Below are 56382 nucleotides of genomic sequence, written 5' to 3' on the forward strand. Positions count from 1 at the left end.
GACGGCGCGGACCACCGCGGCGGCGGGGGTGCACGCCCGGGGGGGGGGGGGGCCGCCCCCCCCGCCCGGGGGGTCGGCGACGGCGACGAGTTCGAGGTCCGCGGCGCCCAGCACCGCGTCGACGTGGCCGCGCCCGTGGCCGTGGACGCCGGCGACGCCCACGCGAAGGCGCTCCGTCACAGGCCGGCCTCGGCACGCAGCGCGGGAAGCGCGGCTTCGACGGCCGGGGCGTCGGCGAGCTCTTCGTCGAGCACGTACGCCGTCAGCTCGAGGTCGAGCTCGCCGCCCTCGAGGATCGTGCGCGGCTCGTCCCAGGCCACCGAGGGGCCGGCGCCGAGATATTCGGCGAATCGGACGAACCACGGCAGCCGCTCGTCGCCCTGCGTCAGCACGACGGTGGTGCCCCGCTCGGGGAAGGTGAAGGCGATCCACGGCGTCGCCGCCCCGTGCACGTCCCGTTCGGTGTCGCCGGCGGGGCTGAAGACCCGGGCGATCTCGGGGGCGAACCGCCAGAAGATGCCGCCATACCCGGCGCCGTCGCGCCCGTTCGTCGCCGGGGACCCGAAGGTGATCGCGTCGAGCGTCGCCTTGAGGTGGCTGCGCCACCGGAGCGCCCAGCCGTTCGCCAGCTCGGCGGAGCGGAGCTCCCGCACCTCGACGAGCTGGGTCGTGCCGTGCTCGTCCACCCAGCTGAGCCGCTCGTCGAGCGCGTGCCCCTCGATGTGCAGGCGGTCCCGGCGCTGGCGTCCGTGGTTGGGGACCATGACCGACCCCTCGCCACGCACGTACGTGCGCCCGCCCCAGTAAGACGTGCCGTTGACGTCGGCGATGGCGAGGCTCACACCGAGGTGGTGAGGGTGGTCGGTCGGCTCGGTCACCGTGAGCGGCGTCCCGGTACGGGAGATCACCGCGTCGAGGTACGGGCGCGGCGACAGCACCGAGTCGACGTTCACGCCCTCCTCGTACTGGGCGACGACGGTGGATCCGAGCCGCAGGACCGGACGGGCCGGACCCACCCAGCCGCTGGCGTGGGATGCCGGACCGGAGCTCCGGCGCGCCACGAGGACGGGCCGGTAGAACAGGGGGTGGTCGGCGCTCTCGCCGTCCAGTGCGTGACGCATGCGATTCCAAGCCTGCCGCCCGATCTCGATCCGCGGGACCGACATGGTCGTCAGCGGAGGGGCGGCGAAACGAGACTGCGGGATGTCGTCGATCCCGACGATGGAGAGTTGTTCGGGCACCTCCACGCCGACCTCGCGCAGGCGCGACATGAGCCCGAGCGCGACGAGGTCGTTGAAGGCGATGGCGGCGGTGGCCCCGGTCTCGAGGACGGCGTCGGCGGCGTCGTAGCCCGCTTCCATGCTCGATCCCGCCGCAATGGTGAGGAACTCGAGGTCGGGGTGGTCCCGCGCCAGCTCCCCGAGTCCCAAGGCCCGCTGCTCGTTCGCGTAGCTGAGGGCCGGACCCGCGACGTAGGCGATGCGGCGGTGGCCGAAGCCCCGCAGGTGCATCCCCAGCTCCTTGACGGCCGTGGCGTAGTCGACCGACAGCTGCGCCGCCGCGGTGTCGTCGACGCGGCGGTTCACCACCACGACAGGGGTGGTGCGCTGGATGAGGTCGCGGAGCTCGGCGTCCGGCATCCGTGGCGACACCAGCACCAGCGCATCGCACTTGCTCCGCGCCTCGCTCGCGATGTCGGCCTCGACGCCGACCGCCTCGGCGCTGTCGGCGACCAGCACGCGGTAGCCGTCGCGCGCTGCGGCGACGGTGAGTCCCTTCAGCACGCCCTGGAACATCGGATTCTCGAGGTCGGGAACCAGCAGCGCGATGGTGTGGCTGCTCCCCCGCACGAGACTGCGCGCCGCCTCGCTCGGCGAATAGTTCAGCGCGGCCACCGCGCGGTTGACCTTCGCGACGATGGCGGGATCGACGGTGGCGACGCCGTTGAGGACGCGCGACACGGATGCCTGCGACACACCCGCATACTGTGCGACCTGCGCCATCGTGATCGGGCGCGACGTGACCTCGCTCAAGGAATCCCCCTCCTCTCTCAATCTTGGGCGCCGACGGGCGCGGTGGGGCGCATTCGACCGCACGACTTCCGTCATCGCGGCGCGCCCGCCCGGGACCGGACCCCTCATCACTTCGGTCCGGCCCCGGACAGTCCTGGGGACGACGGGGTTGCGCGCTCGGTGTCGCGACCCCGCGTCGGCTAGATCGCCGCGTCGTCGAGCGCCTGCTGCAGCTCCGCGATGAAGCTGGCGGCCGCGTCCTCGGGCGTCACCTCACCGAACAGCACGCGCTGCGTGTGCTGGTCGATGATCGTCTCGATCGCACCGCCGCCCGGAGGGGTCGCCGGCGGCGCGTCGCCGACCCGCGGCGCGATCTTGTCGAGGAAGTCGACGACCTCCTGGTTGACCTCATCGAGCTTCGGGGTGATGTACGCGCGGATCTTGTCGTTCGCGGGCACGCCGCGCTCGGCGAGCAGCAGGTCCGCCGCGTCCTCGCTGTTGGCGAGGAAGTCGAGGAACAGTGCGACCTCGGCCGGGTGCTCGGTCTTGGCCGACGCCGACCAGAACATCGAGGGCTTGTAGTACGCGGCGGCGGCGTCGCCCTCGTCCGGCGTCGGCACCATGAGCGGCACGAGGTTCTGGCCGCTCGCGTCGCGGAGGGCGGCGACCTGGTTCGACCACCACGGTCCGAAGGCGGACTGGTTGGTCGCCGTGAACGACTCCGCGAGTCCGGCCGACTCGCGCTCGATCGTCGCGGAGGGGACGGGCGTGCCGCCCGCCTCGGTCACGTCGAGCAGGTTCTGCCACCAGGCGGCGAGCGTCTTCTCGCTCGCGGTCACCTCGGGCGAGCCGTCGTCGGCGTACAGCGACTCGCCGTGCTGACGCAGCCAGTTGTTGAGGCCGCCGTCCTCGAAGCCCCAGGACTGCGAGCCGACGACCGCGCCGCCGCTGGCGGCGGTCACCTCCTCGGCCACCTCGTTGAGGTCGTCCCACGACCACGTCTCGTCGTCGGGGAGCTCGATGCCGAGGCTGTCCAGCACATCCACGTTCGCCATGTAGGTGTAGGTGTTGATGCCCACCGGAACGCCGTACTGCGTGCCGTCGAGCGCGCCGGTGCCGAGCACGGACTCCGGGAAGTCACCGGTCGGCAGCTGGTCGCCGAGGGTGCCGAGATCCAGCAGCACGCCATTGGCGGCGTACGTCGACAGCTGCTTCTCGTCCATCTGGATGATGTCGGGAGCATCGCCGGCGGCCACCGTGGTGGCGAGCTTGTCCCAGTAGCCGGCCCAGTCCGTGTACTGCGGTTCGATGGTGATGTTCTCGTGCTCGGCCTCGAAGGCCGAGATGAGCTCCTCCGTGATGCCGTGGCGGACGTCGTTGCCCCACCAGGTGAAGCTGAGCGTCACGGGCTCGTCTGACAGGGTCGGTCCGGTGGCTGGGGTCTCCGTCGAACCCGCGCACGCGGTCAGCGTCAGCATCGTCGCTGCGCCGACGGAGGTCAGCAGCAACCAGCGCGGTGCGGTTGTGGTGCGTCGCATGTCTTGCATCCTTTCGACCGAAGTCGGTGAGTGGTGTTGGTGCGGTGTGATGAGGGTGGGCCCTGCGGCCCGCGAAGAGGTGCGTGACGCGAGCGTCACTTGATCCCGGTGGTCGCGATCCCCTTGATGAGGAACTTCTGGCCGAACAGGAAGATGAGGAAGATCGGGATGAGCGACACGACGCTCATCGCGAACATCTGGGCGTAGTTCGTGGAACTCTGCGCGTCCTCGAAGGACCGCAGCGCCAGGGGCACGGTGTACAGCTCGGGCTTGGTCAGGAAGATCAGCTGGGAGAAGAAGTCGTTCCAGGTCCAGATGAAGGTGAAGATCGCGGTCGTCGCCAGTGCCGGCACCATGAGCGGGAGGATGATCTGCAGGAAGATCCGCGGGTGGCCCGCCCCGTCGATCCGCGCCGCCTCATCGAGCTCCTTCGGGATGCCCCGGATGAACTGGACCATCAGGAAGATGAAGAACGCATCCGTGGCCAGCAGCTTCGGCACGATCAGCGGCAGGAACGTGTTGACCCAGCCCAGCTGGGAGAACAGCACGTACTGCGGAACGATGATGACGTGGATCGGGAGCATGATGCTCAGCAGCATCACCGCGAACCAGAACCGTTTGCCGCTGAACGACAGGCGGGCGAACGCGTAGGCCGCCATCGAGCACGACACCAGGTTGCCGACGATGCAGCCGATCACGATCAGCGCCGAGTTCCACATGTAGACGTTGAACGGATACGCGAGCGCGTTCCACCCGTCGGTGTAGTTCGAGACCTCGAAGCTGTCGGGGATGATGCTGGGATCGCGGAAGATCTCGTCGTTCGGCCGCAGCGAGCTGACGACCATCCAGATCACGGGGTAGAGCATCGCGAGCGCCAGGGCGATGAGCAGGACGTGTCGCACGACGCTCTCCATGGGCTTGCGGAACGGACTGCGCCGGCGGGCGAGCGGAGGGCGGCCGGTGACGATCGTCTCGGTCGCGAGCGGGGCCGTCGTGGCGGCGGCGTCGTCAATCTTGGTCATCGTAGAAAACCCAGAATCTCGAGGTCCAGAACATCAGGACGGTCAGAATGCCGATGATGACCAGCAGCAGCCACGCCATGGCCGACGCGTAGCCCATGTTGTAGTTCGTGAAGCCCTGCTGGTACAGGTACAGCGTGTAGAAGAGCGTGGAGTCGACCGGCCCGCCGGTGCCGCCCGAGACGATGTACGCCTGCGTGAACGACTGGAACGTGCCGATGAGCTGCAGCACGGCGTTGAAGAAGATGATCGGGGTGAGCAGCGGGATCGTGATGCGGAACAGCTGCTGCCGCCGGCTGGCGCCGTCGACGTCCGCCGCCTCGTAGTACATCGTCGGGATCTGGCGGAGGCCGGCGAGGAAGATCACCATCGGCGAGCCGAAGGTCCACACGTTCAGGATCATGAGCGTGCCGAGCGCGGTGTCGGGGTTCGAGATCCACCCCTGCCCCTGGATGCCGAAGACCGCGAGCACCTGATTGACGAGGCCGTCGACACCGAAGATCTGGCGCCACAGGATCGCGATCGCGACGCTCGCTCCGAGCAAGGACGGCAGGTAGAAGGCGGAGCGGTAGAACGCCAGACCGCGCAGGCCCCGGTCGAGCACGATCGCCAGGAACAGCGCGACGGCGAGCTGCAGCGGCAGTGACACGAACACATACGTGAAGGTGACCTGGAGCGCCGAGTGGAGCCGCTCGTCCTCCCACATGCGGGCGTAGTTCTGGAGCCCGATCCACTTCGGCGCGCTGAGCAGGTTGTAGCGGGTGAACGAGAGGCCGAACGAGGCGACCATCGGCCCCATCGTGATGAGGATCAGCCCGACGAACCAGGGGGCGAGGAAGAGGTAGGCGGCCTTGTTCTGCTTCTTGCCGTCGCTCTTCGCGGACTTGAGCTTGCCGAGCTCGCCGATCGCGCTCATGCGGTGCCTCCGCGTACGCGGCCCGGCGGCAGCGTTCTAGGGCGGTGCGTCGTCGTCACCGTATCCTCCGGTCTCGTCTTCGAGGATGAGAATGCGCTTTCTGGAATGCGCTTTCTCATTCTTGTCAGAATGGATGCGGAAGCGCAAGTGCTTCCGTGAAATCAACCGGAATCTGCGCCAGATCCCCGAGAAAGGGGTTTCACAGAATGCGCAGTCTCACGAACGGGGGCGGGCCGGCGACACGACGAAGGCCCCGGATGCCGAGCATCCGGGGCCTTCGTGGAATCGCTGCAGAAGCAGCGCGGGATTACTTGAGGGTAACCGTCGCGCCGGCCTCTTCGAGAGCGGCCTTCGCCTTGTCGGCGGTCTCCTTGTTGGCGCCCTCGAGGACGGCCTTCGGAGCACCGTCGACGACGGCCTTGGCCTCGCCGAGGCCCAGCGAGGTGAGCTCGCGGACCGTCTTGATGACCTGGATCTTCTTGTCGCCGGCAGCCTCGAGGATGACGTCGAACGAGTCCTTCTCCTCCTCGGCAGCAGCCTCGGCGCCCGCGCCACCGGCGCCGGCAACGGCGACGGGAGCAGCAGCGGTGACGTCGAACTTCTCCTCGAACGCCTTCACGAACTCGCTGAGCTCGACGAGGGTGAGGTCGGCGAACTGCTGCAGCAGTTCCTCAGTGGTGAGCTTCGCCATGATGTATCTCCTAGATAGATGGGGTTGTGAGAAAAGATCGCCGGTCGCTCACGCGGCCTCGGCGGTCTCCAGCTTTTCGCGAAGCGCGTCGATGGTCGCGGCAGCCTTGCCCATCGTCGCCTTCATCATGCCCGCAGCCTTCGCCAGCAGAACCTCACGGCTCTCGAGCGAGGCGTACTTGTTGACCTCGTCGGCGCTGAGGGAGTTGCCCTCGAAAACGCCGCCCTTGATCACGAGAAGCGGGTTGGCCTTGGCGAAGTCACGCAGAGCCTTCGCGGTGGCGACGAAGTCGCCGTGCACGAACGCGATGGCCGACGGACCCTTGAGGTCTTCGTCCAGCGACGTGATCCCCGCGTTGTTCGCGGCGATCTTGGTCAGCGTGTTCTTCACCACGGCGTATTCCGCGTCCTGACGGATGCTGTTGCGCAGCTGCTTGAGCTGGGCAACCGTCAGACCGCGGTACTCGGTCAGCAGAACGGCGTTCGAGTCCTCGAAGTTCTTCGTGAGCTCGGCAACCGATGCGTCCTTCTGCGCCATGGTCACTCCTTGTGTGTGTGAGACGCTCCGCGGTGGCGAGGCGCCGGCCGGAGGCATCCGCTCATCTTCTCGTCACGGCAACAAAAAAGCTCCGGCGCAAGCGCACGGAGCGGGATTCCTGATCCAGGAGAATCGTTCGTGACACCTGCGCGGGCCTCTGCATAAGCAGTGCTTCGATCTCGATGCGTTCGCACGCACGTCGATGACCGGCGGTCTTCGGCTCCGACAAGGGTACGTGATCCCGGCGTCTCCGCCAAATCGAGCGGGATGCGCCAGAACCGTCCGCACGCCCGGCCCCATTGCGCGAGCACTCCGGAAGGAGAAGGCTCTCAGCGAGCCTGCAGCACGAGAGTCGCGCGACCGTGTCTCGAGCGACGGAGAGGACGACGATGTCTGCCAATCGAGCGGTGGCCTACAAGGGGCCAGGCGAGGTCGAAGTGATCGACACCGACTACCCCGAGTTCGAACTGAAGGACGGACCGGGCGTCAACCCGGCGAACGTCGGCAGGAAGGTGCCCCACGGCGCGATCCTCAAGACCGTGTCGACGAACATCTGCGGCTCTGACCAGCACATGGTCCGCGGCCGCACGACCGCACCCGCGGGCCTCGTGCTCGGTCACGAGATCACCGGCGAAGTGGTCGAGGTCGGCCCCGACGTCGAGTTCATCAAGGTCGGCGACATCGTCTCCGTCCCGTTCAACATCGCCTGCGGCCGCTGCCGCAACTGCAAAGAGGGCAAGACCGGCATCTGCCTCAACGTCAACCCCGACCGCCCCGGCAGCGCCTACGGCTACGTCGACATGGGCGGCTGGGTCGGCGGCCAGGCCGAGTACGTCCTCGTCCCCTACGCCGACTGGAACCTCCTCAAGTTCCCCGACCGCGACCAGGCACTCGAGAAGATCCTCGACCTCACGATGCTCTCCGACATCTTCCCCACCGGCTTCCACGGCGCCTACACCGCCGGCGTCCGGCCGGGTTCGACCGTCTACATCGCCGGCGCCGGACCTGTCGGGCTGGCTGCCGCCGTCGGGGCGCAGCTGCTCGGGGCGGCCGTCGTCATCGTGGGCGACCTCAACGCCGGCCGCCTGGCCCGTGCCCGCTCGTTCGGCTGCGAGACCGTGGACGTCTCCCAGGGCGACCCCAAAGACCAGATCGAGCAGATCCTCGGCGTCCCCGAGGTCGACTCGGGCGTCGACGCCGTCGGCTTCGAAGCGAGAGGACACGGATCGGATGCCTCGCACGAGGCGCCCGCGACCGTGCTCAACTCGCTGATGGACCTCACTGCGGCCGGCGGCGCGCTCGGCATCCCCGGGCTCTATGTCACCGGCGACCCGGGCGGCATCGACGAAGCCGCCAAGGTCGGCTCCCTCTCGCTGCGCCTCGGGCTCGGCTGGGCCAAGTCGCTGTCGTTCACCACCGGCCAGTGCCCGGTCATGAAGTACAACCGCCAGCTCATGATGGCGATCCTCCACGACAAGGTCCACATCGCCGACGCCGTCGGTGCGACCCCGATCGGCCTCGAAGACGCCCCGCAGGGCTATGCCGACTTCGACCACGGTGCCGCGAAGAAGTACGTGCTCAACCCCAACGGCTACATCCAGACCGCTTGACCGCGCCTCGGCCCGAGGCATCCGTCCCGCAATGAAAGGAACTCCCCATGTCCGTGACCCTCGCAGACGCCCGTCGCGTGATCGAAGCCGCTGAGAAGCGCGCCGACGAGATCGGCCAGCCCATGAACATCGCCGTCGTCGATGCGGGCGGCAACCTCGTCGCGCACGTGCGTCAGGACGGCGCCTGGATCGGCAGCATCGAGATCTCGATGAGCAAGGCCTGGACGTCGAAGGCGTTCGACATCTCGACGAAGGACCTCGGCGACAACTCGCAGCCGACGCAGCAGTTCTTCGGCATCCACACCACCAACGCGCACGGTCGCGGCGTCGCGATCTTCGCCGGCGGCGTGCCGCTCAGCCGCGACGGCAAGGTCGTCGGTGCCGTGGGCGTCAGCGGAGGCTCGGGCGAGCAGGACCAGACCGTCGCGGAGGCCGGCGCCGCGGCGTTCTGACACCTCGGCCGCCAGGCGGTGCCCAGGCGACGTCAGGTGCGCCAGGGGCAGAGGTCGACCTTGTGGCCGTCGGCGTCGGCGAGCGTCCACCATTCGGGCGCGTGCGAGTCGTCGACGATGACGCCGCCCGCGGCGAGCGCGGCGTCGAGCCGCTTCTCGATGATGTCGCGGGGTCCGTTGACGTCGAGGTGCGACCGACCCCGCAGCGGCTTGTCTACCGGCTGGAACCAGATGAGCGGGCCGCGGCCGTCCTTGTCGAAGAGGACGCCGTCGCGCACCTCCGAGAAGCCGGTCGCCGCCTTCCAGAACGGCACGACCGCGCCCGGGTCGGGTGTGGCGACGGCGAGCATCACGTCGAGCATGCGCCCGGTGTCGGCCGGGATGTCGAGCTCGCGCGCGGCCTGCGAGATCTGCGCGGCCAGCGCGGCATCCTTCTCCGTCAGTCCCCCGGCCGAGTGCGTCATGAGCCGCACGCGCACGGACGTGTACCGCACGTCGACGTCGGGATGGTGGTCGGCCGCCTCGGCCAGTTCGGCGATCGCGCCGAAGAACTGCGCCCCCGCGGCGAACGTGCCGGTGCGGAACAGCGCGAACGCCCCGGTCACGCGCGGATGCCAGTCCTCGACACCGGGGAACGCGCGGAACTCGTCTCTCGTCATGGTGCCCATGCCCCGAGGATGCCACCGTGACCGCCGACCGCAACCCCCCTTGCGCGCCGCCGGTCCGTCGACCGCGGTGCGTCGCAGGCGGCGGATGTCTCATCGGCGGCGTAGCCTCGAAGGGTGAATCCCGTTCCCTCCGTCGCGCACCCGTCGGGGCTCGCGGAGCAGGCACCGGAGGTGGCCGCCCGCATCGTCGCGGACTCCCGCGACCGGGTGGCCTGGGTGCGCGCGCGGTCCCGGGGCATCACCGCGACGGACGTCGCCACCCTCACCTCCGACAGGGCGATCGCCCGCGCGGCCGATGCGAAGCTCCTCGGCTCGGGCTTCTCAGGCAACGCGTACACCGCGCACGGACGCGCCCGCGAGCCGGAGATCGCGGCGTGGGTCGCGGCGACGCACGGCATCCAGCCGTCGTCCGCGCTCTTCCACGCCGTCGTCGAGAAGCGCCACCTCGCGACCCCCGACGGCATCGCGGTCGACAGCGTGGGCCGCATCACCCTCGCCGAGATCAAGACGACGAACAAGGCGTGGCGCAGCATCCCGCGGGGCTACCTCCGCCAGGTGTGGTGGCAGCAGCACGTGCTGGGCGCGGAGCGCACGCTGGTCGCGTGGGAGCAGCACGACGGCTTCGTACCCGTCGACGACGAGCCCCGCTGCGCGTGGGTCGACCGCGACGACGCCGAGATCGCGAAGCTCGTGCGCCTCGCGACCTCTCTCATCGACGAGCTCTACCTGCGCACCATGCGCGCACGGCAGCAGCCGGCACGGGCCCCGCAGCCGCCGGCCGCGCCGCGCGAGCCGTTCCGCGCGCTCGCCCTCGCGGACTGACCGCTCGCAGAGCGCGCACCGCTCTCACCGGATCGTGATGACGCGCCGGTTCTCGGCATCCCACACCCGCGAGCCGACGGCCTCGCCGCTGATGTGCGGGGCCCTGATCGTGCGCATCGCCGTCACCAGCCGCACCGCGGTCAGCCCGCGCGCGAGGGTGATGTGCGGCGTCCAGTGGTCGATGCGCGTGGTCGAATAGCGGGGCTCGGGTCTGCCGGCGAGCTCGGCCACGACGCGGTGGACCTCCAGCAGGGCGGAGGTCACGACGACCTGGCGCGTGAGCACGTACCGATCCCGGTGGCCGAGGAGCAGCACTCCGCCGAGCTCGAGGGGAACGGGAAGCATCTCCGCGATTCCGGCAAAGGCCGACGGCTCGAGATGCTCCCGCACCGCGAGCGTGACGTGGGGGCGGTTGCTGGGCGCCGGGTTGCGTCCCGAGCTCGGCAGGTCCGCGCCGAGCAGCCGGTCCCAGTCCTCCCGCACCACGCGGTCGATCTCGGCATCCGGAATCAGTTCGACGCTGAACACCCCTCCATCCTCCCGCGCGCCGGCGTCCTGCGCCGGACGCGGGTCACCGTGCCTGCCCGGCCGCCTCGACCTTCGCCGTCTCCACCGCTGCGGCCTCCGCATCGCCGTCGTCCGCACCCGCGTCCGGTACGCCGCCGTCGACACCCGCGGCCTCGACCTCGGCACCTGCCGCCTCGGCGTCCCACCCGGGCTTCGGCACCGAGTCGATGAGCAGCCGCGTGTACTCGTGCTGCGGGGCGGCGAGGAGCTCCGCCGTGCGACCGCGCTCGACGATCTCGCCGCGGCGCATCACGACGGTCTCGTCGCAGACGCGCCGGACGACGGCGAGGTCGTGGCTGATGAAGAGCACGGTGAGTCCGCGCTCCCGCCGGATGCGGTCGACGAGGTCGAGCACCTGCGCCTGCACCGAGACGTCGAGCGCGCTCGTCGCCTCGTCCATCACGAGCACGTCCGGCTCGATCGCGAGGGCACGGGCGATCGCGACGCGCTGCCGCTGACCGCCCGAGAGGGTCCGCGGCCGCGCGGCGGCGTGCTTCTCCTCCAGTCCGACCTGGGCGAGCAGGTCGAGCACCCGCGACCGCGCCTCGGTCGCGCTCAGCCGGGTGTGCAGGCGCAGGGCGTCCTCGATGGCCCGGCCCGCCGTGATGCGCGGGTCGAGCGACAGGTACGGATCCTGGAACACCATCTGCACGCTGCGTGCGTGGGCCAGCCGCTCGCGCCTGTTGCGAGGGACCGCGGTGCGCTCGCGACCGTCGATGCGGATGTCGCCCGTGTCAGCGGCCTCGAGCCCCACGATCATGCGCGCGAGCGTCGACTTGCCCGACCCCGACTCCCCCACCACCCCCAGCGCGCCGCCGCGGGGCACCGCGACCGACGCGTCGATCACCGCGCGCACAGGCTCCTTGCCCCGGCGCACATACGTCTTCGACACCCCGGCCGCCTCGAGCATCGGCGATGCGGCAGTCGCCACGGCCGCGGCATCCGTTGGCCTGTCGTCGCGCACAGAATCGGAGGTCTTCACCGACGCGCCGTCGGATGGATGCTGCGCCCCGGCGTGTCCCCCAGAACCTCCGATTCTGTGCGCCATGTCGACCATCGGCGCCGCCGCGGCTGCGGCATCCGGCCCTCGCTCGTCGCGCACAGAATCGGAGATTTCCGACGACACGCCGGTGGACGGATGCTGCGCCCCGGCGTGTTCCGCAGAGCCTCCGATGCGGTGACCCGCGGTCGCGCCCGGTGCGGTGCCGACGAGAGTCGGGGTCGCGGCGACGAGGCGCCGCGTGTACTCGGCCCGCGGGGCTCGCAGCACGTCGTGCGCGCGGCCCTGCTCGACGACCTGCCCGCCGCTCATCACATACACGCGGTCGCACAGCGAGGCGGCGAGGTTGAGGTCGTGCGTGATGAAGAGCATGCCCATGCCGCGGCTCGCGCGTTGTTCGGCGAGCACGCCGATGATCTCGGCCTGGGTGGTCACGTCGAGGGCGGTCGTGGGCTCATCGCACACGAGGAGCTTCGGCGACGTCGTCAAGGCTCCCGCGATCATGACGCGCTGCAGCATCCCGCCCGAGAACTCGTGCGGATACTGGCGCAGGTGGTCTTCGGGACGGGGCAGGCGCACCGCCTCGAGCAGCTCGACGGCGCGTGCGCGCGCAGCATCCGTCGACCATCCCTCTGCGAGGCGGAGCGCCTCTGTGAGGTGATCCCCGATCGTCCGCATCGGATTGATGCCCGCCCGCGGATCCTGGAAGATCATCGCCGCGCCGTGGCGACGCAGCTGCCGGAGTTCCGGCGCGGGGGCGGTGAGCACTCCGGCGCCGTCGAGCACGACCTCGCCGGTGATCGTGGCGCGGTCGGGAACGAGCCCCAGAACGGTGCGGGCGGTCAGCGACTTGCCCGAGCCGGACTCGCCGACGAGGCCGACGGTCTCGCCCGCGGCCACCGACAGCGTGATGCCGTCCAGAAGCCGGGTGCCGTCGGGCAGGTCGAGCGTGAGGTCGCGGATGTCGAGGAGTGCCGGACTCGGCGCAGTCGGCGCGGCGGCAGGAACGACGACGGTCTCGGTTGCGTTCATGCCGGGATCTCCCCACCGATGCGGTCGGAGAGCTCTTCTCCGATGATGTTGACGGCCACGACGACCACGACGACGGCCACCGCCGGGACGATCGCGGGCAGGAAGTGCCCGCCGATGAGCCCGGCCTGCGCCTCGTTGATCATCGCGCCCCAGTCGGCGGTGGGCGGCTGCACGCCCAGGCCGAGGAACGACAGGGCGGCGAGCTCGGCGAGCACATAGCCGAAGTTGAGCGTCGACTGCGCGCCGACGATGGGCGTGACGTTCGGCAGCACGCGCCGCAGCGCGATCCACGCGCCGCCGAAGCCCTGCACGCGATACGCCGCGACGTAGGGCCGGGTGCGCTCGGCCGCGATGAGCGAGCGGGTGAGGCGCGCGACGAACGGCGCGTACGCGATGCTCATCGCGATGACGGGAGCGACCAGCCCCTTGCCGAAGAGCGCGACCGCCATGATCGCGATGAGCAGGGACGGGAAGGCGAACAGCACGTCGAACAGGCGACCGAGCACGGAGTCGATCCAGCCGCCGCGCCAGCCGGCGAGGAGACCGAGGAGGATGCCGAGCACCGTCGACGCGATCACCACGAGGAGCGGACCGAGCAGGGCCGTGCGCGCACCGTAGATGAGGCGGCTCAAGGTGTCGCGGCCGAGACCGTCGGTGCCCAGCCAGTGCGCGGCGCTCGGCGGCGCGTTGACCGCGGCGAAGTCGACGGCGTCGGGGTTGTACGGCGCGAGGAACGGGGCGAAGATCGCGGCCAGCGTCATCGCGGCGAGGACTCCGAGCGCGATCGCGAAGGTCAGGCTGGTGCGGGGCAGCCGTGGTGCGCGCAGCACCTTCACGGCGAGGGTGGGCGTTGTCGTCATCGGGCACCGGCTCCGGCAGCGGATCGGGGATCGATCCAGGGTTCGAGGACGTCGATCACGGCGTTCACGAGCACGAACGCGGTCACGACGAGGAGGACGATCGCCTGCACGACCGGGAAGTCGAGGCGGTCGACCGACTGCACGAGCAGCGAGCCCATGCCGGCGAGACCGAAGGCCGCCTCGACGATGGAGCTGGCGACCAGGAGGCCGGCCACCAGCATCCCGCTCACCGTCAGGATCGGCCCGACGGCGTTGCGGAACACGTGACGGCGGATCACGGTGCCGCGCTTGATGCCACGGCTGATCGCGACCTCGACGTGCTCACGGTCGAGCTGGTCGATCATCGACGAACGCGTCACCTTGCCCACCAGCACGACGAACACGATCGCGAGGGCGATCGACGGAAGCACGAGGTGGTAGACCGTGTCCCAGAACCCCTCGCCCGACCCGAACGACGGGAACCAGCCGAGCTGCACAGCGAACACCGCGATGAGCACGATGGATCCGACGAACGACGGGATGGCGCCGAGCACGGTGAGCCCGATGAGGATCGAGCGGTCCGCGAGGCGTCCGCGGTGGAGGGCGGCGACCGCGCCGGCGATGAGGCCGACGACCGCGATCATCGTGCCCGCCATCACGACCAGCCCGAGGGTGACGGGCAGCCGCTCGCCGAGCACCACGGTGACGTCCTGCCGGTACTGCAGCGACCGACCCAGGTCGCCGTGGAGGAGCCCCGCGACCCAGTTGAGGTACTGCTGCCACGGCGGCAGGTCGAGACCGTACTGCGCGGTGACCTGGGCCACCGCCTCGGGGCTGGGCTTGCGCCCCCGCAGCAGGAACGCCACCGGATCGCCCGGCACCAGGAAGCGCGAGAAGAAGACGAGCACGGATGCCAGGAACAGCGTGAGCAGCAGCCCGCCGAGCTTGCCGGCGATCCGGCGGACGGCGATCATCGCTCCCCCGCTCCCTCCGGCCCGCCGCCGATCCGGGCGGGGCCCGGCGGCGACCGCCGGGCCCGCGCTCACGTCAACGGGAGCCAATGGTCGCCGCCCACGGGTAGTACATGAACGCCACCGACGGGGCGACGCCGGTCACCCGGTCGCCGAGGAACAGCGTCATCGGGCCCTGGAACAGCGGCAGCCACGGCAGCTGCTCGTTCGCGATGCGCTGAGCCTGGGCGGTGACCTCGCTGCGCGCCGCGGGGTCGTCGATGGTGACGGCCTCGTTCACGAGGGCGTTGAACTCGGGGTCGCTCCAGTTGCCGTAGTTGCTGAACTCGCCGGTGCGCAGCACGCTGTACATCTCGAGCGGATCCGGGCTCGACAGGTACCACGAGGTGTAGAACAGGTCGATGCCCTCGCGCGCGGTCGGGTCGGAGAAGAGCGCCGTGTACGCGCTCGGGCTCACCGTCTCGATGGTCGCCGTGAGGCCGATCGACTGTGCGGCGGCGGCCGCGCCCTGCGAGATGACGGTGAAGTCGTTGCTGATCGGCGCGGTGGCGATCACGATCTCCTCGCCCGCCACCCCCGCCTCGTCGATGAGCTTCTTGGCCGCTTCGATGTCGTACGGATACTCCTCGAGCCCGTCGAACGCCTCCTTCAAGCCCGCGTCGCTCGCGCCGACCCACACCGACTCGGTGGTGAGCGCGTTCGTGACCTCGCCGTAGCCCTTGGCCGCAGCATCCAGGATCCCCTGCCGGTCCATCGCCATGAGCAGCGCCCGGCGCACGCGCTCGTCGCCGAGCGGACCCTCCAGGTTGTTCACGATGAGGCTGCCGACCGCGGTGTTGAGGCCGAAGTACATGTCGCCCTTGCCGGAGTCCTGCAGCTGCCCGATCGCGTCGGCCGGGATCATCCACCCGCCGTCGACCTCGCCCGACTTCAGCGCGTTGACACGCGCGTTGGGGTCGGTCATGAAAAGGATGTCGACCTCGCCGGCGCGGGCGCGCAGCGTGTCGTCCCAGTAGTCGTCGTAGCGGGTGAGCGTGACCGACTCCCCCGACTTCCACTCGGTGAGCGCGAAGGGGCCGGTGCAGTTGACGAGTCCCGTCGAGTTGCCGTAGTCGGCACCCGTCTCGGCAAGGGTCGCCGAGGACTCGACGACACCCGCCGACCCGCCCATCGCGAGGTTGAACTGCGAGTCAGGGCCGTTCATGGTCACCGTGACCTGCCGGTCGCCGGTCTGCTCGATCGACGCGACGTTCTGGTACACCGAGTACCACGACGAGCCCACCTCGGGGTCGAGATGGCGGCTCATGGACGCCACGACGTCAGCGGCCGTGAGCGGCGTGCCGTCGTGGAAGGTGACACCGTCGCGGATCGTGTAGACCCACGTCTCGGGCGTCGGGTGGTCGAACGCCTCCGCCAGTCCGGGCGAGAGCGTGAAATCGGGGTTCAGCCGCAGCAGCGACTCGCAGACGTTCGCGAGCACCTGGTTGTCGGCGTAGTCGAACGCGTAGGCGTAGTCGAGCGAGTACGGCTCGGAGTAACTCACCCACGAGTACGAGTCGATGTCGCCCGACGGCGCGGCCGTCTGGGCGGTGTACTCCCACTCGGGGGCGGCGGTGGCGTCGGGGCTCGACGTGTCGGCGCTGCACGCGGACAGGACGAGCGCGCCGACCACGCCGACGCCCGCGACGGCGAGCAGGCGACGGGCGGTGCGTCGGGTGCGGATCATGGTGCTCCTCGGGTTCTGACGACGGTGTCGGGTGGTGGAGAAGGAACTCAGGACAGGACGGATGCTGCGGCCGCGGCGTCCGCGCCTGCGTCGGCCTCGGCGCCCGCGCTGGCGTCGGCGCGCGCGAAGACCCGCTCGCCGTCGATCCACGTCGAGGCGACGCGGCACAGGTAGAGGTCTTCGACGGGCACGGTGAACGGGTTCGGCTCGACGACGACGAGGTTCGCGAGGTAGCCCGCGCGGACGTAGCCGGTGTCGTGGTCGCGGTGGTTCACGTACGCCGTGCCCGACGTGTAGGCGGCGAGCGCGGTGGCGAGGTCGAGGCGCTGGTGGGGGCCGCCCAGCGGCTCGTCGTCGGACAGCGGGGCGACGCGGTTGACGGCGATGTGGACGCCCGCGAGCGGATCCGCGCTCGAGACCGGCCAGTCGCTGCCGCCGGCGAGGCGCACCCCGGCCCGCTGCAGATCGCCGAACGGGTACTGGCGCGACGCGGCGGACTCGGCGAGGAACGGCAGCGTGAGCTCGTCCATCTGGTCCTCGTGGCACGCCCACAGGGGCTGCATGTTCGCCACGGCGCCGGCCGCGGCGAAGCGCGGCACGTCGGCCGCATCGACCACCTGGATGTGGGCGAGGTGGTGGCGCCCGTCGGTCGCGCCGTTGGCCTCCGCCGCCGCCTCGACCGCGTCGAGCGCTTCGCGCACGGCCCGGTCGCCGAGGGCGTGGAAGTGCAGCTGGAAGCCCGCGGCATCGGCGGCGATGGCGTACTCGCGCAGCCGCTCGGCCGGGATGAACGACAGGCCGCGGTTGTCGGTCGAGTGACCGTGCCCGTCGCGGTACGGCTCGAGCATGGCGGCCGTGTGGTTCTCGGCGACGCCGTCGACCATGAACTTGATCGAGCCCAGCGAGAAGCGGTCCTCGCGTCCGAGCGCGGCGACCTCGTCGCGGGTGCGGATCATCCCTTCGAGCTGTTCGATCCCCTCACCGCGCTCCCACCACTGCGCCCCGACGACGTGGGCCTTGAGTGTTCCCTCGGCGAGCGCGCGACGGTAGGAGGCGAGCCCGCCGGGAATACCGGGGAAGTTCCCGACGAGGGCGTCCTGCCAGCCTGTGATGCCCTGCGCGATGAGGTCGTCCTGCGCGCGCAGCAGCCCCGCGTAGGCGAGGTCTTCCGAGACCTTCGGGCGCGCCTCCGCGAACAGGTCGGCAGCGCCCTCGTGGAAGGTGCCGGCGGGGAACCCGTCGGCCTCGCGCTCGATGCGCCCGTCGGCCGGGTCGGCCGTCGCCGCGTCGACGCCGGCCGCCCGCATCGCCGCGGTGTTCGCCCACGCGGAGTGGTGGTCGCGGCTCGCGAGCAGCACCGGGCGGTCGGGCACGATCGCGTCGAGCGCGCCGCGCAGCGGGGCCCCGCCCGCGAAGTGGTCCATCGACCACCCGCCGCCCACGATCCACTCGACGTCGGGGTTCTCGGCGGCGTAGCGCGCGATCGTGGCGAGCGCGTCGGCTGCGTCCTCCGAGCCGGTGAGGTTGCACTGCAGCAGCTCGACGCCGCCCGACATCGGGTGCACGTGGGCGTCCTGGAACCCCGGAGCGAGCAGCGCCCCCGCGAGGTCGACGACCTCAGTGTCGGGACCGATGAACACGGATGCCTCGTCCGCGGCGCACACCGCCGCGATGCGTCCGCCGCGCACGGCGACGGCCACGTCGCTCAGAGCCTCCGCGCTTCCCGCACGGACGAGGTCGGAGCTGAACAGCGCGCCTCGGATGAACACGGTGTCTGCGTACGGGGTGTCTGCATCTGCAGGAACGGCAGCGGCCACGGGACCTCTCCTTCGTCGTCGAACGGATCGCTTGACGATAGACCGCTGTCATCGCATCTGTCAACAGTGTTGACAGATGCGATGACAGGCCGACTAAGCTCGGGACGTCACGACGCCGAGACAGGGGTGCGTGGCACGATGGACGCGACGGCGAAAGCGGGGATCATGGCGGCACGCACCGGGGCAACGCCCGACAAGGCGGGCGCGAAGCGTCTGGACCGGGCCACGATCATCGCCGCGGGCCTCGAGCTCGCCGAGACGACCGGATCGGCCTCCCTCTCGATCCGCGACCTCGGCGCGAAGCTCGGCACCGACCCGACCGCCCTCTACCGCCACTTCCGCGGCAAGGAAGAGCTGATGAGCGCGCTGCTCGACGAGCTCACGCTGCGAAGCCTGGCCGCCGTCACCGCCGACTCCGAGGAGTGGCAGGAGCGCCTCCGCCAGCTCGCGTCGGCGACGCTGACCGAGTTCGCCCGCTACCCCGCCGTGGGGCAGGAGGCGATCGTCCTCACCACCCACGGCCCCGGAGAGCTCGACGCCATCGAGCTGATGCTCGACGCGTTCTCGCGAGCCGGCCTCACGGGCGATGCCCTGGTGCAGCACTACGCGCTCATGGCGACCCACGTGCTGTCGATCGCCGCCGGCGTCGCCCGCGCGCGGGCCGAGCGCGCCACCACAGCCCCTGCGGATTCCAGCCCGTGGTTCGAGGGCCCGCTGCTCGTCGACCCGATCAAGCACCCCCACATCGCGCAGATGTCCGCGCGGCTGCTGGACCTGAAGGACCGCGAGCTCTTCATGCTCGGCGTCGAGGCGGTCATCCGCTCCGCCGAGCGCGCCGCCCGCTCCGCCTGACCACCGGCACTCTCCACCCGGCCGGCCGCCCCGGGCCGCAGCATCCACCCCACCGCTCGTTCACTTCATGTGCTCTCACCGCGTGCACACGCTGCGCACGCGAACGACGTGTGATCTCGGTGAGAGCACACGATGTGAACCGCGGTCACCCGCGAGGCGGCGTGATCCCGAACGCCGCGAGGCGACGACCGAGCACCTCGGGCGTGACGATGTGCGGGGCCTCCGCGCGGACGAGCCGGCGCTGGGTCGTCCCGCGGATCCAGTCCTCGCGACGCTTCTCATCGAGAAGCACCTCCTTGACCGTCCGCCCCGACTCTCGCGCGAGTTCTTCGTACTTGCCCATGCCATCGAACTCGTAGAAGCTCCGCACGTCTTCGATGCCGATGTCCACGCGATAGGTCCGCCCGTCCGGTCCATTCACGCGCACCTGGAGCCGCAGCTCGCGGAATCCGAGCCGGCTCAGCTGCAGCCGGCTGACCGCCTCGCCGGGCGACTCCGACCGACCGTCAGCGAAGCGGATCGCCGCCTCAGCCTGGCGAATCCCCCGGCCACCGCGGGCAGCCGCGCACCGTTCGAGCAGTCGCTCACGCCACGCTTCCGCGGCGTGCTCGTCGTATGCGGATCCGCGCATCGCCTCGCGCCGCAGCGCGGCATCCGCCACGGCTACGGCGGCCTCCATGCTGAGGGTGCGCAGCAGGTCGAACACCGTGCGGTCCAGTGTGGTGCATCGGATGCCGTTGACCACCGTAATGTCGTCGGCCGGAAGCTCGTCGGCATGGCGCTGCAGTCCGGAACGGCTCGACATCCGCCGCCCGTGCGGCGTGATGAAGTGGACCGCCGAGGGGGTGTGCCGGTACAGCGGCAACTCCGACAGCACGCCCGCCGACTCGTGCGACGCGACGCCGCCGCCATCGCGCATCTCGGAGACCGCAGCACACAGCTCGATGAGGTGACGCGACTCCGGCCACAGATCATTCCAGAGCTCCATCCCGACGTATCGGTTGCGCTGCAGCCGCCGCACCTCTCCTCGCAGCACGGCGTCGCCGATCGCCCGGGCGGTCATGCCGTTCGCGCGCAGCTGCTTCCGGCTGCGCACCGCCCGCATCGCCTCGTCGAAGGTCAGGTGGCGCGGCACGCGCCTCAGCTTGCCCGCGAGCTGCGCCCTCCGCCCGCCTCGAGCCGCACCCTGTGCGCTACTCGTCCCCCTGCCGACATGTGGAGGAATGGATGCTGCGGGCCGCAGCATCCACCCCGCCGCTCGTTCACTTCGTGTGCTCTCGCCGAGTGGACACGCTGCACATGCGCACGACGTGTGATCTCGGTGGGAGCACACGATGTGGACGCCGGACGACCGGGGCGCCTTCAACACGCCTGATAGTTGACACACGTCAACCATTGACGTATAGTTGACCCAAATCAACTGTTGACCTTCGTCAACCTTCTTACGCGCCGCTGTCGCCGCGAACAACGAACCACGCTCACTCGTAAGGACTCCTATGGCCACGTCCACCCCCGCGACCGGGTCGGTCGCCACCCAAGCCGCTGGCAGCAGAATCAGCACCGACGAGAAGCGCCGGCACCGCAAGATCCTGCAGGCGCTCACCGGCCTGCTGCTCGGCATGTTCGTGTCGATGCTCGCGTCCACCGTCGTCTCGACGTCGCTCCCCGTCATCGTCCACGACCTCGGCGGCGACCAGGCGGCGTTCACGTGGGTCGTCACCGCGACCCTGCTGACCACCGCGATCTCGACCCCGATCTGGGGCAAGCTCGCCGACCTGTTCAACCGCAAGCTGCTCATCCAGATCGCGATCGTGATCTTCGTGCTCGCCACCGCGGCCGCCGGCTTCTCGCAGGACCCCGGCACGCTCATCGCCTTCCGCGCGGTGCAGGGCATCGGCGCCGGCGGTCTCGCGGCGCTCAGCCAGGTCATCATGGCCGACATCATCAGCCCGCGCGAGCGCGGCCGGTACATGGGCCTGTTCGGCGCGGTCATGGCGGTCGCGACCGTCGGCGGCCCGCTCCTGGGTGGCTTCATCACCGACACGATCGACTGGCGCTGGAACTTCTTCATCGCGCTGCCGTTCGCCGTCGCCGCCCTCATCATCATGCAGCGGACGCTCCACCTGCCGCCGCGCCCCAAGAAGAAGGCGCGCATCGACTACTTCGGCATCGTGCTGCTGTCGACGGCCGTCTCGCTGCTGCTCATCTGGGTCACCAACGCGGGCAAGGACTACGACTGGTGGAGCACCGAGACCATCCTCATGGTCGGCGGCGCGCTCCTGGCAGCCGTGCTCTTCGTGATCGTCGAGCTGCGCTCGAAGGAGCCGCTCATCCCGCTCACGATGTTCCGTAACCGCACCTTCACGCTCGCGGTCATCGCGTCGATCTCGATCGGCATCGCGATGTTCGGCACGTCGGTGTTCCTCAGCCAGTACATGCAGCTGGCGCGCGGCGCGACCCCGACTGAGGCGGGTCTGATGACGATCCCGATGATCGGCGGACTGCTGCTGGCATCGATCCTCATCGGCGGACTTGTGACCCGCACCGGGCACTGGAAGCCGTACCTGATCGTGGGCGGCGTGCTGCTGATCGCCGGCTCGTACCTTCTGTCGACCATCCACTACGACACGAACTTCGTGCTGGTCTCGCTCTACATGTTCCTGCTCGGCGCGGGTGTCGGCATGACGATGCAGAACCTCGTGCTCATCGTGCAGAACACCTCCAAGCCGTCGGAGATCGGCGTCGCGAGCTCGGGAGTCACGTTCTTCCGCAGCCTCGGCGGCACGATCGGCGTCTCGGTGATGGGTGCTGCCCTCGCAACCTCGGCGACGAACCTGTTCACCGACCGCAAGGACGACATCGGCGCGGCGCTCATGGCGCTCGGCGAGAAGGGCGCGGCCATCGGCCAGCAGCTCGCGTCGGGCACCATCCCGCAGGTCTCGTCGCTGCCCGAGTCGATCCGCGTGATCGTCGAGGACATCTACGCGCAGGCCATCGCCCACTCGTTCCTGATCGCCGTGCCGCTGGCCGTGGTCAGCCTCATCGCGATCATCTTCCTGCCGAACAAGCCGCTCACCCGCATGACCACGAGCGAGCGCGTGCAGGCGAGCGAGGCCGACCTCGCGACCGTCTCGGTCGCCGAGGGCATGGAGACGCTCGCGCCGGCCGGCACGGATGCGGACACGGATGCTGCGGCCCCGGCCGCAGACGCCGCGGACGAGGCTGGGCCCACGCGGCCGGAGGCTCCGCGAGACGCGCCAGCGGCTCGTGGAGGGGCCGTGGGGACCGTCACCCGACGCTAATGTCGAACATGATGACCTCCGACGACACCCGAGCGGCGCGCACCGAGGCGGTGCGCGCCCTCGAGGCGGAGTTCGGGGAACTGATCAACCGCTTCCGGCGGATCATCACGGAGAACGCCAACCGGGTGAGCCCCGGCATGCTGCCGGGCGCCTACAAGGTGTTCACCACCATCGTGCGCCGCGAGGGCATCACGCTCTCGGGGCTGGCCGAGTCGCTCATGTCGGACAAGGGCCAGATCAGCCGCACGGTGCGCGAGCTCGAGCAGCTCGGTCTCATCCAGCGCACGCCCGATCCGGACGACGGCCGGTCGAGCCTGCTCTCCCCCACGCCGTTCGGCCTGGAGCGCCTGGCCGAGGCGCGCGCTCCGCAGGAGAGCCTGCTCGTCGACGCGCTCGAGGAGTGGCCCGTCGACGACATCCTCAACCTCACGCGGCTGCTGCACGCGCTCACCATCGGCGAGCGCCCGGCCTCCTGACGCGGCTCAGGCCTCGACGAAGTCGTACTCCTGGAACTCCGCCACCTCGGGGACCCAGCGCTCGGCGACGAACGCGACGTGGGTGGGGTGGTCGTTGTAGGCCTGGTACTCGGCGTCGCCCTGGAACACCATCGAGAACTGGTGCGCGAGCTCGCTCTTCGCGCTCACCTGCCGGTTGATGCGGAAATCCTCGACGCCGGGGATCGACGTGAGCGCGGCGCGCGCGTCGGCGAGGAATGCCGTCTCCTCGGGCGAACCGGCGGGGTGGGCGAGACGGAAGACGACGGTGTGCTGAATCGGCATGCTCCGAGTCTTCCGCATCATCGGCGGCCCGGGGCCACGGCGGAAGCTATGGTTCGCCCGAGACCGCTCAGCGCGACGCCTGCAGCGCCGTCAGGTACCGGAGCGAGCGCTCGGCCAGATCGTCCTGGCTCGCCGCGAGCGGCCGCCACACCGACGCGGCAACCGCGATCGTGGCGTTCTCGCCCGTGAAGCTCTCGAGCCCCAGGATGCCGGCGTACCCGGCGTCGTCGAGGGCAGCGAGAGTCCCCGGCCAGTCGGTGTGATCGTCGCCGACCGGCCCGCGATCGCTCCCGCAGACCTGGACGTGCGCGATGTTCCCGGCCGCGGCGCGGATCGCAGCATCCGGTCGCTTCTCCTCGATGTTGAGGTGATAGGTGTCGAGCGCGAGGCCGAGTCCCGGCCCGAACAGCGGCGCCAGCGCCTCGAGTCCCTGTTCGACGGTGTTGATGACGCTCGTCTCGTACCGGTTGAGGGGTTCGACGGCGAGCGCGAGGGCTTCCTCCGCCGCTTCGTCGACGAGGGGCTGCAGGTTGCGGCGCAGCTGCGCCACGACCTCGGTCCGCTCGCCCGCCGTCATGCGCCAGGTGACACCGGTGGGCGCGTAGAAGGGTCCCGCGACGACGGATGCCCCGACCCCGCGTGCGGCGGCCAGGCACGTGCGCAGGTACGCCTGAGTCGCGGCGACGTTGCCCGCCCGATCGACGAGCGAACGCCCCGGGCCCATCGCGCCGATCACGACGGGAACGAGACCCAGCGAGCCGAGCAGATCGCCCGCGCGCGCAGCATCCCAGTCCCCCGCGTTCTCGAGGGGCAGCTCGATCGCGCCGAAGCCCATGCGCGCGATCTTCGGCGCGAGCTCGACGAGCGACTCGTCGGTCAGCGGCGAGGTCCACACCCAGGTGTTGACGCCGATCGTGCGCTGCATGACTCTCCTGTCGGGGATGATCCCGTCCTCCCCTCGCGGGGAGGACGGGATCGGATCGGTGCTTACGGGATCTGGCGCTGCTGCCAGACCTCGGGGTAGCCCGGCAGGTTCTCGCCGCCGAACTTGGCGTAGTGCCCGTCGGGCATGCCGTCGTTGGCCTCGAGGTACTGGTCGACCTCCTCGGCCGTGATCGGGCTCTGCGGGAGCACCCACTCCTTCGGGATCTCCTCGCCGGCGAAGATCTTCTGCGCCGCCAGCAGCGGGGTGCGCCACTGGAAGTTCGAGTAGACCGGAGCGAGGCCGGTGAGGCCCGTCTCCTTCCACTTGCGCAGGAAGCTCATCTCGTCCTCACCCGTCATGACGGGGTAGTCGACGCCGGCGTCCTCGAAGGCCTCGATGGCGGCGACGGCGCCGTCACCGGCGTCCATCCAGATGCCCGCCACGTCGCCCTTGGCGAGCTCGTCCGAGATGATGCTCTTGATCTCGGCCGGGTCGGCGCCGGTGAAGTAGTCGACTGCCTCGATGCCCGCGTCAGCGAACAGCTTCTCGGCCGCCGCCCAGCGCTGCTCGAGCACGTCGACGCCCGGGAGGATGCGGAGGCCCACGACCTTGTCACCCTCTTCGAGGTTGTCGATGAGGAACTCCGCCGTGTCGATGCCCCACGCGAAGCCGCCGATCGGGTGGATGAACGTCACCGGGCAGTCGGTCTCGACACCGCGGTCGAACACGATCACCGGCTTGCCGGTGTCGCACGCGCGCTCGACGGCCGGCGTCATCGCCGCCGTGCTGTTCGGCGAGATGATGAAGACGTCGCAGTTGCCGTCCGAGATGAAGTAGTCGATGTCGGCGATCTGCGTGTCGTCGGAGTCCTGCGCGTCGCGGGTCTCCATCTCGCTGATCGCACCCGACTCCTGCAGCACCTTCAGCTGCTGGTTCATCGTGATCCAGCCCGTCTGGCGCCAGGGGTTCGAGATCGACGCGTTCGCGAAGCACGCCTTCTTCGGCCCGCTGCTCGCGTACTGCGACGTGTCGACCATCTCCGCGTCGATGTACTGCAGGTACGGCTCGTCTTCGGGGCCCTCGGGCACCACCTCGCGCTGGGCCATCTGGGTGTCGAACAGCGCCTGGTCGAACCACTCGTTGGCGCCGCCCTCTTCGGTCGGCGCGGCGGACGAGTCCGGCGGGGCCACGTTCGGGTCGGTCGTACACCCTGCCAGGGCGAAGAGGCCGACGAGCGCCACCGCGGTGGTGGCGATCTTCACTGATCGTCGCATTGCTAGCTCCTGTTGTTGTGTGCTGCGCCCTCGCCTGCGAGGGCCGGTGTTGCGGACGACTCCTCGGCGCCGTCGGGCGCGTCGGGTTCCTTCCCCGGTGAGGGAGGGGTCTGTGGGCCGCTGCGCCGCCGGGACCGGAACACCAGTCCCGAGTAGGCGACGGCGGCGATGATGATGACGCCCTGGACCGCGTCGCGCAGCGACGACGGCACTCCGGCGATGTTGAGCAGCAGGAAGAGCGCTTCGAGCACGAAGGCCCCGGCCACGGCGGCGACGATCCACCCGCGACCGCCGCCCAGCACGACTCCGCCGAGCACGACGGCGGTGATCGCGACGAACTCGTAGCCGCGTCCGACCGACGGGTGCACGCCCGCGTAGCCGACGAGCAGCACGGCCGAGACGGTCGCCGACAGCGACGAGATCATGAAGGCGCGCGTCGTGACCCACCAGTCGCGCGCCCCCGAGTAGCGCGTCGCGCGGGCGTTGTCGCCGATCGCGATCAGGAGCTTGCCCAGCGGGCGCTTGGTGATCCAGATGCCGAGCGCGAGCCACACCGCGAGGATCAGCACCGACCAGGGCAGGAAGTCGATCACGGGCAGATCACGGAGGCCTCCGCGCCCGATCTGACGGAAGCTGTCGGCGGGATTGCCCGTCGCCGCTCCGCCCGTCCACCACAGCACCAGGCCGAGGAGGGCGAGCATCATGCCGAGCGTCACGATGAAGGACGGCACCTTGAGGAGGGTCGTGAGCAGGCCGTTCACGAGCCCGACGAACAGGCCGAGCACGATCATGAGGACGAGGACCGGCACGGTGCGCGAGTCGTCCTGGCCGACGAGGTTGCCCGCCACGATCACCTGCGCGGTGATGAGCGAGCCCTGCGAGAGGTCGAACTCCCCCGCGATGATGACGAAGTACTGACCGATCGCGACGATCGCGACGGGCGCGACCCGCTGGATGTACCGCATGATCTGGCCGGGTTCGGCGAAGTTCGGGTTCAGCAGCATGATGGCCACGAGCAGGATCACGAGCAGCAGGAACACCGCACCGCGCGGGCTCACGAGCGCCTTCAGGAACCTCATCGCGCACCTCCCTGGGTCGCGGCGCCGCCTTCGGCCGCGTCGGCATCCGCCTCGAGGGCGTGGGATGCCGCGACCATCGCCGGTGCGGCGGCCTCGGCCTGGGCGTCGCCCCCGGTCCTCGTCCCGCCCGGGCCGAACCGCGTGCGCCGGCGGACGATCGCCCGGCGGCTGTACACGGCGACCGCGGCGACGATGACGACGCCGCGCACGACGTCCTTGAGGAACGGGTTCACCTGCATGACGCTCATGACGTTGTCGACGACCGCGAAGATCGCGACGCCGCCGATCGTGCCCCAGACCGATCCCCGGCCGCCCAGGAGCAGCGTCCCGCCGAGCACGACCGCCGCGATCGACAGCAGTGCGTAGCCGCCCTGCTGGCCCACGGTCGGACTGCCGACGCCGAGCCTGCTCGCGAGCAGCAGCCCGGCGAGCCCGGCGAAGACCGAGCAGATCACGTGCGCCGCGATGAGCGGCGGACGCGTGCGCACGCCCGACAGGCGGGCGACCTCGGGGTCGCCGCCGACTGCGAACAGGTGCGCGCCGGTGCGGGTGCGGTCGAGCAGGAACCAGACCAGGGCGGCGAGCGCGATCATGATGATCGTCGACACCGGGACCGGCCCGACGCCCGTCGCCCCGATGAGCTGGAACGCCCACGGCACCGATCCGGCGCTCCCCTGGAAGTTCGTGTTCAGGACACCCTGCAGGATGAGCCCGACACCGAGGGTGGCGATGAACCCGTTGACCTTCAGCACGGTGACGATCAGCCCGTTCGCGAGCCCGATGACGGCGCACACCAGGAGCGTGAGCGTCACCGCCCAGGGGATGTTCGCCGGGTTCCCGTTCATCGTCGTCGCTGCGATGAGGCTCGCGAGGCTGATGACGTAGGTGACCGAGAGGTCGAGGGACGCGCCGAGGATGACGAGCGTCTGCCCGATCGCGACGAGGCCCAGCACACTCATGCCGGTGAGGATGTCGCGGATGTTGCCGGGGCTGAAGAAGCTGCGGCCGACCGTCGCCACGAGGATCGCGCCGATCGCGATGACGAGGATCAGGATGCCGAGCACGATCACGGTGGAGTCGACACGCATGCGCTTCACGGGCGGCTCCCCTCGTCGTCGGTGCGCGGATCGTCGGGCACGTCATCGCCGTCCGCGGAACCGGTGGCAGCCGCCAGCACCTCGTGCTCGGCGGAACCCGCCGCGAGCTCCGCGGCGAGCTCGCCGTCTCGCATGACCAGGATGCGGTCGCTCATGCCGATGACCTCGGGCAGCTCGCTCGACACCATGAGCACGGCCTTCCCCTCGGCGGCGAGCTGACGCATGAGCTGGTAGACCGCGACCTTCGCGCCGACGTCGATGCCCCGCGTCGGCTCGTCGAACAGCACGATCTGCGGGTCGGTCACGAGCCACTTCGCGAGCACGACCTTCTGCTGATTGCCACCGGAGAGGAACCGCACCTCCTGATCGACGCCGCGCGACGACACCTCGAGCGAGCTCAGGACGCCCGGCACCCGTCTGCGGGAGGCGCCGGTGCGTCCGGCGAAGACGCTGCGCACCACGAGCAGGGAGTTGTCGAGCACGGACTGGCCGAGCGCGAGGCCCTGCGCCTTCCGGTCCTCGGTCACGAGCGCGAGTCCCGCCCGGACCGCCGCTCGCGGGCTCGTGAACCGCACCGATCGCCCGTCGAGGGTCATGCCGCCGCGGGTGAAGCCGTGTACGCCGAAGATGCCCTCGACGAGTTCGGTGCGACCCGACCCCTGAAGTCCGGCGAGTCCCACGATCTCGCCGGCGCGCAGAGTGAGGGAGACCCCGTCCACGTACTCGTTGCCGCAGTCGGTCAGCTCCAGCCGCGGGCCGCCGAGCGTCGTGCCCTCGACCGGGCCCGGGAAATAGGACTGCAGGGGCCGGCCCACCATGCGACGGACCAGCTCCGCGTCGGTGAGGTCGGTCGCGGCATCCGTCGACACCAGTGCGCCGTCCTTCAGGATCGTGATGCGATCGCACAGGTCGAAGATCTCCTTCAGCCGGTGCGAGACGTAGATGACGGCGACGCCCCGCGCGGTGAGCCGCCGGATGATCGCGTAGAGGAGCTCGACCTCGTGGTCGCTGAGCGCCGCGGTCGGCTCGTCCATCGAGATCACGCGCGCGTCGAACGAGAGGGCTTTGACGATCTCGACGATCTGCTGCTCGGCGACCGTCAGCGACGAGATGCGGGCGCCGGGATCGATGAACGAGACGCCGAGACCGTCGAGCAGCTCGCGCGTGCGGCGCTGCATGCCCTTCTTGTCGATGAAGCCGGCGCGCCGCGGCTCGCGGCCGAGGAACACGTTCTGTGCGACGGTGCGCTCGGGCAGCAGGTTGAACTCCTGGAAGACCGTCACGAGGCCCGCGTCCATCGCCTGCCGCGGGTGGCCCCACGCGACCGGCTGCCCCTCGAACTCGACCGACCCGGCGTCGGCGTGGTGGACGCCGGCGAGCACCTTCATGAGCGTGGACTTGCCGGCGCCGTTCTCGCCGACGAGCCCGTGGACCTCTCCGCGGCGCACGTCGAGGTCGACGTCCGAGAGCACGCGCACGCCGAAGAACGACTTCGAGATGCCGCGGGCGCGGAGCACCACGTCCGAGCCGCCCGGTGGCACCGGCGTGTCGGCGAGCATCGTGTCGGTCATGCCGGCACCTCGATCCAGGTTCGGGTCTGCGCGGATTCGAGCACGGCCGCGGTCAGGACGGCCGCGCGCAGGCCGTCGGCGAACGTCGGCATCCCGTCCGGCTGTGCCCCGCCGATGGCGGCGTAGACGTCGGCGACGAACCCGTCGAAGGCGTCCTGGTACCCCATGGGATGCCCGGCGGGCACGGTCTGCAACCGCGCCGAGTCGGGGTGGTCGGCGGCCGGATCCCGCAGCACGAGCCGGGAGCCCTTGCGCGCCCCGACCCACAGCTCCTCGGGGCGCTCCTGGTCGAAGCGCAGGCTCCGGCGGGTGCCGTGCAGCTCGAGGACGAGTGCGTTCTTGCGGCCGGGGGCCATCTGCGACACGAGCAGTGTGCCCAGGGCGCCGGACTCGGTCTCGACCAGCAGCGCGGCCACATCCTCGTTCGTGACCGACCGGCCCGCGCGCTCGTCGAACACCCGGCGGGTGCGGGCGGCCATGCGGGCGATGCGTTCCCCGGTCACGAACTCGACCAGGTCGCACAGGTGCGAGCCGATGTCGGCGAAGGCGCGCGACGGACCGCCGGCTGCGGCATCGGCTCGCCAGTCGTCGTCGTTCTGCCGCAGCATCCAGTCCTGCAGGTACGAGCCGTCGAGCGAGAGCAGGGTTCCGATCCGGCCGGAGGCGACGCGCGCGCGGGCCTCGCGGACCATCGGGTGGTAGCGATAGACGAAGGGAACCGCGGCGACGACGCCGGTCGCGGCGGCGTGCCGGGCGAGCGCCCGCGCGTCGGAGACGGAGGTCGCGAGCGGCTTCTCGCATACGACGTGCTTGCCGGCGGCGAGGGCCGCCTCGGCGAGCGCCGCGTGGGTGGCGTTGGGGGTGCAGATGTGCACCACGTCGACATCGGATGCTGCGATCACGCCGGCGGCGTCGTCCTCGACACGCGCGACGCCGAGCTCTCGAGCCACCGCCTCGGCGCGGTCCCGGCTGGAGGAGGCCACCGACGCCAGTCGGGCACCTGCCCGCCGCGCGGCGGCCGCATGGACCCGCCCCATGAATCCGCCGCCGACGAGTCCGGTGCGGACCGTGCCGACGACAGTGTCGATGACTTCCGTAGTCATGCGGCGATCATGGCACGCAGCATCCGACTTTTGCTAGACCTTCGTCAAAAGTAATCGTGCCGTGATCTTAAGTCCTGCTGACTTCAGTCAGAAGGCCGTGCTTTACTGTCGCCATGGTCGATGCAGTGCGCGGCAGCGGAGCCGTCGGAAGCAACGGCGCGGGCGAGATCTTCCAGATCCTCCGCGACGGCCATGCGCGCACCAAAGCGGAGCTCGCGACCCTGACGGGCCTGGCCCGGTCGACGGTCTCCGGTCGCGTCGACACCCTGCTGGCCGCCGGACTCCTGCGCCCCGCGGGCGAGGCCGTGTCCACCGGCGGGCGCCCGCCGGCGCGGGTCGCCTTCAATCCGTCGGCCGGGGTCGTGATCGCGGTCGACCTCGGCGCGACCCACGCGACGATCGCCGTCGCCGATCTCGCCGCGAGCATCCTCACATCGAACACGCATCCCCTCGACATCGCCGACGGCCCGGAGGCGGTGCTCGACGCCGTGATCTCGGAGGGCGCGGCTCTGCTGGAGCAGCAGGGCATCGCCGCCTCCCACGTCGTCGGCGTGGGCATCGGCGTGCCGGGGCCCGTCGAGCATTCGACGGGGCGTCCGACGAACCCGCCGATCATGCCGGGCTGGGACCGCTTCGACGTGCCGCACTACGTGCAGCGCACCTTCGACGTGCCGGTCCTCGTCGACAACGACGTCAACATCCTCGCGCTCGGCGAGCAGGCGCTCAGCTGGCCCGGCGTCGCCGACCTGATCTTCGTCAAGGTGTCGACGGGCATCGGCGCCGGCATCATCTCCGGCGGCGCGCTGCAGCGCGGCGCCCAGGGGTCGGCCGGCGACATGGGGCACGTGCAGGTGCCCTACAGTCACGACTCGCCGCGGCCGCCCGGCGACCAGCGAGACCTCGAGGCGATCGCGAGCGGCACCGCGATCGCGGCCGACCTGCGCGCGCAGGGCATCGACGCCGCCGGGAGCGCGGACGTCGTCGCCCTCGTCCGCGCGGGGCACCAGGCCGCCATCACCGCGACGCGGCAGGCCGGCCGCGAGGTCGGCGAAGTGCTCGCGACCGTCGTCAACATGCTCAATCCGTCGGTCATCGTGATCGGCGGCAGCGTCGCCCGCGCCGGCGAGCACCTGCTCGCGGGAGTGCGCGAGGTCGTCTACCGCCGCTCGATCCCGCTCGCCACGCAGCACCTCGGCATCGTGCAGTCCCAGGCCGACGAGACGGCCGGTGTGCTGGGGGCGGCGATCATGGTCACCCAGCAGGTGCTCTCGCCCTCGGCGGTCGAACTCCGCGCCGCCCGAGCCTGATCGCCGGCTCGACGTTTTGCGACAGCGGTAGCACCCGCGTAACACGGGCGAGACGAAGGCAGGGTTGACTGTAGCCACGGGAGTTCAGTTCTGGTGCCGAAGGCGGCACACCCGCGGAAGGAGCGCACGATGAGGATCCGACCGCTGCGATCGGCACCCGAGACCCCGCTCGCCCCCGTCGAGGCGCCGCCCGCCGAGATGCAGGCGATGGTGGTGGACGCCCCGGGCGACGCGGACGCGCTGCACGCAGCATCCGTTCCCGTCCCCTCCCCCGTGCTGAGCGAGGTGCTGGTGCGCGTCGTCGCCGCCGGGGTGAACCCGATCGACGCCAAGACCCGCAGCGGCCGGGGCGTGTCGGGAGCCATCGCGGCGTACCCCGCGACCCTCGGGTACGACTTCAGCGGCATCGTCGTGAAGAGCCCGTACGAGGCGCACCCGCTCGCCCCAGGCACCGAGGTGTTCGGCATGGCCTCCTTCCCGCGCACCGGCGGCTCGTACGCCGAGTACGTCGTGGCGCCGTCGCTCTCGGTCGCACGCAAGCCCGCGTCGCTGTCGCACGTCGAGGCCGCCGGCGTGCCGCTCGCCGCGCTCACCGCCTGGGGACTCGTGGTCGAGACCGCGCACGCGCACGAGGGGCAGCGCGTGCTGATCCACGCCGGAAGCGGCGGCGTCGGACACTTCGCGGTGCAGTTCGCCGCCTACTTCGGCGCGCACGTCACCGTGACAGCCTCCGGCCGCAACGCCTCATGGCTGCGCGAACTCGGTGCCGCCGTCGTCATCGACTACACGACCACGCGGTTCGAAGAGGTCGTCGGCGAAGTGGACGTCGTCATCGACCTGGTCGGCAACGTCCACGCCGAGACCGGGACGCGCTCGCTCGAGGTGCTGCGATCCGGCGGGCTCTACGTGCTGGTGCCGACCGGCTCGTGGCCGGGCTATGCCGAAGCGGCGGCCGAGGCGGGCGTGCGCACCACCTCGTACAAGGTGATCCCCGACGGCGGCGCGCTGGCGACCATCGGGCGCCTCCTCGACTCCGGCTCGGTGCAGGTCTACATCGAGCAGGTGTTCGACCTCGCCGAGGCATCCGCCGCGCATCGTGCGATCGAGACCGGACACACGCGCGGCAAGGTCGTGCTCCGCGTGAGCGACGGCTGACCCGCGTCGGCCCCGTCAGCGCAAAGGCGCGAGCACGCGCCTTCCTTCGGCGACGATCGCGTCCGCGATGGCGTCGAGCAGCGGTGAGCGGAGATTCCACTGCTGCCAGTGCAGCGCGACGTCGACCGGCGGGCCGCCCAGCAGCACGAGCTCGCCGCGCTCGAGGGCCTCGTGGGACTGGAATCGCGGCAGCATCGCCCAGCCGAGGCCGAGCCGCACCGCCGACGCGAAGTCGCTCGACGCGGGCACGTAGTGCCGCGGCGGCGCGGCCGGGTCGACGCCCTGCTGAGCCAGCCACTCGTTCTGCAGGTCGTCGCGGCGGTCGAAGTCCACGAGCGGCGCGTGCGCGAGTGCCGTCGCGCGCTCCCCTCCGAGCCACCGTGCCGCATACGCCGGCGTCGCGACCGCCTCGTAGCGCATCGCCCCGAGCACCGAGCTGCGGCATCCGGCGACCGGCGCGGCGCGCGAGGTGACGGCGCCCATGACAGTCCCCGACTCGAGCAGTCCCGCGGTGAAGTCCTGGTCGTCGCGGTGCAGATCGAAGACGACGGGATGCTGCTCCGCCAGCCGCGCGAGCGGCTCGAGGAACCACGTGGCCAGCGAGTCGGCGTTGACGGCGAGCGGTACGACGGCGAGCGCGCCCTCGTCGCCGCCCGCACCGAGCTCCGCGAGCGCGTCGTGCTCGAGCAGCGCCGTCTGCCGCGCGAGCCGGATCACCGACATGCCGGCTTCTGTCGGCCGTACGGGTTTGGAGCGCACCAACACCAGCCGCCCGAGCTGCTCCTCGAGGGCTTTGATGCGCTGACTCACCGCCGACGGCGTGATGTGCAGGCGGCGTGCGGCAGCGTCGAGCGTGCCCTCGTCGACGACGACGGCCAGGGTCTCAGCCAGCTCGAACGGGATCCTCATATTAAGTAGAGCTAATGGTACTGAAGATCCATGAGCTGGACTACGGATGCTGCGGCTCGTAGCGTCGACTCGTGCTCTCCCCCGTCCCCGCCGGCCTCGGCCTCGGCTTCTCCCTTATCATCGCGATCGGCGCCCAGAACCTGTTCGTGCTGCGCCAGGGCCTGCGCCGCGAGCACGTCCTCGCCGTCGCGGCGATCTGCGCGATCTCGGACGCCGTGCTCATCGCGCTCGGCGTCTCAGGCATCGGGTTCGTGCTGCAGGCCGTGCCGTGGCTCGTCGACGTGGTGCGGTGGGCGGGTGCGCTGTTCCTGGTGGCGTACGGCGTGCTGGCGGCACGGCGCGCCTGGCGCCCGTCGGGCGAGACGCTCGGTGCCGCCGCGGCGGACTCGGACCCGTCGGCATCCTCCGGCGCGTCCGCGCCCGCACCCCCCGCGCACACCCACACGGGTGAGGCGCTCGAACCCGACGCGTCCGCCTCCGCGGTGCGCAGCGACATCCGCACCGCCGCCACGCCCGCGGCGCACGCCCGCCTGATCCCGGTGCTGCTCACCTGCCTGGCGCTGACGTGGCTCAACCCGCACGTCTACCTCGACACCGTGTTCCTCCTCGGCACCGTCGCGAACACGCACGGCGACTCCCGCTGGCTCTTCGCCGCAGGTGCCATGGCCGCGAGCGTCATCTGGTTCTTCGGCCTCGCGTTCGGCGCACGCCTGCTCGGACGCTGGCTGTCGACCCCCCGCGCCTGGCGCATCCTCGACGCGGTGATAGCGGTCGTGATGATCGCCCTCGGCGTCTCGCTCGTGCTCCCGCACTGACCGAGGCTGTCACCGTCAGCCGTCGATCTGCTCCTTGCGGGCGAGCACGAGGGCGCGCACGACGTCGTCGGGGAGCGGGTGCTCCGGCTGGTAGCGGATCGTCCCCTTGTCGAGTCCGATGCCGGGGTGCCCGGCGAGCGCGTCCGCGACCGCCGACACCGCGTCGGGGCTGAACGGGTACACGCCGATGTGCTTCTTCGCCCGCCTCACCGAGAGGAGTGGCTTGCCGCGGTACACCAGCGCCGGCATCCCGTAGCCGCGCCCCTGCTCCGCGTCGGGCGCCTCTTCTCGCGCGATGGCGTAGATCCGCTCGACCGACGGCCGGTCGGCCGCGTCGAGTTCATCCAGGAGTTCGTCGACGGTACCCATGTCGGCATCCTGGCCGACTTCCCCAGGTCGCGGCAAGGCGCGTGCGGCGGCAAGATGGGCGGCATGAGACGCGTGCACGTGACGGTCCGCGGCGACGTGCAGGGCGTCGGCTACCGCTACACCATGCTCATCGTCGCGCGTGAGGCCGGCGCGGCGGGCTGGGTGCGCAACCGCCGCGACGGATCGGTCGAAGCCGAGGTCGAGGGCACCCCCGGTCAGGTCGACGAGGTGCTGGCGTGGATGGCCGAGGGCCCGCCCGGTTCGCGCGTCGAGCAGGCGACGGTGACGGATGCCGCCACCACCGGCGAACGCGGCTTCGAGGTGCGCCCCACCCACTGACGATCGCGCGTGGGTCGAGGTCAGTCCGGGAGGCCGGCCGCGAGTTCGGCGAACACCTCGGCCGCGTCGTCGCTGGGCGCGAGCCCGGCCGCCTGTCCGGCCCACAGCGACACGAGGTCGCCGTCGCCGCGGCGCCCGGCCTCGGCTCGGAACTGGCCGGTGAGCCAGTTCTGCGCCGGGAACGGGGCGATGATCCCCGTCGTCTCGATCTCGCGCATCGCCCGATTCGGGATGCCGCGGGCCAGTCGCCCGCTCATCGCGCGGGTGAGCACGGTGGCGGTGTCGGCCGCGTCGGCGATGGCCTGCCGGTGCACGTCGGTGGCGGCCGACTGGCGCGTGCGGAGGAACGCCGAGCCCACCTGCACCCCCGACGCACCGAGCGCGAACGCCGCCGCGACGCCGCGACGGTCTCCGATGCCGCCGGCCGCGATGACCGGCACCTCCACCGCGTCGACCACCTGCGGCACGAGGGCGAACGTGCCCACGAGCGACTGCTCGGCGGGCCGCAGGAACGACACCCGGTGACCGCCCGCTTCTGCCCCGGTCGCGACGATGGCGTCCACTCCGGCCGCTTCGAGCGCGACGGCTTCCGCGACCGTCGTGGCGGTGCCGATGACACGGATGCCTCGGCTCCGCGCCGCCGCGACCACGTGCTCCGACGGCACGCCGAAGACCACGCTCAACGCCGCGGGCGCAGCATCCATCACCGCCGTCAGCTGGGAGTCGAGGTCGGGCAGGAACTCGATCGGGGGCGTCGGGTGAGCGAGACCCAGCTCGTCGTACAGGGGCGCGACCGCCTCGATCGCCGGCCTCAGGTCGACGTCGCCCGGCGTGACCTCGTCGCCCGTCGGCAGCCAGAGGTTGACGGCGAACGGACGCCGCGTCGCGGAGTGGAGCGCGGCGATCGTGTCGCTGATGCGGTCGGCGGAGTAGCCGTACAGCCCGTACGAGCCGAGTCCGCCGAGCTCGCTCACCGCAGCCGTCAGCTCGATCGATGACAGCCCGCCGAAGGGGCCGAGCACGATCGGCGCGTCGATTCCGAACAGGTCCTGGAGCGTCTTCGACATGCCTCAGACGCTACTCCCGCCCCGCGCTCCCGCGGCTCGGAGTTACGCGGGAACGACGAAGGCCCCACCCGGACGGGTGGGGCCTTCGGCGACTCTGGGTCGCTGAGCTTGTCGAAGCGTCAGACGATGCTGTTCACGTCCAGCGGGATGCCGGGGCCGAACGTGGTCGACACGGCGCCCTTCTGGATGTAACGGCCCTTCGAGCTCGACGGCTTGAGGCGGACGATCTCCTCGAGCGCGGCCTTCAGGTTCTCGTCCAGCTGCTCGGCCGAGAACGAGGCCTTGCCGACGACGAAGTGCACGTTGGCGTGCTTGTCGACGCGGAACTCGATCTTTCCGCCCTTGATCTCCTCGACGGCCTTGGCCGGGTTGGGGGTCACGGTGCCGGTCTTCGGGTTGGGCATGAGGCCGCGGGGGCCGAGCACCTTGCCGAGACGACCGACCTGGCCCATGAGCTCGGGCGTCGAAACGGCCGCGTCGAACGCGGTCCAGCCGCCGGCGACCTTCTCGATGAGCTCGGCGCCGCCGACCTCGTCCGCACCCGCGGCGATCGCGGCCTCAGCGGCCGGACCCGTCGCGAACACGATGACGCGGGCGGTCTTGCCGGTGCCGTGCGGGAGGATGACGGTGCCGCGCACCATCTGGTCGGCCTTGCGAGGGTCGACGGAGAGCTTGAGCGCGACCTCGACGGTCGAGTCGAACTTCGCCGAGCCGGTCTGCTTCGCGAGCGCGACGGCCTCGGTGGGGCTGTAGAACTTGTCCGCCTCGATCTTGGCGGCGGCGGCCCGGAAGGCCTTGGACTTGGTAGCCATGTTTCCTATCCCCCTCAGTCCTCGACCGTGATGCCCATGGAACGGGCGGTGCCGGCGATGATCTTCGAGGCGGCCTCGATGTCATTCGCGTTCAGGTCGGGCTGCTTCGTCTCTGCGATCTGGCGCACCTGCTCCTTGGTGAGCTTGGCGACCTTGACCGTGTGAGGGGTCTTGGAGCCCTTCTGGACGCCCGCAGCCTTCTTGATGAGCTCAGCGGCCGGCGGGGTCTTCAGGATGAACGTGAAGCTGCGGTCCTCGTAGACGGTGATCTCCACGGGGATGACGTTGCCGCGCTGCGACTCGGTCGCGGCGTTGTACGCCTTGCAGAACTCCATGATGTTGACGCCATGCTGACCGAGCGCGGGGCCGATCGGCGGCGCCGGGTTGGCTGCACCGGCGTTGATCTGAAGCTTGATCAGGCCGGTCACCTTCTTCTTCGGTGCCATTCTTCTTCCTTTCGTCGAACGACGGCTGCCGGAGCAACCGGTTCTCCCGCGAATCCGGCGGTTCCGGAACGCGGTGCCAGACGCGCACGCTCAAGGCGCGCGCAAACCTGCAGAGTCTACCAGGTGGTAGATCAGAGCTTGGTGACCTGGTCGAACGACAGCTCGACCGGGGTCTCGCGCTCGAAGAGCGAGACGAGGACCGTGAGCTTGCCGCTCTCGGGCTTGATCTCGCTGATCGTGCCGGGCAGGCCCGCGAACGAGCCTTCCTTGATCGTGATGGTCTCGCCGACCTCGAAGTCGACCTCGGCGGGGATGACGCGGGCCGCGGCGGCGGCGCCCTTCTTGGCCGCACCGCCCTTGGCGCCGGCGACCTCCTTGACCTCGACGAGGCTCTTCAGCATGTTGAAGGCCTCTTCGAAGCGCAGCGGCGTCGGGTTGTGGGCGTTGCCGACGAAGCCGGTGACACCGGGCGTGTGGCGGACGACCGACCAGGTGTCCTCGTTGAGCTCCATGCGCACGAGCACGTAGCCGGGGATACGGACGCGCGTGACCATCTTGCGCTGACCGTTCTTGATCTCGACGACGTCCTCCATCGGGACCTCGATCTGGTAGATCTCCTCCTCGACCTCGAGCGTCGACTTGCGCTGCTCGATGTTGGCCTTCACCTTGCGCTCGAAGCCGGCGTAGGAGTGGATGACGTACCACTTGCCCGGGAGGGTGCGCAGGTCTGCGCGGAACGCCTCGAAGGGGTCCTCGTCGTCGTCCTCGTCGTCGCTCTCGGGGGCCTCTGCGGCGTCGGCCGGCGAGACGGATGCCTCGACGTCGTCGACGACGGCGGCTGCGGCGTCCACCTCTGCGACGAAGTCCTCGTCGAGCTCGGGCTCGTCCTCATCGCCGTTCACGTCGGGACCGTCGTAGGGGGTCACCTCGTCGGCGGCCTCGGCCTCGCGCTCGGCGACCTCCTCCGCGATGGAGTCGTTGATGACCTCGGCCGCGGCCTCGGTCTCTGCGGTCTCGTCCAGGTTGAGAGCGTCGTTCACGATGGCGTCCGCCTCCGGGTCGTCGATGTCGATGTCGTCCAGGTCGGCGTCGTCCTCATCGGAGTCGTCGACGATGTGGATCGCGACGTGCTCGGCGGCCTCCACCGACCGCTCCTCCGCGGCGAGGACGTTGCCCTCCTGAGCTTCGTCGTCCTCCGACGACTGCTCCGCGGCCGTCGCCCAATCGGCGTCGTCGACATATCTTTCAGTCACGTGAGTTCTCTTCCGTTCCGTCCGCTGCCGGACCTGCGGTCCGCCCGTGTCATGCCTCCGCTGCGAGCCGGAGGCGCTCGGGATCAGGCGCCGGGCACTCCGAAGACGTACGACGTGATCCACACGAACAGCACGTCCAGGCCGTAGACGAGCGCCATCATCACGACGACGAAGCCCAGCACCACCGCCGTGTACTTCAGCAGCTCCTGGCGCGTCGGCGTGACGACCTTGCGAAGCTCGGCGAAGACCTGACGGACGAACAGGGCGATACGAGCGAAGACGTTGGGCTTCTTCTCGCGAGGCGCGGCCGTTCCCTCTGCGGGGACGACTTCGCCCTTCGGCTCGTCCTGAACCATCGATGCCACCTGATTACCTTCCGTGAGCCGACACGGATCGGCACACTGTGTTGTCAACCACCAGCATGTCACCGGCGTTGCGCTGACGCGCAGGGCGGACAGGAATCGAACCTGCAACCTGCGGTTTTGGAGACCGCTGCTCTGCCAATTGAGCTACCGCCCTAGAGACCCGGAGGTCTCGCGGAGCCCGCACTCTTCCCCTCTCACCGCGGCTTGAGGATCCGTACCCGAGGACCGGGCACAGCGAAAGAATGCAGACTTCGACTGCACGATCCAGTGTACGGCATGCCCGCGGGCCCCGCGAACCGAGGCGGCTCCGCACACGCGCGCACACGGGATCAGTACTGCTGCACGCCGTACCGGTCGGGCTCGGCCGAGCGCTCGAAGGCGCGCCCCGACAGCGACGTCGCCTCGACCCGCACATAGGTGTACTTGAGCGTCGGGATCCAGGGCCGAAGGCCCAGGCCGTCGGCGCGCTCCACGTCCGCGGAGCGGTCCAGCGGATGCGCGCGACCGCGCAGGATCACACTCCACGCGTCGGTGTCGGTGTGGTCGTCGACCTCGAAGAGCACCTCGTCGTTGACCGTGAGCTCGAACAGCTTGCTCCCCTGCGCGGTGCGGAAGAGCACGCTCTCGCCGTCGACGACGTAGTTCACGGGGAAGATGTCGAGCACGTCGCCGACATGCGTGACGAGGCGGCCGAGCTCCTGCGTGCGCAGGCGCTCCCAGCACTCTTCATCGGACAGGGAGACGACGGGGTCCGGTGTGTCTGCCATGACTCCATCCTCGCGCTCGCGCTCCGTCCGCGACACCCCCGGATGACGGCATTACGATTCCGGCATGACCCTTGCGCAGACCCGGCTCGACGAGCTGTGGGACTTCTCCGACGCGGCCGGCTCCGAGGCCCGCCTGCGCGGGGCGGCGGCAGTCGAGACGGATGCTGCCGCCCGCGCCGAGATCGAGACGCAGGTCGCGCGGGCTCTGGGCCTGCAGGAGCGGTTCGACGAGGCCGACGCGGTGCTCGACGCCGTCGCGATCGAGGATGCCGCCGTCGCGGCGCGAGCCGCGCTGGAGCGCGGCCGCGTGCGGAACTCCGGGGGCGATCCCGAAGCGGCGCTCCCGTACTTCCTCGCTGCCGTGGATGCGGCGTCCGGAGCCGGACTGACATTCCTGCAGGTCGACGCGCTGCACATGCTCGCCATCGCAGAGCCGGACCAGGCCGAGGAGTGGACCTCCGCGGCCCTCGGCGCGCTCGAGGGCGCAACGGACCCCCGCACGCTCCGCTGGAACGTCTCGCTGCACAACAACGCCGGCTGGCGGCTCTTCGACGCCGGCCGCGTCGAGGGCGCGATCACGGAGTTCGAGGCGGCGCGGGATGCTGCGACCCGCTGGGGCACGCCGCAGCAGGTCCAGTGGGCCGACGAAGCCCTCGCCGAGGCCCGTGAGGCGCTCGGCGAGGGGTGATCGTCAGGCGCCGACGCGGATCAGCTTCTTGTTGACGAACTCGTCGGCGGCCAGAAGTCCCATCTCGCGCGAGGTGCCGGAGCGCTTCACGCCGCCGAAGGGCAGCCCGGGCTCGTCGGCGAGGACCACGTTGACGTAGACCATGCCGGCGTCGATCTTGTCGGCGACGCGCTTCGCCTGCTCCTCGTCGGTGGTGAACACGTACGAGCCGAGGCCGTAGCTGGTGTCGTTGGCGAGAGCGACCGCGGCGTCCTCGTCGGCGACCTTGTAGACGACGCCCACGGGGCCGAAGAACTCCTCGCGGTAGGCGTCCATGTCGCTCGTGACGTCGGTGAGGACGGTTCCCGGGTAGAAGGCGCCGTCGCGCTGTCCGCCGGCGACCAGCGTCGCGCCCTGCGCGACGGCCTTGTCGACCTGCTCCGCGAGGCGCTCCGCCGCGGTGAGCGACGACAGCGGGCCGAGGACGGTGTCGTCGGCGAACGGGTCGCCGACCTTCGCGCCCGACATCGCGGCGGTGAACTTCTCGAGGAACGCGTCGTACAGGCCGTCGACCACGATGAAGCGCTTGGCGGCGTTGCACGACTGCCCGGTGTTGTCGAGGCGCGCGGCGACCGCGGCCTCCACGGCCCCGTCGAGGTCGTCGGTCGAGAGCAGGATGAACGGGTCGGACCCGCCGAGCTCGAGCGCCACCTTCTTGAGGTTGCGGCCCGCGATCTCGGCGACCGCGGCGCCTGCGCGCTCCGAGCCGGTCACCGAGACGCCCTGCACGCGGCGGTCGGCGATGATCGTCGCCGCCTGGTCGTTCGTCGCGTAGACGTTCGTGTAGACGCCCTCGAGGCCGGCGTCCGCGTAGATCGCCGCGATGGCGGCTGCCGACTCCGGGCACTGCGGGGCGTGCTTGAGGAGGATGGTGTTGCCGACCACGATGTTGGGCGCCGCGAAGCGGGCGACCTGGTAGTACGGGAAGTTCCACGGCATGATGCCCAGCAGCACGCCCAGGGGCGAGCGGCGGATGACCGCCGTGCCGTCGCCGTCGATGTCGATCGGCTGGTCGCCGGTGATCTTCTCGGCGTGGTCGGCGTAGTACTCGGTGATGTCGGCGGCGAAGTCGACCTCGCCGAGCGCGGCCTCGAGCGGCTTGCCCATCTCGCGCACGATGATCGCGGCGAGATCATCGCGGCGCTCGCGATGCAGCTCCGCGACCTTGCGGATGGCCGCAGCGCGCTCGGCGACCGGCCGGTCGCGCCAGGTGCGGTACGCAGCATCCGCTCCCGCGAGCGCGGCCTCGAGGGCCTCGTCGGTGATGGTCGGATACGTGGCCAGGGTCTCGCCCGTGGCCGGGTTGACGACGGCGTAGTCGGTCATGCTTACTCTCCGATCGGGATGGTTGGGGGGTCAGTCTGCCTGCCGGCGGCGGGCGCGACGAAGGCTTTCGGGAGCGTCGATACTGAGTGTCTCACCGCGGAAGAACGCCGGACGCTTGATCGCCTGCCAGATCATGATCACGACGCCCGCGAGGATGACGACGACGCCCAGCACGAACACGAGGCCCAGGCCTCCGATGCTCGACCCGCTGCCGTAGGCCGGGTCCATCGAGTCGATGAGCGTCGTGACGAACAGCACCGCGAGGATCGCGCCGCCGACGAGCGGGAACAGGAACGTGAAGAAGAAGCTGCGCACCGAGTCGAACCACTGCTTGCGGAAGTACCAGACGCACGCGAACGCGGTGAGGCCGTAGTAGAAGCAGATCATCATGCCGAGCGACAGGATCGTGTCGGTGAGGACGTTCTCGCTGATCACGCGCATGACGGCGTAGAACACGGACGCGACGATCGCGGACACCACGGTGGCGTAGCCGGGCGTGAAGAACCGCGGGCTCACGCGGGCGAACTTCGCCGGCAGGGCGCCGTAGTGCCCCATCGCGAGGAGGGTGCGGGCAGGTCCCACCGCGGTCGACTGCAGCGACGCGGCCGAGCTCGACAGCACCGCGAGCGACACCAGGAACGCGAGCGGGCCGAGGATGGGGTCCGACAGCGCGAAGAACACGTTCGCCGAGATGTCCTCGTTCGCCAGCCCCAGCGGACCGTCGCCGACGCCCGCGAACATGATCAGGCCGATCGAGAGCAGGAGGTACAGCGAGACGACGATCACGACGGTGAGCATGGCCGCGCGGCCCGGCGTCTTGGCCGGGTTCTTGGTCTCCTCGTTCATGGTGAGGACGACGTCCCAGCCCCAGAAGATGAAGATCGACAGCGACAGCCCCGCGGCGAACGCGCTGAACGTCGGCACCTCGAACGGGTTGAACCACGACCACGAGAACGCCGTCGGGTCGGGGGCGTCGCCCGACACCGCCTTGACGATGGCCACGACGGCGAAGAGCAGGAGCACGGCGACCTGGAACGTCACCAGGATGTACTGGAACTTCTGCGTGGTCTGCATGTCGCGGTACGAGATGAGCGTCGCACCCAGCATGAACAGCAGGCACACGACCACGTTGATGAACGGGTTGAACGCGAGCTCCGCGATCTCGGGGTTGTTGCTCAGCTGCGAGATCAGGAGGAACAGGAACTCCACCGCGATGCCGGCGAGGTTCGAGAGCACGATGACGGTGGCGGCGACGAGGCCCCAGCCGGTCATCCAGCCGATCCACGGGCCGAAGGCCCGCACGCCCCACGTGAACGAGGTGCCCGAGTCGGGCATCGCACGGTTGAGCTCGCGGTAGCCGAACGCCGTCAGCAGCATCGGGATGAAGCCGACGAGGATGATCGCGGGCACCTGGGTGCCGACCACCGACACGGTCGGCCCGAGCGACGCGGTGAGCGTGTAGGCCGGGGCGATGGTCGAGACGCCGATGACGACGGCGCCGAGGACGCCGACGGCGCCGGCGCTCAGGCCCTTCTTGGACAGCTCACCGGCGTGCGTGCCGGTCGACGGGGCCAGCGGCGCTGCGCCGCGGCTTTCGGAAGCGCTCATCAGCGTGCGCCTTTCTTGCCGCGCGTGCGGGGCACCACGACCATGGGTACGGGAAGCTCGTGCAGCATCTTCGCCGCCGTCGAGCCGAGGAAGAGGCGCCGGCGCCGGGCCAGCCGGCTCGAACCGACCACCGCGAGCTCGCCGGGCTCCCAGCTCAGGTGCGAGACGGCGTCCTCGACGCTGTCGCCGAGACCGACGACCGCGTCGGTCTCGATGTCCTTCGGGAGGGCGGCCCGCACGTGCACGAAGACGTCGTCCGCGTGCCGGGCGCCGAACTCCATCGCCTCGAGGCTCGGCGGCATGTCCACCGCGGCGAGCGAGAGCAGCCGCAGGCCCGCCCCGGTCGCGGCGGCGAGGGCGACGCTCTCCTCCAGCAGGACGTCGGCGCCGGGACGCGTGCCGATCGCGGCGGTGATCCGCGTGATGCCCGTCGACGGCTCGAGACGTCGCGAGCCCTCCGGGGCCAGCACGACCGGCACGTCCGACGAGTGCAGCAGTTCGTTGGCGACGGTGCCGAGACGGTGGCGCCCACGGAGTCCGCCGTTGGCGGCGCCGACGACGATGTGCGAGGCGGAGAACTCGTGCGCTGCGGCGATCAGGCCCTCCGCGAAGGAGTCGCCGAACCGCACGTGCGACGCGTGGGTCACCGCATCCGGAATCTTCGCGGCCGCCTCGGCGAGCCAGGCCTCGGCCTGCGTCACGAGGAAGCGGTCGTAGCCCGCGTCGGGCGGGGTGATGACGCTGCGGTCCTCGGCGGGGAGCACCAGCACGAGGTCGAGCGGCGCGTCCATCGCCGCGGCCAGACGTGCGCCGAGGGCGACGGCGTCGGCGCCGGCATCCGTCGCGGTGTACCCGACGACGATGCGGTCGCTCATCGCCGTGCCGCTTCGACGATGTTCGAAGCGACGAGGCGGCCCATGCGGATCGCGCCGTCGACGTGCTGATACCCGGCGCCGGCCATGTCGCTGCAGGCGAAGTGGATCGGGCCGACGGCAGTGCGGAGGTCCGCGCCGTAGCGGGCGAGGCCGCCCAGGTCGAAGCTCGCGGCGTACGCGCCGCGGGTCCACTCCTCGGCGCCCCAGTCGCTCTCGAAGTAGACGAGCGGGGTCTTGGCCTCGGGGCCGTAGTAGTGCGACAGCGACTCGAGGATGCGCGCCTTGCGCTCCTCCGCCGACACGCGGAACAGGTCGTCGGCGTTGCGGTCCGACACGAAGCCGACCAGGGTGCCGCGCTCGTCGTCGTGGTTGGTGTTGTCGTATGCCTCGTGCGAGATCTCGTACGGGCTGAAGGCGGTGCCCGACAGGCCCTGCTCGCGCCAGAACGGGCGGTCGTAGACCGCGTGGACCTTGATGACGAAGCCCATCGAGATGTGCTGGTGCATCTGCTGTTTGAGGCGCGGCAGCGGCGGCGCGAACTCGATCCACGGGTAGAGGATCGGCGCGTGCGCGAGGATCACGAAGCGGGCGCGCACCTCGAGGCCGTTGTCGGTGACGACGCGCACGCCGTCCTCCGACCAGTGCACCTCGGTCACCGGCTGCCCCAGGATGACGTCGTCGCCCAGCCGCTCGGCGAGGAGCAGGGGAACCTGCTGCAGGCCGCCGACGACGCGCTCATCGAGGATGAAGTCCGCGTCGACCAGGTGCGAGAAGCTGCCGGCGCTGGCCGCCATGAGGAGGGCCTGGAGCGCCGAGAACGCGTAGGCGGGCTTGGTGAGCATCGCACCCGCGATGAAGAGGGCGATGTTGTCGCGCGCCTCCTGGTCGTCGGTCTGCTCCTCGAGCCACGCCTCGAACGAGATGCGGTCGAGCGCCTCGGCGTCGGGGTGCTCCCACGGCTTGTCGGGGTCGACCTGCGCGACGAGGCCGTCGAGCACCTCGATGAGGCGCACGATCTCCTTCTCGGTCTCCGGAGCGACGGGGAAGATCTCGCCCGTGAAGCGGGTGAGCTCGCCGTCCTGGCCGATGTAGACCGAGTCGCCCTCGCGGTAGCGGCTGTACGTCTCGAGCCCCAGCTCCGCGATGGTCTCCTTGAGCGCGTCCTGGTCGGGCGACACCCACTGCCCGCCGATCTCGAGCATCGCGCCGTCGACGACGTCGGTCCACAGGCGCCCGCCGACGCGGTCGCGCGCCTCGAGCACGACGACCGAGAGGCCCGCCTTCTTCAGTTCGTTGGCAGCGGTCGTGCCGGCGGCGCCGGCGCCGACGATGACGACGTCACGGGTCAGCTCGGTCATTCGGACTCCTTCGTCAGGCGAGGTTGCGTTGGTCTTCTGTGAAGTGCGGGAGACGGATGCTGCGACCGCCGCGCGTGCGGCGGTCGCAGCATCCCTGATCAAGAAGCCGCGAGTGCTGCGGCGACGACGTCCATGCCCTCGTGGAGCAGGTCGTCGGTGATCGACAGCGGCGGGAGGAAGCGGATCACGTTCCCGTACGTGCCGCAGGTGAGCACGATGACGCCCTGTGCGATGGACGCCTTCGCGACCGCGGCGGTGAGCGCTGCGTCCGGCTCGCCCGTCGCGGGGTCCACGAACTCGGCGGCGATCATGGCGCCATGGCCGCGCACGTCGCCGACGCGGGGGTCGGCGGCCTGCAGGTCCTTGAGGCGGCCCTTCAGAAGGGTCTCGATCTCGCGGGCGCGCTCGAGCATGCCGTCGTTCTCGAACACGTCGATGGCGGCGAGCGCCGCGGCGCAGGCGATCGGGTTGCCGCCGTAGGTGCCGCCGAGGCCGCCCGCGTGCGAGGCGTCCATGATCTCGGCCCGGCCCGTCACGGCCGCCAAGGGCAGGCCCCCCGCGATGCCCTTGGCGGTCGTGATCAGGTCCGGCACGACGCCGAACAGGTCGCTCGCGAACATCTCCCCCGTGCGGGCGAAGCCGGTCTGGATCTCGTCGGCGATGAACACCACGTCGTTGGCGCGGCACCACTCGACGAGGGCGGGCAGGAAGCCGTCGGCGGGGACGATGAAGCCGCCCTCGCCCTGGATCGGCTCGATGATGATCGCGGCGAGGTTGTCGGCGCCGACCTGCTTCTCGATCATCGAGATGGCCTTCTTGGCCGCGAGGCCGCCGTCGAGCCCGTCGCGGTACGGGTACGACAGCGGGGCGCGGTAGATCTCCGACGCGAACGGCCCGAAGCCGCTCTTGTAGGGCATCGACTTCGCGGTGAGCGCCATCGTGAGGTTGGTGCGGCCGTGGTAGCCGTGGTCGAACGCGACGACGGCCTGCTTGCCGGTGTACTTGCGGGCGATCTTGACCGCGTTCTCCACCGCCTCGGCGCCCGAGTTGAACAGGGCGCTCTTCTTGGCGTGGTCGCCCGGCGTGATGCGGTTGAGGGCCTCGGCGACCGAGACGTACGAGTCGTACGGCGCGATCATGAAGCACGTGTGGGTGAACTGGGCCACCTGCGCCTGCACGGCCGCGACGACCTTGGGGTGCGCGTTGCCGATCGTCGTGACCGCGATGCCCGAGCCCAGGTCGATGAGCGAGTTGCCGTCGGCGTCGACGACGACGCCTCCGCCGGCCGCGACGGCCTGCACGGGCGCGGTGTGGCCGACACCGGCGGCGACGGCGTCGGCCTTGCGGTCGAGGAGCTCCTGCGAGCGGGGACCGGGGATGCTGGTGACCAGGCGGCGCTCCTGCGGAAGGGTCGGACCGCCGAGGGGCGTTTCAGTGAGGGTGTCGGCTGCGCTGCTCATGCTGGGGAGCGTATTTCGTCGCCGGGAACGCCCGCACCCGCCCCCGTGTACATTCTGTCCGGCCCGCTGTACGGGCCGTACACTCGGAGCATCATGGACGCCGACGCCCCCACTCTTCGCGCCCTCCTCGCCCGACGTGATCTGAAGCTCGCGCTCGCCGGCGACGACCTCGGTCCGCAGGCATTGGACCGCGGCATCCGCTGGGTCCACAGCTCGGATCTCGCCGACCCGACGCCGTTCCTCTCCGAGGGCCTGGTGCTGCTCACCACGGGCACGCAGTTCCCGCAGGGCGACGACGCCGACGCGGCGGCGGTCTACCGCTCGTACGTCCATCGCCTCGCGACCCGGGGCGTCGTGGGCCTCGGCTTCGGCACCGAGGTCGTCCGCGCCGGGATCCCGCCCGCCCTCGTCGACGCCTGCCGCGACGAGCGGATGCCCCTGTTCGAGGTGCCGTACCGCACGCCCTTCATCGCGGTGGCCCGGGCCAACGCCGAGGCGATCGCCGCCGAAGCGTACGCGCGGCGTAGCTGGGCGCTCGCCGCGCAGCGCGCGATCGCGCTGGCCGCCCTGCGGCCCGACGGGCTCGGCGCCACCGTCGCGGAGCTCGCCAAGCAGCTCGACACCTGGGTCGGCATGTTCGACGCGGCGGGCGAACTCTCCCGTGAGCACCCCGTCGGCGGGCTCGACGGCGAGACGGCCGCGGCGCTCCAGCGCGAGGTGACCGGCGTGCTGCACCGCGGTGCGCGGGCGGGCTCGTCGCTGCACATCGGCGAGACGCCGTTCTCGCTGCAGACCCTCGGCCGCGGCGGCCACCTGCGCGGCGTCATCGCGATCGCCGCCGGAGACCTCGACCAGGAGGGCCGCGTCGTCGTCACCGCCGTGATCGCGATGGCAGGTCTTGCGCTCGAGCAGCAGCAGGGGCTCGGCCGCGCACGCAACGCGCTGCGCGCCGGCCTCGTGCAGTCGCTGCTCACGGGGGACCCCGCCCTCGCCCGCCGCACCTCGCGCGAGCTGTGGGGACCGCTTCCCTCCGCCCCCGTCGTCGTGGGGGTGACGGATGCCGCGGCCGCACGTGTCGACGGCATCGCCGAGCTGCTCGAGCTCTGGGCCGACGAGCGCCGCGGCGCGCTGTTCTTCGGTCGCGGCGAGGACGGCCTCGTGCTGGTCGTGCCCCAGGGCGACCGCTCCAGCGTCGATGAGCTCGTCGCCCGCTTCGAGGTGCGCGTCGGGCTGTCGGACCCGACCGGCTACGACGGTTTCGCCGCCGCGCTCGGGCAGGCCCGCGTCGCGCGGGACCGCGGCATCCGTCCGGTGACGGAGTTCGCCGAGGTCGCCCGCGCCGGCGTCCTCTCGGCGCTCACGGACGAGGCCCGCGCGTTGGCGCGAGCGGAGCTCGCACCGCTGTACGACCACGACGCCGCGCAGGGCACGCACCTCGTCGACACGCTGAAGGTGTGGCTCGACGAGGACTGCTCGCACGAGGCCACCGCGCAGGCGCTCGGCGTGCACCGCCACACCGTGCGCACGCGCCTCGCCCTCATCGAGCGCGTGCTCAGCCGCGATCTCTCGTCGTTCGCGACCCGCGCCGAGCTGTGGGCGGCGCTGCGCGCCCTGGCCTCCTGAGAACCCCACCCCCTGCCGTTCGTTCGCCACAGAGGTACGCACCTGCGGGCATCCGCCGTACATCTGTGACGAACGAACACGAGGATCGGACGAATCGACGCATCCCGCCCGATGCCGGGGACAGGGTGCGGCGATAGCCTGTGGCCCGTGTCGACCACCGCCCGAGACAATGCCGACGTGCCCAACGGCGACGTCTCGTGGTGGTGGCGGAGCCTCGGCGGCACGCCGACCCCGCGCGCTCCCCTGGCCGGCGACCTCGACGTCGATGTGGCCATCGTGGGCGGCGGCTACACCGGACTCTGGACCGCGTACTACCTGAAGCGCGCGCAGCCCGACCTCCGAATCGTCGTGCTCGAGCAGCGCTTCGCCGGGTTCGGGGCGTCCGGTCGCAACGGCGGGTGGCTGACCAACACCGTCACCGGCGGGCGCGAGCGCTACGCCGAGACGCACGGCCGCGATGCGGCGATCGCGCAGCAGCGCGCGCTCAACGACACCGTCGACGAGGTCATCGCCGTCGCCGCGCGCGAGGGCATCGACGCCGACATCGTGAAGGGCGGCGAGTACGGCGTCGCCCGCACGCCGGCCCAGCTCGCGCGCCTGCGGGCGTCCGTCGCAGGTGAACAGGCCTGGCCGCACACGGATGTGGAGCTGCTGGATGCTGCGGCTGCAGCATCCCGTATCCAGATCGCCGGATCACTCGGCGCCGCGTGGCATCCGCACTGCGCCCGGGTGCACCCCGCAAAGCTCGTGCGCGGGCTCGCCGACGCCGTCGAGCGGCTCGGCGTGCCGATCTACGAAGCGACGCACGTGCGGGAGATCGCGCCCGGCCGTGCGCTCACCGACCGAGGGACCGTGCGCGCGACCCACGTGCTGCGCGCCACCGAGGGCTTCACCGCCGACCTCCGCGGCGAGCACCGCACGTGGCTGCCGATGAACTCGTCGATGATCGTGACCGAGCCCCTGCCGGCCTCGTTCTGGGACGCGGTCGGCTGGGACGGGTACGAGACGCTCGGCGACTTCGCCCATGTGTACATGTACGCGCAGCGCACGGCCGACGACCGCATCGCCTTCGGCGGCCGCGGCGTGCCCTACCGCTACGGGTCGCGCGTCGACACCGAGGGCACGACGCAGGCGCGCACGATCGCCTCGCTCACGCGGCTGCTGCGCGAGTTCTTCCCGGATGCCGCGGGGACGCCCATCGCGCACGCCTGGGCCGGCGTGCTCGGCGTCCCGCGCGACTGGGCCGCGACCGTCGTCCACGATCGGGCGACGGGCCTCGGCTGGGCGGGCGGCTACGTCGGCACCGGCGTCACCGCGACGAACCTCGCCGGCCGCACGCTCGCCGACCTCGTGCTGGAGCGCGACACCGAGCTCACCCGTCTCCCCTGGGTCGGCCACCGCGCGCGGCGCTGGGAGGTCGAGCCGCTACGGTGGACCGCCGTGAACGCGATCTACACCGCGTATCGGATGGCGGACCGGTTCGAGGCATCCGGATCCTCCGACCGCACGGCGTGGCCCGCCCACGTGGCCGACGTCGTCGCGGGCCGCCACTGACCCGGGCGCCGGCCCGCCCGCGTCGCTGCCTGCGCACCCGCTGCAGTTTCCTGCACCTGCTGCGTCGCGCGACGCAGCACTCGCAGGAAAGTGCAGCACTCGCGCGCGCTCACGACCCGGCTCAGCGCGGGGCGTGGGCCTCGAGGAACTCGTAGACGTCGGTCGTGTCGACGCCGGGGAAGGAACCCGTCGGCAGCGTCGCGAGCAGGGTCCGCGGCGTGCGCACGTTCGGCCATGACTGCTCGCGCCACGACGCCTCGAGCTCGGCGGGGGCGCGCCGGCAGCACACCTCGACCGAGTGCTTCGAGACCCCGCGGTTCGGAGTGTCGCGGCCGAGGAACCACTTCGTGTCGTCGAAGCGCACGCCGACGCTGATCGAGTGCGCACCCTCGCTCGAGAGCTCGACGCGGGCCGTGCACCAGTAGGTGCCGTTGCCGGTGTCGGTGTACTGGTAGTACGGGTTGAAGTGGTCATCGACGTCGAAGACGACGCGCGAGGTCCACTTGCGGCAGCACATCTGGCCCTCGATCGCGCCGAGGCGGTCGGTCGGGAAGTTCACGTCGTCGTTCTCGTAGACCTTCGTGATGACCCCCGACTCGTGCACCTTCAGGAAGTGCACGGGCAGCCCCAGGTGGACGGTCGCGAGGTTGGTGAAGCGGTGCGCGGCCGTCTCGTACGACACCGAGTAGGCGTCGCGGAGGTCCTCGATCGAGAGCGAACGGTCCGCCTTGGCCTCCTGCAGGAACGGCACGGCGTGCGCCTCGGGGATGAGCAGGGCGCCGGTGAGGTAGTTCGTCTCGACCCGCTGACGCAGGAAGTCCGCGTACGAGGTCGGCTCGCGGTGCCCGAGGATGCGGCTCGAGAGCGCCTGCAGCACCGCCGTGCGCGGGTCGCCCTTGGTGGCGAGACGGCTCGACAGGTACAGCCGGCCGTTCTTGATGTCGGCGACCGACCGCGTCGTCTGCGGAAGATCGGGCACGTAGTGCAGGGTGAAGCCGAGGTGCGCGGCGATGTCGGAGGCCGTGCGCTGGGTCAACGGACCGCCGGGGTGATCGACCGCATCGAGGATGCCGCGAGCCTGCTGCTCGAGCTCGGCGAAGTAGTTGTTCTGCGTGCGCATGAGCTTGCGCAGCGCCACGTTCGCGCGTCGCGCCTCTTCGGGAGTCGCCGCGCGCTCGTCGCGCAGCCTCTCGATCTCGCCCTGCAGCGCGAGCATCGCCTTGAGCGCCTCGGTCGGCACCGTCTTGCCGATCCGGAACGGCGGGATGCCCAGCGCCTGGAACGTCTGGCCGCGCATCGCCCGCTCGAGCGAGATCTCGAGCGTCGCACGCTCGTCGAGCGGCTCGGACTCGAGGATCGCGTCGATCGACGAACCCAGTGCCCGCGCGATCGCCTGCAGCAGCGTCAGCTTCGGCTCACGGCGTCCGTTCTCGATCATGGACAGCTGGCTCGGGGCGCGGTCGACCGCGGAAGCGAGCTCTTCGAGCGTCATGCCGCGGTCGGTGCGCAGCTGCCGGATGCGGCGGCCGATGGTGAGGGGATCCACCTCCTCATCGTCCGGGACTTCACCGCGCACATCCGAGGTCAACGTCGTCGTCATGCGGCGATTCTGTCACGAAAGCAGAAATACCGGAAAACTTCACACCCGGATTCGTCGGGTACACCCCCGAACTTCACCCCAGAGTGGTCTCACGCCCCACCACCGATCCACACAGAACGAGGATCACCGGATGCCTCGGCCCGGCCCACACGCCGGGCAGAGGCATCCCCCACACACTCAACGCCGTCGATCACAGGAAGGCAGGGACATGACACCTGCGACCGCCACCCCGATGCGTACGCGCACCGGCCCCATCCCCACCCAGACCCACGAGCCCTCGATCGAGATCGCCGGCCGCCTCGGCCCCCGCTACGACGAGGTCCTGACGCCCGAGGCGCTCGCATTCCTCACCGAGCTGCACCACCGCTTCGGCGCCCGCCGCCACGACCGGCTCGCCGACCGCATGCGCCGCCGCTTCGAGATCGGCAACGGCCACGACCCGCAGTTCCGCGACGACACGCGCCACATCCGCGAGGATGCCGAGTGGAAGGTCGCCGGCGCCGGACCCGGCCTGGAGGACCGTCGCGTCGAGATCACGGGCCCGACCGACCCGAAGATGACGATCAACGCGCTGAACTCGGGCGCCAAGGTGTGGCTCGCCGACCAGGAGGACGCCACCAGCCCGACCTGGAAGAACGTCATCGAGGGCCAGCTGAGCCTGCGCGACGCGATCCGCGGCGAGCTGTCGTTCACGAGCCCCGAGGGCAAGCGCTACGAGGTCACGGCGACCGAGACGCCCACCATCGTGATGCGTCCGCGTGGATGGCACCTGCCCGAGCAGCACATCCGCTTCACCGACCGCACCGGCCGCACGATGGCCGCGTCCGGCTCGCTCGTGGACTTCGGCCTGTACTTCTTCCACAACGCGAAGCAGCTGATCGCGAACGGCCGCGGCCCCTACTTCTACATCCCCAAGCTCGAGTCGAGCGAAGAGGCGAAGCTGTGGGACGACGTGTTCACGTTCAGCGAGCAGTACGTCGGCATCGCCCACGGCACCATCCGCGCGACGGTGCTGATCGAGACGCTGCCGGCCGCGTTCGAGATGGAGGAGATCCTCTTCGAGCTGCGCGACCACATCGCGGGCCTGAACGCGGGTCGCTGGGACTACATCTTCTCGATCATCAAGAACTACCGCGGTCGGGGTGCCCGCTTCGTGCTGCCGGACCGCAGCGAGGTCACGATGACCGTTCCGTTCATGCGGGCGTACACCGAGCTGCTCGTGAAGACGTGCCACAAGCGCGGTGCCTTCGCGATCGGCGGCATGAGCGCCTTCATCCCGAACCGCCGCGACCCCGAGGTCACCGAGCGCGCGTTCGAGAAAGTGGCGGCCGACAAGAAGCGCGAGGCCGGCGACGGCTTCGACGGCACGTGGGTCGCGCACCCCGACCTCATCCCGGTGGCCCGCGCCGAGTTCGACGCCGTGCTGGGCGATCGCCCGAACCAGCTCGACCGCCAGCGTCCCGAGGTCGAGGTGGCGGCAGCCGATCTGATCGACGTCCACATCGGACGCCCGATCACGACGGCGGGAGTGCACGGCAACGTGTCGGTGGCCATCCGCTACATCGAGGCGTGGCTGCGGGGCCTCGGCGCCGTCGCCATCGACAACCTCATGGAGGATGCCGCGACCGCCGAGATCAGCCGCAGCCAGGTCTGGCAGTGGATCCACCAGGACCGCACCACCGAGGACGGCACGCCGATCACGCGGGAGTCGATCGAGGCACTCGTCACGCAGGTGCTGGCCGAGGCGGATCGCCGCGAGGGCGACCGGTTCGACGACGCCGCGGACATCTTCCGCGAGGTCGCGCTCGGCCAGGACTTCCCGGCGTTCCTGACGCTCCCCGCCTACGCGAAGTACCTCGTCGAGACCGACTGATCCCCCGCTCCCCGAGACCAACAAGGAAACGAACATGACTGCCTACCAGGACGACATCGAAGCCATCCGGGCGCTCAAAGAGCGGCACGGCTCGAGCTGGGATGCCATCGACCCCGAGTCCGCCGCCCGCATGCGGGCGCAGAACCGCTTCCGCACGGGACTCGAGATCGCCCAGTACACGGCCGACATCATGCGCCGCGACATGGCCGAGTACGACGCGGACTCGTCGGTCTACACCCAGTCGCTCGGCGTCTGGCACGGCTTCATCGGGCAGCAGAAGCTCATCTCGATCAAGAAGCACCTGAAGTCCACGAACAAGCGCTACCTCTACCTGTCGGGGTGGATGGTCGCCGCGCTCCGCTCCGAGTTCGGGCCGCTTCCCGACCAGTCGATGCACGAGAAGACGGCGGTCCCGGCCCTCATCGAGGAGCTCTACACGTTCCTCCGTCAGGCCGACGCCCGTGAGCTCGATCTGCTGTTCACGCAGCTCGACGACGCGCGCGCCGCCGGCGACGACACCGCGGTCGAGTTCATCCAGTCGCAGATCGACACCTACGAGACCCACGTGGTGCCGATCATCGCCGACATCGACGCGGGCTTCGGCAACCCCGAGGCCACGTACCTGCTGGCGAAGAAGATGATCGAGGCGGGCGCGTGCGCCATCCAGATCGAGAACCAGGTGTCGGACGAGAAGCAGTGCGGCCACCAGGACGGCAAGGTCACGGTCCCCCACGAGGACTTCATCGCGAAGATCAACGCGGTCCGCTACGCCTTCCTCGAGCTCGGCATCGAGAACGGCGTGATCGTGGCCCGCACCGACTCGCTCGGCGCCGGGCTCACGCAGAAGCTCGCGGTCACGCACCAGAGCGGCGACCTCGGCGACCAGTACAACTCCTTCCTGGACGTGGAGGAGATCTCGGACGCCGACCTCGGCAACGGCGACGTCGTCATCAAGCGCGACGGCACGCTGCTGCGCCCGAAGCGGCTCGCCAGCAACCTGTACCAGTTCCGTCCGGGAACCGGCGAGGAGCGCGTCGTGCTCGACTGCATCACGTCGCTGCAGAACGGCGCCGACCTGCTGTGGATCGAGACCGAGAAGCCGCACGTGGAGCAGATCGCCGGCATGGTCGACGCGATCCGCGAGGTCATCCCGAACGCGAAGCTCGTCTACAACAACAGCCCGTCGTTCAACTGGACGCTCAACTTCCGGCAGCAGGCGTACGACCTCCTGGCGGAGCAGGGCGAGGACGTCTCGGCCTACGACCGTGGCGACCTGATGAACGTCGCGTACGACGACACCGAGCTCGCGCGGGTGGCCGATGAGAAGATCCGCACGTTCCAGCGTGACGGCGCCGCCCGCGCCGGGATCTTCCACCACCTCATCACCCTGCCGACGTACCACACGGCGGCCCTGTCGACCGATGACCTCGCGAAGGGCTACTTCGGGGACGAGGGCATGCTCGCGTACGTGAAGGGCGTCCAGCGTCGCGAGATCCGCGAGGGCATCGCCACGGTGAAGCACCAGAACATGGCGGGAAGCGACATCGGCGACAACCACAAGGAGTACTTCGCCGGCGACGCCGCCCTCAAGGCCGGCGGTCAGCACAACACGATGAACCAGTTCGGCTGAGCCTGGAGAACGACGGATGCTGCGACCCGGCCGGGTCGCAGCATCCGTCGTTCGCGTCGTCAGCGCTGGACGAGCAGTCCGCGCTCCATCGCGAGGGTCACGGCGCGCGTGCGGTCGGCGACGCCGAGCTTCTCGAACACCTTGAGCAGGTGCGTCTTGACCGTCGACTCGCCGATGCCCAGGACGACCGCGATCTGCTTGTTGCTGTGGCCTGTGGCGACCAGCCGCAGCACGTCGAGCTCCCTCGCGGTCAGCACCGTCTCGGGCTCCGGCCGCCGCATGCGCTCGACGAGCCGCACCGCCACCTGGGGCGAGAGGGCCGACTGCCCCGCCGCCACCGAGCGGATGCCGGCGACGATCTCGGCCTGCGGTGCGGCCTTCAGGAGGTACCCCGTCGCTCCGGCCTCGATGGCGGCGAGGATCTGGTCGTCGGACTCGTAGGTGGTGAGGATCAGCACGCGCGGCGGCGGGTCGCCCGCCTCTCCCCCGGCGATCCGGGCGGTGGCGGCGACACCGTCGACGTGCGGCATCCGCAGGTCCATCAGCACGACGTCGGGACGGGTCGCGCCCGCGAGACGCACGGCTTCATCGCCGTCGGATGCCTCGGCCACGACCTCGAAGCCGGGCTCATCCGAGAGCAGTCCGGCGAGGCCGGCGCGCACCACCGGGTGGTCGTCGGCGATCAGCAGCCGGATCACAGGCGATCTCCCTTCGTCCGCACGGCCTCGGCCGGCGCATCTCCCATCATGGCGGGCATGACAGGCACCGGCGCTCCGGCACCCCGTTCGTCCTGCGACACCGCAGGAAGCCTGACCGTCAGGGTCGCGCCGTGGCCCGGGGTCGAGGCGACGTCGAACGTGCCGCCTGCGAGCGCCACACGCTCGCGCATGCCGTCCAGCCCGAACCCGCTCGTGGGCCGCGAGGTGTCGAAGCCGCGTCCGTCAT

Annotated in this window: 52 protein-coding genes, 1 tRNA gene and 1 pseudogene (1 of these 54 only partly in view); 15 read left to right on the forward strand and 39 right to left on the reverse strand. The window is 70.4% G+C overall.

The window, feature by feature from the left end; genetic code table 11:
* The 7 genes and pseudogenes from ACLBXX_RS08270 to rplJ form a co-directional block, all read right to left on the reverse strand.
* Window positions 1-180, reverse strand: a pseudogene (locus tag ACLBXX_RS08270) (hypothetical protein); the annotation flags it as partial.
* Window positions 177-2033, reverse strand: coding sequence for a DUF6807 family protein (locus ACLBXX_RS08275; protein WP_447657638.1), 1857 nt, complete (start codon window positions 2031-2033; stop codon window positions 177-179). The pseudogene ACLBXX_RS08270 and the gene ACLBXX_RS08275, both read right to left, overlap by 4 nt.
* A gap of 179 nt (window positions 2034-2212) precedes the next feature.
* Window positions 2213-3550, reverse strand: a complete 1338-nt coding sequence (locus tag ACLBXX_RS08280) for an ABC transporter substrate-binding protein (protein WP_447657639.1) — start codon at window positions 3548-3550, stop codon at window positions 2213-2215.
* Window positions 3551-3645: 95 nt separating this feature from the next.
* Window positions 3646-4572, reverse strand: coding sequence for a carbohydrate ABC transporter permease (locus tag ACLBXX_RS08285; protein ID WP_447657640.1), 927 nt, complete (start codon window positions 4570-4572; stop codon window positions 3646-3648).
* Entirely contained in the window at window positions 4559-5485 is a 927-nt protein-coding gene (locus ACLBXX_RS08290; protein WP_310285087.1) for a carbohydrate ABC transporter permease, read from the reverse strand. The genes ACLBXX_RS08285 and ACLBXX_RS08290 overlap by 14 nt, the downstream gene beginning before the upstream one ends.
* A gap of 307 nt (window positions 5486-5792) precedes the next feature.
* The gene (gene rplL, locus ACLBXX_RS08295; protein WP_387139100.1) at window positions 5793-6176 is read right to left on the reverse strand and encodes a 50S ribosomal protein L7/L12; all 384 of its coding nucleotides are present in this window, start codon (window positions 6174-6176) and stop codon (window positions 5793-5795) included.
* 48 nt (window positions 6177-6224) lie between these two features.
* On the reverse strand, window positions 6225-6713 hold the full coding sequence (gene rplJ / locus ACLBXX_RS08300; protein WP_310285091.1) for a 50S ribosomal protein L10: 489 nt from the start codon (window positions 6711-6713) through the stop codon (window positions 6225-6227).
* Window positions 6714-7102: 389 nt separating this feature from the next.
* On the opposite strand from rplJ, the gene fdhA reads away from it, so the two are divergent.
* Both fdhA and ACLBXX_RS08310 read left to right on the forward strand, forming a co-directional pair.
* A complete protein-coding gene (fdhA, locus tag ACLBXX_RS08305; protein WP_447657641.1) occupies window positions 7103-8323 on the forward strand; it encodes a formaldehyde dehydrogenase, glutathione-independent in 1221 nt (406 codons plus the stop codon).
* 47 nt (window positions 8324-8370) lie between these two features.
* Window positions 8371-8775 (forward strand): GlcG/HbpS family heme-binding protein, encoded by a 405-nt coding sequence (locus ACLBXX_RS08310; protein WP_310245123.1) that lies wholly within the window; start codon window positions 8371-8373, stop codon window positions 8773-8775.
* Between the two features lie 32 nt (window positions 8776-8807).
* On the opposite strand, the gene ACLBXX_RS08315 is transcribed toward ACLBXX_RS08310, so the two are convergent.
* Window positions 8808-9443, reverse strand: coding sequence for a 4a-hydroxytetrahydrobiopterin dehydratase (locus tag ACLBXX_RS08315; RefSeq protein ID WP_447657642.1), 636 nt, complete (start codon window positions 9441-9443; stop codon window positions 8808-8810).
* A gap of 114 nt (window positions 9444-9557) precedes the next feature.
* Here ACLBXX_RS08315 and ACLBXX_RS08320 point away from each other — a divergent pair, with 114 nt between their 5' ends.
* Complete coding sequence (locus tag ACLBXX_RS08320) at window positions 9558-10265, forward strand: YqaJ viral recombinase family protein (protein ID WP_447657643.1); 708 nt, start codon at window positions 9558-9560, stop codon at window positions 10263-10265.
* A 24-nt stretch (window positions 10266-10289) separates the two neighbouring features.
* Here the strand turns inward: ACLBXX_RS08320 and ACLBXX_RS08325 are convergent, their stop codons facing one another.
* The 6 genes from ACLBXX_RS08325 to ACLBXX_RS08350 form a co-directional block, all read right to left on the reverse strand.
* On the reverse strand, window positions 10290-10793 hold the full coding sequence (locus ACLBXX_RS08325) for a 2'-5' RNA ligase family protein (RefSeq protein WP_447657644.1): 504 nt from the start codon (window positions 10791-10793) through the stop codon (window positions 10290-10292).
* 43 nt (window positions 10794-10836) lie between these two features.
* Entirely contained in the window at window positions 10837-12864 is a 2028-nt protein-coding gene (locus ACLBXX_RS08330) for a dipeptide ABC transporter ATP-binding protein (RefSeq protein WP_447657645.1), read from the reverse strand.
* Window positions 12861-13724 (reverse strand): ABC transporter permease, encoded by an 864-nt coding sequence (locus ACLBXX_RS08335; RefSeq protein ID WP_447657646.1) that lies wholly within the window; start codon window positions 13722-13724, stop codon window positions 12861-12863. Before ACLBXX_RS08335 ends, ACLBXX_RS08330 begins: the two co-directional genes overlap by 4 nt.
* Window positions 13721-14677: an ABC transporter permease gene (locus ACLBXX_RS08340; protein ID WP_387139116.1), complete on the reverse strand. Its 957-nt coding sequence runs from the start codon at window positions 14675-14677 to the stop codon at window positions 13721-13723. The genes ACLBXX_RS08335 and ACLBXX_RS08340 overlap by 4 nt, the downstream gene beginning before the upstream one ends.
* 73 nt (window positions 14678-14750) lie before the next feature.
* Window positions 14751-16400: an ABC transporter substrate-binding protein gene (locus tag ACLBXX_RS08345; RefSeq protein ID WP_447657647.1), complete on the reverse strand. Its 1650-nt coding sequence runs from the start codon at window positions 16398-16400 to the stop codon at window positions 14751-14753.
* Window positions 16401-16447: 47 nt separating this feature from the next.
* Window positions 16448-18217, reverse strand: coding sequence for an amidohydrolase (locus ACLBXX_RS08350; protein ID WP_447657648.1), 1770 nt, complete (start codon window positions 18215-18217; stop codon window positions 16448-16450).
* 165 nt (window positions 18218-18382) lie between these two features.
* Here ACLBXX_RS08350 and ACLBXX_RS08355 point away from each other — a divergent pair, with 165 nt between their 5' ends.
* A complete protein-coding gene (locus tag ACLBXX_RS08355; protein ID WP_447657649.1) occupies window positions 18383-19069 on the forward strand; it encodes a TetR/AcrR family transcriptional regulator in 687 nt (228 codons plus the stop codon).
* 145 nt (window positions 19070-19214) lie between these two features.
* Here the strand turns inward: ACLBXX_RS08355 and ACLBXX_RS08360 are convergent, their stop codons facing one another.
* Window positions 19215-20204, reverse strand: coding sequence for a hypothetical protein (locus ACLBXX_RS08360; protein WP_447657650.1), 990 nt, complete (start codon window positions 20202-20204; stop codon window positions 19215-19217).
* 361 nt (window positions 20205-20565) lie between these two features.
* On the opposite strand from ACLBXX_RS08360, the gene ACLBXX_RS08365 reads away from it, so the two are divergent.
* Together ACLBXX_RS08365 and ACLBXX_RS08370 are read left to right on the forward strand one after the other, a co-directional pair.
* The gene (locus ACLBXX_RS08365) at window positions 20566-22371 is read left to right on the forward strand and encodes a DHA2 family efflux MFS transporter permease subunit (RefSeq protein WP_447657651.1); all 1806 of its coding nucleotides are present in this window, start codon (window positions 20566-20568) and stop codon (window positions 22369-22371) included.
* 11 nt (window positions 22372-22382) lie between these two features.
* On the forward strand, window positions 22383-22847 hold the full coding sequence (locus tag ACLBXX_RS08370; RefSeq protein WP_447657652.1) for a MarR family winged helix-turn-helix transcriptional regulator: 465 nt from the start codon (window positions 22383-22385) through the stop codon (window positions 22845-22847).
* 6 nt (window positions 22848-22853) lie between these two features.
* On the opposite strand, the gene ACLBXX_RS08375 is transcribed toward ACLBXX_RS08370, so the two are convergent.
* The 7 genes from ACLBXX_RS08375 to ACLBXX_RS08405 form a co-directional block, all read right to left on the reverse strand.
* Complete coding sequence (locus ACLBXX_RS08375; RefSeq protein WP_387139133.1) at window positions 22854-23150, reverse strand: Dabb family protein; 297 nt, start codon at window positions 23148-23150, stop codon at window positions 22854-22856.
* A 67-nt stretch (window positions 23151-23217) separates the two neighbouring features.
* The gene (locus tag ACLBXX_RS08380) at window positions 23218-24075 is read right to left on the reverse strand and encodes a sugar phosphate isomerase/epimerase family protein (protein WP_447657653.1); all 858 of its coding nucleotides are present in this window, start codon (window positions 24073-24075) and stop codon (window positions 23218-23220) included.
* Between the two features lie 62 nt (window positions 24076-24137).
* A complete protein-coding gene (locus ACLBXX_RS08385; RefSeq protein ID WP_387139139.1) occupies window positions 24138-25349 on the reverse strand; it encodes a substrate-binding domain-containing protein in 1212 nt (403 codons plus the stop codon).
* A gap of 2 nt (window positions 25350-25351) precedes the next feature.
* Complete coding sequence (locus tag ACLBXX_RS08390; RefSeq protein ID WP_447657654.1) at window positions 25352-26428, reverse strand: ABC transporter permease; 1077 nt, start codon at window positions 26426-26428, stop codon at window positions 25352-25354.
* Window positions 26425-27516 (reverse strand): ABC transporter permease, encoded by a 1092-nt coding sequence (locus tag ACLBXX_RS08395; RefSeq protein ID WP_447657726.1) that lies wholly within the window; start codon window positions 27514-27516, stop codon window positions 26425-26427. The genes ACLBXX_RS08390 and ACLBXX_RS08395 overlap by 4 nt, the downstream gene beginning before the upstream one ends.
* Before the next feature lie 5 nt (window positions 27517-27521).
* Window positions 27522-29096 (reverse strand): sugar ABC transporter ATP-binding protein, encoded by a 1575-nt coding sequence (locus ACLBXX_RS08400; protein WP_447657655.1) that lies wholly within the window; start codon window positions 29094-29096, stop codon window positions 27522-27524.
* Window positions 29093-30199, reverse strand: coding sequence for a Gfo/Idh/MocA family protein (locus tag ACLBXX_RS08405; RefSeq protein WP_447657656.1), 1107 nt, complete (start codon window positions 30197-30199; stop codon window positions 29093-29095). The genes ACLBXX_RS08400 and ACLBXX_RS08405 overlap by 4 nt, the downstream gene beginning before the upstream one ends.
* 113 nt (window positions 30200-30312) lie before the next feature.
* Here ACLBXX_RS08405 and ACLBXX_RS08410 point away from each other — a divergent pair, with 113 nt between their 5' ends.
* Together ACLBXX_RS08410 and ACLBXX_RS08415 are read left to right on the forward strand one after the other, a co-directional pair.
* Complete coding sequence (locus ACLBXX_RS08410; RefSeq protein WP_387139151.1) at window positions 30313-31506, forward strand: ROK family transcriptional regulator; 1194 nt, start codon at window positions 30313-30315, stop codon at window positions 31504-31506.
* A 129-nt stretch (window positions 31507-31635) separates the two neighbouring features.
* Window positions 31636-32661 (forward strand): NADP-dependent oxidoreductase, encoded by a 1026-nt coding sequence (locus tag ACLBXX_RS08415; protein ID WP_447657657.1) that lies wholly within the window; start codon window positions 31636-31638, stop codon window positions 32659-32661.
* Between the two features lie 15 nt (window positions 32662-32676).
* Here the strand turns inward: ACLBXX_RS08415 and ACLBXX_RS08420 are convergent, their stop codons facing one another.
* Window positions 32677-33570 (reverse strand): LysR family transcriptional regulator ArgP, encoded by an 894-nt coding sequence (locus ACLBXX_RS08420; RefSeq protein WP_447657658.1) that lies wholly within the window; start codon window positions 33568-33570, stop codon window positions 32677-32679.
* 71 nt (window positions 33571-33641) lie between these two features.
* On the opposite strand from ACLBXX_RS08420, the gene lysE reads away from it, so the two are divergent.
* Window positions 33642-34385 (forward strand): L-lysine exporter, encoded by a 744-nt coding sequence (gene lysE / locus ACLBXX_RS08425; protein WP_447657659.1) that lies wholly within the window; start codon window positions 33642-33644, stop codon window positions 34383-34385.
* Between the two features lie 15 nt (window positions 34386-34400).
* Here lysE and ACLBXX_RS08430 read toward each other — a convergent pair whose 3' ends face one another.
* The gene (locus tag ACLBXX_RS08430) at window positions 34401-34754 is read right to left on the reverse strand and encodes an iron chaperone (RefSeq protein WP_447657660.1); all 354 of its coding nucleotides are present in this window, start codon (window positions 34752-34754) and stop codon (window positions 34401-34403) included.
* Window positions 34755-34817: 63 nt separating this feature from the next.
* On the opposite strand from ACLBXX_RS08430, the gene ACLBXX_RS08435 reads away from it, so the two are divergent.
* Window positions 34818-35093: an acylphosphatase gene (locus tag ACLBXX_RS08435; protein ID WP_447657661.1), complete on the forward strand. Its 276-nt coding sequence runs from the start codon at window positions 34818-34820 to the stop codon at window positions 35091-35093.
* A 20-nt stretch (window positions 35094-35113) separates the two neighbouring features.
* Here the strand turns inward: ACLBXX_RS08435 and ACLBXX_RS08440 are convergent, their stop codons facing one another.
* The 7 genes from ACLBXX_RS08440 to ACLBXX_RS08470 all read right to left on the reverse strand — a co-directional run bounded on the left by ACLBXX_RS08440 (window position 35114) and on the right by ACLBXX_RS08470 (window position 39803).
* Window positions 35114-36160, reverse strand: coding sequence for an NAD(P)H-dependent flavin oxidoreductase (locus ACLBXX_RS08440; protein WP_310285147.1), 1047 nt, complete (start codon window positions 36158-36160; stop codon window positions 35114-35116).
* Window positions 36161-36279: 119 nt separating this feature from the next.
* Window positions 36280-36972, reverse strand: a complete 693-nt coding sequence (gene rplA, locus ACLBXX_RS08445; RefSeq protein ID WP_310285150.1) for a 50S ribosomal protein L1 — start codon at window positions 36970-36972, stop codon at window positions 36280-36282.
* Between the two features lie 14 nt (window positions 36973-36986).
* Window positions 36987-37418, reverse strand: coding sequence for a 50S ribosomal protein L11 (gene rplK, locus ACLBXX_RS08450; RefSeq protein WP_045247325.1), 432 nt, complete (start codon window positions 37416-37418; stop codon window positions 36987-36989).
* A 131-nt stretch (window positions 37419-37549) separates the two neighbouring features.
* Entirely contained in the window at window positions 37550-38671 is a 1122-nt protein-coding gene (nusG, locus tag ACLBXX_RS08455; RefSeq protein WP_387139169.1) for a transcription termination/antitermination protein NusG, read from the reverse strand.
* An 83-nt stretch (window positions 38672-38754) separates the two neighbouring features.
* Window positions 38755-39027: a preprotein translocase subunit SecE gene (gene secE / locus ACLBXX_RS08460; RefSeq protein WP_045300625.1), complete on the reverse strand. Its 273-nt coding sequence runs from the start codon at window positions 39025-39027 to the stop codon at window positions 38755-38757.
* Window positions 39028-39117: 90 nt separating this feature from the next.
* Window positions 39118-39190 (reverse strand) — tRNA-Trp (locus ACLBXX_RS08465).
* 175 nt (window positions 39191-39365) lie between these two features.
* Complete coding sequence (locus ACLBXX_RS08470) at window positions 39366-39803, reverse strand: pyridoxamine 5'-phosphate oxidase family protein (protein WP_375871002.1); 438 nt, start codon at window positions 39801-39803, stop codon at window positions 39366-39368.
* Between the two features lie 64 nt (window positions 39804-39867).
* Here ACLBXX_RS08470 and ACLBXX_RS08475 point away from each other — a divergent pair, with 64 nt between their 5' ends.
* A complete protein-coding gene (locus ACLBXX_RS08475) occupies window positions 39868-40491 on the forward strand; it encodes a hypothetical protein (protein WP_447657662.1) in 624 nt (207 codons plus the stop codon).
* A 3-nt stretch (window positions 40492-40494) separates the two neighbouring features.
* Here ACLBXX_RS08475 and ACLBXX_RS08480 read toward each other — a convergent pair whose 3' ends face one another.
* The 5 genes from ACLBXX_RS08480 to gabT all read right to left on the reverse strand — a co-directional run bounded on the left by ACLBXX_RS08480 (window position 40495) and on the right by gabT (window position 47157).
* Window positions 40495-41856, reverse strand: coding sequence for an NAD-dependent succinate-semialdehyde dehydrogenase (locus tag ACLBXX_RS08480; RefSeq protein ID WP_447657663.1), 1362 nt, complete (start codon window positions 41854-41856; stop codon window positions 40495-40497).
* 30 nt (window positions 41857-41886) lie between these two features.
* Window positions 41887-43464, reverse strand: a complete 1578-nt coding sequence (locus ACLBXX_RS08485; protein ID WP_447657664.1) for an APC family permease — start codon at window positions 43462-43464, stop codon at window positions 41887-41889.
* Complete coding sequence (locus tag ACLBXX_RS08490) at window positions 43464-44339, reverse strand: universal stress protein (protein WP_447657665.1); 876 nt, start codon at window positions 44337-44339, stop codon at window positions 43464-43466. The genes ACLBXX_RS08485 and ACLBXX_RS08490 overlap by 1 nt, the downstream gene beginning before the upstream one ends.
* Window positions 44336-45697: a flavin monoamine oxidase family protein gene (locus tag ACLBXX_RS08495; protein WP_447657666.1), complete on the reverse strand. Its 1362-nt coding sequence runs from the start codon at window positions 45695-45697 to the stop codon at window positions 44336-44338. The genes ACLBXX_RS08490 and ACLBXX_RS08495 overlap by 4 nt, the downstream gene beginning before the upstream one ends.
* A 98-nt stretch (window positions 45698-45795) precedes the next feature.
* Window positions 45796-47157, reverse strand: a complete 1362-nt coding sequence (gene gabT / locus ACLBXX_RS08500) for a 4-aminobutyrate--2-oxoglutarate transaminase (RefSeq protein ID WP_447657667.1) — start codon at window positions 47155-47157, stop codon at window positions 45796-45798.
* Window positions 47158-47250: 93 nt separating this feature from the next.
* Between gabT and ACLBXX_RS08505 the strand changes: the two genes are divergently transcribed.
* A complete protein-coding gene (locus tag ACLBXX_RS08505) occupies window positions 47251-48780 on the forward strand; it encodes a PucR family transcriptional regulator (RefSeq protein WP_387139188.1) in 1530 nt (509 codons plus the stop codon).
* A 147-nt stretch (window positions 48781-48927) separates the two neighbouring features.
* Window positions 48928-50334: an NAD(P)/FAD-dependent oxidoreductase gene (locus tag ACLBXX_RS08510; RefSeq protein ID WP_447657668.1), complete on the forward strand. Its 1407-nt coding sequence runs from the start codon at window positions 48928-48930 to the stop codon at window positions 50332-50334.
* 121 nt (window positions 50335-50455) lie between these two features.
* Here ACLBXX_RS08510 and ACLBXX_RS08515 read toward each other — a convergent pair whose 3' ends face one another.
* Window positions 50456-51934: a helix-turn-helix domain-containing protein gene (locus tag ACLBXX_RS08515; protein WP_387139194.1), complete on the reverse strand. Its 1479-nt coding sequence runs from the start codon at window positions 51932-51934 to the stop codon at window positions 50456-50458.
* Between the two features lie 232 nt (window positions 51935-52166).
* On the opposite strand from ACLBXX_RS08515, the gene aceB reads away from it, so the two are divergent.
* Both aceB and ACLBXX_RS08525 read left to right on the forward strand, forming a co-directional pair.
* A complete protein-coding gene (gene aceB / locus ACLBXX_RS08520) occupies window positions 52167-53807 on the forward strand; it encodes a malate synthase A (protein ID WP_447657727.1) in 1641 nt (546 codons plus the stop codon).
* A 34-nt stretch (window positions 53808-53841) separates the two neighbouring features.
* A complete protein-coding gene (locus ACLBXX_RS08525) occupies window positions 53842-55437 on the forward strand; it encodes an isocitrate lyase (protein WP_387139197.1) in 1596 nt (531 codons plus the stop codon).
* A 59-nt stretch (window positions 55438-55496) separates the two neighbouring features.
* Here ACLBXX_RS08525 and ACLBXX_RS08530 read toward each other — a convergent pair whose 3' ends face one another.
* A complete protein-coding gene (locus ACLBXX_RS08530) occupies window positions 55497-56135 on the reverse strand; it encodes a response regulator (RefSeq protein ID WP_387139200.1) in 639 nt (212 codons plus the stop codon).
* Window positions 56132-56382: the end of a sensor histidine kinase gene (locus tag ACLBXX_RS08535; protein ID WP_447657669.1), read on the reverse strand. It continues 1012 nt past the right edge of the window; 251 of the gene's 1263 nt are visible here — the last part of the coding sequence; its start codon lies beyond the right edge, outside the window; its stop codon occupies window positions 56132-56134. Before ACLBXX_RS08535 ends, ACLBXX_RS08530 begins: the two co-directional genes overlap by 4 nt.

Source organism: Microbacterium sp. C23T, from assembly GCF_053345975.1.

Excerpts from the sequence above, each read along its gene's own strand:
- ACLBXX_RS08280 (WP_447657639.1), bottom strand. The coding sequence starts at position 3,550 with ATGCGACGCACCACAACCGCACCGCGCTGGTTGCTGCTGACCTCCGTC.
- ACLBXX_RS08285 (WP_447657640.1), bottom strand. The coding sequence starts at position 4,572 with ATGACCAAGATTGACGACGCCGCCGCCACGACGGCCCCGCTCGCGACC.
- ACLBXX_RS08290 (WP_310285087.1), bottom strand. The coding sequence starts at position 5,485 with ATGAGCGCGATCGGCGAGCTCGGCAAGCTCAAGTCCGCGAAGAGCGAC.
- rplL (WP_387139100.1), bottom strand. The coding sequence starts at position 6,176 with ATGGCGAAGCTCACCACTGAGGAACTGCTGCAGCAGTTCGCCGACCTC.
- rplJ (WP_310285091.1), bottom strand. The coding sequence starts at position 6,713 with ATGGCGCAGAAGGACGCATCGGTTGCCGAGCTCACGAAGAACTTCGAG.
- fdhA (WP_447657641.1), top strand. The coding sequence starts at position 7,103 with ATGTCTGCCAATCGAGCGGTGGCCTACAAGGGGCCAGGCGAGGTCGAA.
- ACLBXX_RS08310 (WP_310245123.1), top strand. The coding sequence starts at position 8,371 with ATGTCCGTGACCCTCGCAGACGCCCGTCGCGTGATCGAAGCCGCTGAG.
- ACLBXX_RS08315 (WP_447657642.1), bottom strand. The coding sequence starts at position 9,443 with ATGGGCACCATGACGAGAGACGAGTTCCGCGCGTTCCCCGGTGTCGAG.
- ACLBXX_RS08330 (WP_447657645.1), bottom strand. The coding sequence starts at position 12,864 with ATGAACGCAACCGAGACCGTCGTCGTTCCTGCCGCCGCGCCGACTGCG.
- ACLBXX_RS08335 (WP_447657646.1), bottom strand. The coding sequence starts at position 13,724 with ATGACGACAACGCCCACCCTCGCCGTGAAGGTGCTGCGCGCACCACGG.
- ACLBXX_RS08340 (WP_387139116.1), bottom strand. The coding sequence starts at position 14,677 with ATGATCGCCGTCCGCCGGATCGCCGGCAAGCTCGGCGGGCTGCTGCTC.
- ACLBXX_RS08345 (WP_447657647.1), bottom strand. The coding sequence starts at position 16,400 with ATGATCCGCACCCGACGCACCGCCCGTCGCCTGCTCGCCGTCGCGGGC.
- ACLBXX_RS08355 (WP_447657649.1), top strand. The coding sequence starts at position 18,383 with ATGGCGGCACGCACCGGGGCAACGCCCGACAAGGCGGGCGCGAAGCGT.
- ACLBXX_RS08365 (WP_447657651.1), top strand. The coding sequence starts at position 20,566 with ATGGCCACGTCCACCCCCGCGACCGGGTCGGTCGCCACCCAAGCCGCT.
- ACLBXX_RS08370 (WP_447657652.1), top strand. The coding sequence starts at position 22,383 with ATGACCTCCGACGACACCCGAGCGGCGCGCACCGAGGCGGTGCGCGCC.
- ACLBXX_RS08375 (WP_387139133.1), bottom strand. The coding sequence starts at position 23,150 with ATGCCGATTCAGCACACCGTCGTCTTCCGTCTCGCCCACCCCGCCGGT.
- ACLBXX_RS08380 (WP_447657653.1), bottom strand. The coding sequence starts at position 24,075 with ATGCAGCGCACGATCGGCGTCAACACCTGGGTGTGGACCTCGCCGCTG.
- ACLBXX_RS08385 (WP_387139139.1), bottom strand. The coding sequence starts at position 25,349 with ATGCGACGATCAGTGAAGATCGCCACCACCGCGGTGGCGCTCGTCGGC.
- ACLBXX_RS08390 (WP_447657654.1), bottom strand. The coding sequence starts at position 26,428 with ATGAGGTTCCTGAAGGCGCTCGTGAGCCCGCGCGGTGCGGTGTTCCTG.
- ACLBXX_RS08395 (WP_447657726.1), bottom strand. The coding sequence starts at position 27,516 with ATGCGTGTCGACTCCACCGTGATCGTGCTCGGCATCCTGATCCTCGTC.
- ACLBXX_RS08400 (WP_447657655.1), bottom strand. The coding sequence starts at position 29,096 with ATGACCGACACGATGCTCGCCGACACGCCGGTGCCACCGGGCGGCTCG.
- ACLBXX_RS08405 (WP_447657656.1), bottom strand. The coding sequence starts at position 30,199 with ATGACTACGGAAGTCATCGACACTGTCGTCGGCACGGTCCGCACCGGA.
- ACLBXX_RS08410 (WP_387139151.1), top strand. The coding sequence starts at position 30,313 with ATGGTCGATGCAGTGCGCGGCAGCGGAGCCGTCGGAAGCAACGGCGCG.
- ACLBXX_RS08415 (WP_447657657.1), top strand. The coding sequence starts at position 31,636 with ATGAGGATCCGACCGCTGCGATCGGCACCCGAGACCCCGCTCGCCCCC.
- ACLBXX_RS08420 (WP_447657658.1), bottom strand. The coding sequence starts at position 33,570 with ATGAGGATCCCGTTCGAGCTGGCTGAGACCCTGGCCGTCGTCGTCGAC.
- ACLBXX_RS08430 (WP_447657660.1), bottom strand. The coding sequence starts at position 34,754 with ATGGGTACCGTCGACGAACTCCTGGATGAACTCGACGCGGCCGACCGG.
- ACLBXX_RS08435 (WP_447657661.1), top strand. The coding sequence starts at position 34,818 with ATGAGACGCGTGCACGTGACGGTCCGCGGCGACGTGCAGGGCGTCGGC.
- ACLBXX_RS08440 (WP_310285147.1), bottom strand. The coding sequence starts at position 36,160 with ATGTCGAAGACGCTCCAGGACCTGTTCGGAATCGACGCGCCGATCGTG.
- rplA (WP_310285150.1), bottom strand. The coding sequence starts at position 36,972 with ATGGCTACCAAGTCCAAGGCCTTCCGGGCCGCCGCCGCCAAGATCGAG.
- rplK (WP_045247325.1), bottom strand. The coding sequence starts at position 37,418 with ATGGCACCGAAGAAGAAGGTGACCGGCCTGATCAAGCTTCAGATCAAC.
- secE (WP_045300625.1), bottom strand. The coding sequence starts at position 39,027 with ATGGTTCAGGACGAGCCGAAGGGCGAAGTCGTCCCCGCAGAGGGAACG.
- ACLBXX_RS08470 (WP_375871002.1), bottom strand. The coding sequence starts at position 39,803 with ATGGCAGACACACCGGACCCCGTCGTCTCCCTGTCCGATGAAGAGTGC.
- ACLBXX_RS08475 (WP_447657662.1), top strand. The coding sequence starts at position 39,868 with ATGACCCTTGCGCAGACCCGGCTCGACGAGCTGTGGGACTTCTCCGAC.
- ACLBXX_RS08480 (WP_447657663.1), bottom strand. The coding sequence starts at position 41,856 with ATGACCGACTACGCCGTCGTCAACCCGGCCACGGGCGAGACCCTGGCC.
- ACLBXX_RS08485 (WP_447657664.1), bottom strand. The coding sequence starts at position 43,464 with ATGAGCGCTTCCGAAAGCCGCGGCGCAGCGCCGCTGGCCCCGTCGACC.
- ACLBXX_RS08490 (WP_447657665.1), bottom strand. The coding sequence starts at position 44,339 with ATGAGCGACCGCATCGTCGTCGGGTACACCGCGACGGATGCCGGCGCC.
- ACLBXX_RS08495 (WP_447657666.1), bottom strand. The coding sequence starts at position 45,697 with ATGACCGAGCTGACCCGTGACGTCGTCATCGTCGGCGCCGGCGCCGCC.
- gabT (WP_447657667.1), bottom strand. The coding sequence starts at position 47,157 with ATGAGCAGCGCAGCCGACACCCTCACTGAAACGCCCCTCGGCGGTCCG.
- ACLBXX_RS08505 (WP_387139188.1), top strand. The coding sequence starts at position 47,251 with ATGGACGCCGACGCCCCCACTCTTCGCGCCCTCCTCGCCCGACGTGAT.
- ACLBXX_RS08515 (WP_387139194.1), bottom strand. The coding sequence starts at position 51,934 with ATGACGACGACGTTGACCTCGGATGTGCGCGGTGAAGTCCCGGACGAT.
- aceB (WP_447657727.1), top strand. The coding sequence starts at position 52,167 with ATGCGTACGCGCACCGGCCCCATCCCCACCCAGACCCACGAGCCCTCG.
- ACLBXX_RS08525 (WP_387139197.1), top strand. The coding sequence starts at position 53,842 with ATGACTGCCTACCAGGACGACATCGAAGCCATCCGGGCGCTCAAAGAG.